General features: G+C 36.9%; 35 protein-coding genes and 1 tRNA gene. 11 read left to right on the top strand and 25 right to left on the bottom strand.

From position 1 onward, the window contains the following. Positions 1-463 precede the first annotated feature (463 nt). From V6256_RS08880 to V6256_RS08865, 4 genes are all read right to left on the bottom strand, one after another. The gene (locus V6256_RS08880; RefSeq protein WP_341597854.1) at positions 464-1,957 is read right to left on the bottom strand and encodes a tripartite tricarboxylate transporter permease; all 1,494 of its coding nucleotides are present in this window, start codon (positions 1,955-1,957) and stop codon (positions 464-466) included. A gap of 9 nt (positions 1,958-1,966) precedes the next feature. Next, positions 1,967-2,413, bottom strand: coding sequence for a tripartite tricarboxylate transporter TctB family protein (locus V6256_RS08875; protein WP_341597853.1), 447 nt, complete (start codon positions 2,411-2,413; stop codon positions 1,967-1,969). A gap of 76 nt (positions 2,414-2,489) precedes the next feature. Beyond that, positions 2,490-3,419: a tripartite tricarboxylate transporter substrate binding protein gene (locus V6256_RS08870; protein WP_341597852.1), complete on the bottom strand. Its 930-nt coding sequence runs from the start codon at positions 3,417-3,419 to the stop codon at positions 2,490-2,492. 811 nt (positions 3,420-4,230) lie between these two features. Beyond that, complete coding sequence (locus V6256_RS08865; RefSeq protein WP_341597851.1) at positions 4,231-4,707, bottom strand: ferrodoxin oxidoreductase beta subunit; 477 nt, start codon at positions 4,705-4,707, stop codon at positions 4,231-4,233. 380 nt (positions 4,708-5,087) lie between these two features. Between V6256_RS08865 and V6256_RS08860 the strand changes: the two genes are divergently transcribed. Further along, entirely contained in the window at positions 5,088-5,561 is a 474-nt protein-coding gene (locus tag V6256_RS08860; protein ID WP_341597850.1) for a hypothetical protein, read from the top strand. Positions 5,562-5,610: 49 nt separating this feature from the next. Here the strand turns inward: V6256_RS08860 and V6256_RS08855 are convergent, their stop codons facing one another. Genes V6256_RS08855 through rimK form a run of 3 tightly spaced genes read right to left on the bottom strand, consistent with a single transcriptional unit; the run spans position 5,611 to position 8,001 of the window. Further along, the gene (locus V6256_RS08855; RefSeq protein WP_341597849.1) at positions 5,611-6,042 is read right to left on the bottom strand and encodes an ATP-dependent zinc protease family protein; all 432 of its coding nucleotides are present in this window, start codon (positions 6,040-6,042) and stop codon (positions 5,611-5,613) included. A 1-nt stretch (position 6,043) separates the two neighbouring features. Next, entirely contained in the window at positions 6,044-7,090 is a 1,047-nt protein-coding gene (locus tag V6256_RS08850) for a succinylglutamate desuccinylase/aspartoacylase family protein (protein WP_341597848.1), read from the bottom strand. 5 nt (positions 7,091-7,095) lie between these two features. Further along, a complete protein-coding gene (gene rimK / locus V6256_RS08845) occupies positions 7,096-8,001 on the bottom strand; it encodes a 30S ribosomal protein S6--L-glutamate ligase (protein ID WP_341597847.1) in 906 nt (301 codons plus the stop codon). A 212-nt stretch (positions 8,002-8,213) separates the two neighbouring features. Between rimK and V6256_RS08840 the strand changes: the two genes are divergently transcribed. Continuing rightward, a complete protein-coding gene (locus V6256_RS08840) occupies positions 8,214-9,062 on the top strand; it encodes a LysR family transcriptional regulator (RefSeq protein ID WP_341597846.1) in 849 nt (282 codons plus the stop codon). 60 nt (positions 9,063-9,122) lie between these two features. Here the strand turns inward: V6256_RS08840 and V6256_RS08835 are convergent, their stop codons facing one another. The 3 genes from V6256_RS08835 to V6256_RS08825 are packed head-to-tail and all read right to left on the bottom strand — an operon-like array spanning position 9,123 to position 12,288. Further along, entirely contained in the window at positions 9,123-10,481 is a 1,359-nt protein-coding gene (locus V6256_RS08835; RefSeq protein WP_341597845.1) for a magnesium transporter, read from the bottom strand. 12 nt (positions 10,482-10,493) lie between these two features. Continuing rightward, complete coding sequence (locus V6256_RS08830; protein WP_341597844.1) at positions 10,494-11,372, bottom strand: mechanosensitive ion channel family protein; 879 nt, start codon at positions 11,370-11,372, stop codon at positions 10,494-10,496. Between the two features lie 58 nt (positions 11,373-11,430). Continuing rightward, entirely contained in the window at positions 11,431-12,288 is an 858-nt protein-coding gene (locus V6256_RS08825; protein WP_341597843.1) for a mechanosensitive ion channel family protein, read from the bottom strand. 232 nt (positions 12,289-12,520) lie between these two features. On the opposite strand from V6256_RS08825, the gene V6256_RS08820 reads away from it, so the two are divergent. Beyond that, positions 12,521-13,480, top strand: a complete 960-nt coding sequence (locus V6256_RS08820) for a magnesium transporter CorA family protein (protein ID WP_341597842.1) — start codon at positions 12,521-12,523, stop codon at positions 13,478-13,480. Between the two features lie 53 nt (positions 13,481-13,533). Here V6256_RS08820 and V6256_RS08815 read toward each other — a convergent pair whose 3' ends face one another. Continuing rightward, positions 13,534-13,881 (bottom strand): hypothetical protein, encoded by a 348-nt coding sequence (locus V6256_RS08815; protein ID WP_341597841.1) that lies wholly within the window; start codon positions 13,879-13,881, stop codon positions 13,534-13,536. Between the two features lie 107 nt (positions 13,882-13,988). Between V6256_RS08815 and kduD the strand changes: the two genes are divergently transcribed. Then, positions 13,989-14,750: a 2-dehydro-3-deoxy-D-gluconate 5-dehydrogenase KduD gene (gene kduD, locus V6256_RS08810; RefSeq protein ID WP_341597840.1), complete on the top strand. Its 762-nt coding sequence runs from the start codon at positions 13,989-13,991 to the stop codon at positions 14,748-14,750. Positions 14,751-14,848: 98 nt separating this feature from the next. On the opposite strand, the gene pdxR is transcribed toward kduD, so the two are convergent. Beyond that, entirely contained in the window at positions 14,849-16,372 is a 1,524-nt protein-coding gene (pdxR, locus tag V6256_RS08805) for a MocR-like pyridoxine biosynthesis transcription factor PdxR (protein WP_341597839.1), read from the bottom strand. 343 nt (positions 16,373-16,715) lie between these two features. Continuing rightward, positions 16,716-17,846, bottom strand: a complete 1,131-nt coding sequence (gene ald / locus V6256_RS08800) for an alanine dehydrogenase (RefSeq protein WP_341597838.1) — start codon at positions 17,844-17,846, stop codon at positions 16,716-16,718. A 227-nt stretch (positions 17,847-18,073) separates the two neighbouring features. Between ald and lrp the strand changes: the two genes are divergently transcribed. Further along, positions 18,074-18,538, top strand: a complete 465-nt coding sequence (gene lrp, locus V6256_RS08795; protein WP_341597837.1) for a leucine-responsive transcriptional regulator Lrp — start codon at positions 18,074-18,076, stop codon at positions 18,536-18,538. 133 nt (positions 18,539-18,671) lie between these two features. On the opposite strand, the gene V6256_RS08790 is transcribed toward lrp, so the two are convergent. Next, the gene (locus V6256_RS08790; protein WP_341597836.1) at positions 18,672-19,439 is read right to left on the bottom strand and encodes an SDR family NAD(P)-dependent oxidoreductase; all 768 of its coding nucleotides are present in this window, start codon (positions 19,437-19,439) and stop codon (positions 18,672-18,674) included. 58 nt (positions 19,440-19,497) lie between these two features. Next, positions 19,498-20,865 carry an aminotransferase family protein gene (locus tag V6256_RS08785; RefSeq protein ID WP_341597835.1) on the bottom strand — a complete coding sequence of 456 codons (1,368 nt, stop codon included), beginning with the start codon at positions 20,863-20,865 and terminating at the stop codon, positions 19,498-19,500. A gap of 216 nt (positions 20,866-21,081) precedes the next feature. Here V6256_RS08785 and V6256_RS08780 point away from each other — a divergent pair, with 216 nt between their 5' ends. Continuing rightward, positions 21,082-21,819 (top strand): sulfite exporter TauE/SafE family protein, encoded by a 738-nt coding sequence (locus V6256_RS08780; RefSeq protein WP_341597834.1) that lies wholly within the window; start codon positions 21,082-21,084, stop codon positions 21,817-21,819. A gap of 129 nt (positions 21,820-21,948) precedes the next feature. Here V6256_RS08780 and acuI read toward each other — a convergent pair whose 3' ends face one another. The 8 genes from acuI to V6256_RS08740 all read right to left on the bottom strand — a co-directional run bounded on the left by acuI (position 21,949) and on the right by V6256_RS08740 (position 32,282). Next, positions 21,949-22,932 (bottom strand): acrylyl-CoA reductase (NADPH), encoded by a 984-nt coding sequence (acuI, locus tag V6256_RS08775; RefSeq protein WP_341597833.1) that lies wholly within the window; start codon positions 22,930-22,932, stop codon positions 21,949-21,951. Positions 22,933-22,976: 44 nt separating this feature from the next. Continuing rightward, a complete protein-coding gene (gene acuR, locus V6256_RS08770) occupies positions 22,977-23,609 on the bottom strand; it encodes an acrylate utilization transcriptional regulator AcuR (protein WP_341597832.1) in 633 nt (210 codons plus the stop codon). A 178-nt stretch (positions 23,610-23,787) separates the two neighbouring features. Further along, positions 23,788-25,530, bottom strand: coding sequence for a polysaccharide lyase family 7 protein (locus V6256_RS08765; protein WP_341597831.1), 1,743 nt, complete (start codon positions 25,528-25,530; stop codon positions 23,788-23,790). A 152-nt stretch (positions 25,531-25,682) separates the two neighbouring features. Further along, positions 25,683-25,892, bottom strand: coding sequence for a LamG-like jellyroll fold domain-containing protein (locus V6256_RS08760; RefSeq protein WP_341597855.1), 210 nt, complete (start codon positions 25,890-25,892; stop codon positions 25,683-25,685). 175 nt (positions 25,893-26,067) lie between these two features. Continuing rightward, entirely contained in the window at positions 26,068-27,525 is a 1,458-nt protein-coding gene (locus V6256_RS08755) for a hypothetical protein (RefSeq protein ID WP_341597830.1), read from the bottom strand. An 819-nt stretch (positions 27,526-28,344) separates the two neighbouring features. Beyond that, positions 28,345-29,226, bottom strand: coding sequence for an NAD(P)-dependent oxidoreductase (locus V6256_RS08750; protein WP_341597829.1), 882 nt, complete (start codon positions 29,224-29,226; stop codon positions 28,345-28,347). A gap of 286 nt (positions 29,227-29,512) precedes the next feature. Further along, positions 29,513-30,877: a glutathione-disulfide reductase gene (gorA, locus tag V6256_RS08745; protein WP_341597828.1), complete on the bottom strand. Its 1,365-nt coding sequence runs from the start codon at positions 30,875-30,877 to the stop codon at positions 29,513-29,515. A gap of 277 nt (positions 30,878-31,154) precedes the next feature. Next, positions 31,155-32,282: a phosphoserine transaminase gene (locus V6256_RS08740; RefSeq protein ID WP_341597827.1), complete on the bottom strand. Its 1,128-nt coding sequence runs from the start codon at positions 32,280-32,282 to the stop codon at positions 31,155-31,157. 382 nt (positions 32,283-32,664) lie between these two features. On the opposite strand from V6256_RS08740, the gene V6256_RS08735 reads away from it, so the two are divergent. The 5 genes from V6256_RS08735 to fbaA all read left to right on the top strand — a co-directional run bounded on the left by V6256_RS08735 (position 32,665) and on the right by fbaA (position 38,691). Beyond that, positions 32,665-32,740, top strand: a tRNA-Trp gene (locus V6256_RS08735). 535 nt (positions 32,741-33,275) lie between these two features. Further along, a complete protein-coding gene (locus V6256_RS08730; protein WP_341597825.1) occupies positions 33,276-34,541 on the top strand; it encodes an alginate lyase family protein in 1,266 nt (421 codons plus the stop codon). 506 nt (positions 34,542-35,047) lie between these two features. Then, complete coding sequence (locus tag V6256_RS08725; protein WP_341597824.1) at positions 35,048-35,662, top strand: MarC family protein; 615 nt, start codon at positions 35,048-35,050, stop codon at positions 35,660-35,662. 671 nt (positions 35,663-36,333) lie between these two features. Then, on the top strand, positions 36,334-37,506 hold the full coding sequence (locus V6256_RS08720; protein WP_341597823.1) for a phosphoglycerate kinase: 1,173 nt from the start codon (positions 36,334-36,336) through the stop codon (positions 37,504-37,506). 108 nt (positions 37,507-37,614) lie between these two features. Continuing rightward, the gene (gene fbaA, locus V6256_RS08715; protein WP_341597821.1) at positions 37,615-38,691 is read left to right on the top strand and encodes a class II fructose-bisphosphate aldolase; all 1,077 of its coding nucleotides are present in this window, start codon (positions 37,615-37,617) and stop codon (positions 38,689-38,691) included. A 55-nt stretch (positions 38,692-38,746) separates the two neighbouring features. On the opposite strand, the gene V6256_RS08710 is transcribed toward fbaA, so the two are convergent. Together V6256_RS08710 and V6256_RS08705 are read right to left on the bottom strand one after the other, a co-directional pair. Then, a complete protein-coding gene (locus V6256_RS08710; protein ID WP_341597819.1) occupies positions 38,747-39,556 on the bottom strand; it encodes an S-adenosylmethionine decarboxylase in 810 nt (269 codons plus the stop codon). Beyond that, complete coding sequence (locus tag V6256_RS08705; RefSeq protein WP_341597817.1) at positions 39,546-40,235, bottom strand: ion channel; 690 nt, start codon at positions 40,233-40,235, stop codon at positions 39,546-39,548. Before V6256_RS08705 ends, V6256_RS08710 begins: the two co-directional genes overlap by 11 nt. Positions 40,236-40,494: the final 259 nt, after the last annotated feature.

Raw genomic sequence — 40,494 nt, 5'->3', positions numbered from 1 at the left:
TGCTTTAATCGCAATAGATAAATCAATTAGATCATATTTTTACTTAGATTGGTATTACGCCTGATTTAGCGGAGATCAAGTTTCAATGTTAATGAAAGTAATTGATGTAAGTTGATGATTTTAATCATGGCTATTCTATACGATAAGTAAATAGCAAGGGTAAGTTACTATAAGAGGTTAGTGATTCTAGTAAGGCTTAATTTCGATGCTTAATGATAACTTTATCGTTATTGGCTAGTTATTCAGTTCATTATGGATTTGAAGCGTTAACTAATTAAATCATTTAAGTAATTAGTGATGTTAAGCGTAGTTTTTGTATTTTATATATAAAGTACAAAGGGAAAGATTAAATCGGTGTATCGAAGTTAGGTCGTGTTGTATTCGTTATATAAATAGCCTACCTAGTGAGCGAATAATCATTGCTTGGTTTATTCGTCTTTAAGTAGGCCATTATATTGTTATGTTATTTATTTTTTTCTGCTAACCGTTCTTTTTTCTTCAGTCTTAATGTCGAATAAACTGAAAAGATAGCAAATAAAATAAAGGCCAATGCAATTGGGCGGTCATATAGGAATGACCAACTACCTTCATACAAAATTAAAGATTTTCTTAAGTTTGTTTCTGCCATAGGACCTAAGATAATAGCTAATAATATTGGTGATGAAGGTATATCAAGTTTGTTTAAGATAAAGCCTAAGATGCCAAAAGTGATAGCTATACCCACATCAAACATTGAGTTATTGATTGCATACGCACCAATGATTGATAAAAAGATAATGATTGGAATCATTATGATCTTAGGTACTTCTATAATACGACAGAAGAAGCGGATACCCAGGAAGCCAACTAATAACATCACGATATTAGCGACGATCATTGAGCTAAAAATACCATAAACGATTTCAGGATTGTCTTGGAATAATAAAGGTCCAGGTGTTAAGCCTTGTACGATTAGGGCGCCTAATAATACCGCTGATACCGCATCTCCTGGCACACCTAATGTTAATAACGGTACTAATGAACCACCGGTTACCCCGTTATTACCTGACTCTGCTGCTGCTAAACCATGCATTGAACCATTACCAAATTCATCGGGTTTCTTAGCAACACGCTTGGCTTCGTTATAACAAGCAAAGGCTGAAATATCTGCCCCAGCACCAGGGACTGAGCCGATTGATGTCCCAATTAATCCACTTTTGACGCTGGTTGGTAAAATCTTTTTAAAATCTGAGAAGCTAAGTAGTTTATAACTGAACTTAGGTGGAACATCAGGTTGATTACTAGACATTTTTTCTAATTGGTTTAACCCTTCAGTAATGGCAAACAAACCAATTAAAACAGGGATAATATTAATCCCACTGTATAGATCTAAGATACCAAAAGTAAAACGAGGAACACTACTAATAGGGTCAAGGCCAACCATTGAAATTAATAGACCAATCGTACCTGCTAGTAAGCCTTTCATTATGTTTTTAGCAGAAACACTAGCAATAATGGTAAGTCCGAATAATGCTAATGCAAAATATTCAGGTGCATTAAAACGTAAAGCAAAATCAGCCAAAATAGGTGCGACACCAATTAAGACAATTGTACTGATTAATCCACCGATAAACGATGCAACTGCTGCGATACTTAATGCCTTCGCTGCTAATCCCTTTATGGCCATTGTATGGCCATCTAGTACCGTTGCTGCGGAAGCTGGTGTACCAGGTGTTTTAAGTAAAATAGCTGCTATTGAGCCGCCATAAATACCTCCAATATAGACACCGATCAGCATCACGAGTGCTGGTGTTGGCATCATTGAAAAAGTGAAAGGTAATAATATTGCAACACCCATTGTTGCTGTTAAACCTGGTAGTGCACCTAAAATAACACCACCTAATACACCTAATACAAGTATTGGAAATACTTCCATGCTGAATGCGGAAGCAAATCCGCTAAGTAAATAATCCATCATAATAATAACCTAGAAAAAGAGTAAACCTTCAGGTAGTGAAATAATAAATACATCACTAAAGAGGAAATAAATTGCGAATACAAACACCCATGCAACAACATAATAAAGTGGCTTTTTGACACGGTAGTACACAAGGTAATAAGTAAAACCAACAAGGCTGGCAGGTAAGTAACCTACTAATGTTATTAATGCTGCGTAGCCTATTAATAATGTAAAACCGAAAAGAGCGTGGCTTGTAATTAGTTTAATTTCTTTTTTAACCGTTTTCTTTTTTACATATTGAATAATTAAAACACTACAGATAATTATTTGAAGAATAGCGACAACTGTTGGGAAAAAACCTGCCCCAACGGGTGCATCTTGATATCGTGGTTCCGGAAATTGGGTAATGAGGACTAATACTACTAGGCTTAAAAAGATCATTAAGCCGGGAAAAAATATGTTGCGGTTAATCATAATAAACTCTCTCGAATATATATTATATTCTTGTTAATCACAGAGCTAAGGTTACCCCTAGCTCTGTTTATTAACTTTATTGGATAAACTTACTTAATACTTCAGCATCTTTGTTAACAAAGTCAGTGAACTCTTGCGCTTTAAGAGGGTGGATAGTCATCGCACCTTTTGACATAAAGTCTTTAAACTCAGCAGATGCCATTGCTTGGTCAAATGCGTTACCTAAGATTTCAATAATCTCATCTGGTGTCCCTTTAGGTGCGCCAATACCACGCCATGTACCTGTTGTTATATCAAGACCTTGCTCTTTTAATGTTGGTACATCTGGGATGTAAGAGATACGCTCTTCTGACATGACGCCTAATGCTTTTAATTGGCCTGAACGTAATTGTGCAATGGCTTCGCCTGGCGTAACCATAGTCACTTGCGTATGATGACCGAGTACTGAAGGAATTGCTTCTGATGAGCCATTGTATGGCACTGCATTTAATTTAATATCTTGATCTTGCTCTAATGCCATCAGGTAAAAGTTAGGTGCAGCCGTTGAAGCAAATTTAATTTTTCCTGGTGCTTTCTTCGCTTCTGCAACTAAATCATTAACTGTATTGAATGGGCTATCTGCTGGAACTAAAATGACCGCTGGATCTAAGTTAACCATACGGATTAGTTCGAAGTCATCAGCGTCATTTTGCATTAAGCCCATTTGTGGTAATGAAGCTATTTCACGTGTTACTACTGTAAGTGTGTAGCCATCTGGGCGTTGTCTAGCGCCAAAGCTCATCCCTACCGCACCAGCACCACCAGTTCTATTCATTACAGAAATACTTGTACCTAGTATATCTTTAGCACTATTAGCTAAAGTACGACCAACGGCATCAGTACCACCACCAGCACCAAATGGCACAATTAGACGGATATTTTTAGCTGGGTAATCAGCTGCAAAGCTGGTTGCTGACATGATTAATCCTGCGCTAATTAATGCGGCTTTGAATAGTTTTTTCATCATTTCATTCCTTAATATAGATAAAATATAAATGTTCTTGATGCTGTAATGGATAATAAGTTTATCGTCATACTATTAATGCTTAATCGAACTTGCATTTTGTGTGTAAAGGATAAAGGAAGATAAGCAGAGAAAGAGAGATTAAGGCAATTTGCTCTACTTGGATCACGAAAGTTAGGTAGAGAATGTGGGGTAGATCTACTAATTACATTTTTATTTTTATGAAGTGAATGTTTTTTGAGCAGAAATTTTAGGCATTATGGTTAATTAGTATGACTTAATGCTTAATCGTGAGCATACTTTAGAAGTTATTATAATCGGATTAATGTTGTTATTAGCCTATTTTTAAAGTTTTATTTATTGAGCTTTTAGATAACTAAGTAAACCAAGCTAAAGGGATACCCAGATTATTATGCTACATTTCAACCTAAGGTTATTTAATCCTAATTAACTGTTAATTAAGTATTTTTATTTTAAAAGTATATTAATTAGGCAGAGGGATTGTTATTTGTAGCAAAAGTATTGATGCGTTAACATTTACCTATCAAGACAATTAGTCATGACTAAATTTGTAGTTATTTATTTTGTAGTACTATTGTAGTTTATATTTTATGTTAACGGGCTTTCTTGTAAGTTTATTAAGAAAAATGAAGAGGGTAATGAGCTATTGGTAAACAATACTGGTAACTAATTATCAGTAAGTAATAAAAATTAATAAGTGATGGGTAGAGGTTTAATGAGTGAAGATTTGATATTAGCCTTCTGTTTTCTTAACTGTTAACAATAGAAGGCTAAACTTTTTTAGTTTGATAGTTTAAAAGGAAAGGCCAACAACAAATTCAACAGTTGGGTCTTCATCTATAAAAAGAGAGTTTCCTGAAATATGTTTTTCTTGTCTAACGCCGACGCTAAATAATAAAGGGTCATTGATAAGTGAAACACCCGCTCTATAACCATAAGTATCGACATCACTACGGCTTCCAACAAAATAATGGCTATATAATAATCCAAAATAAGGTCTGATAGTTTCATGAACTGGGATGTAAAAGGTACTCTCTAGTGTGCCCTTAGCAATAGAAGGCTCTCCTGAAAACCAATATTCGTAAGCTGCACCTAAAGCCAGGTTATCGACAGCAAAATAATGCAGCCCAACACCTGCAACAGTATAATCTTCGCGCCCCACAGAAGCGCTACTTAATTTAACATCGAATGATTTATTACCTGCTTGTAAAGAGGCTGCGTAAGATAGTTGGCTAAACGATAAAATAATCAGTGCTAGTATATATTTCATAAAAACTCCTTTTGTTCATGAATGGTGTTTATTTTTATATAAGAGGATTATGTCGTATAAAAAACAACATTTATATAATAAACAGCGATTGGTTTATTATTTAGCCCATACAGATAACATATTTGCTAATTGTGACATAGTAAATTAGCTTAGTGCTAATACCAATCACACTAATTAACTGATCTATTTTACTTGCTAAAATAACTTATTTCTTCGTTGTAATTTTCGCAAATAGAACAACTATTTAACTCAAATTACGCCTTAAACTAAGTCATTTTTTCTGCGCAAAATTTAGATCACTTATTTAATATAATTGGTATAATATGTTGTAATATATTATTGATTACCCCCCACCTTAAACAATTATAAAGGACACGGACATGACGCTTAAAAAAAATAAGTTAGCATTTTCTTTGCTAACAGCTCTCTTTTTTTCATTACCTATCAGTCAAACTTTTGCACATGAGCACCATTGCGATATAAAAGAGACTGAACTTGGCAACACAATGAAATATATTAAAAGTGAACTAAGAGCTTATAACAAAGGTTTTGATTCTGAAGATAAAGCGGAAATGAAAGAGCATGCCGGTGAGTTAGTTAAGTTAACTGCAAAAGCTGAAACATTAATTCCAGCAAGTATTGCGATCACTAACCACGCTGAAAAAGTAGAAGACTTAACGGCTGAGCAAAAAGCTAAATTTGTTCAATATCAAGAAGAAATGAGTGAATTGAATGAGACGTTTATAGCGTTAAGTGAGACAACAGACGAAACTGAAATAGAAACACTTTTGGGTAAAGTTAAAGAACACACTAAAACTGGCCATCAACAATTCCGTTTAGATTGTAAAAAATAATTTTTAATGATCTTAAAAAGGCTTATATATTGTTATATAAGCCTTTTTATTATTTTGCTAAAAATACTTTGGAAGGGTCAACGAGTAAGCGCTTTCCAATTGCTTCACGTCCAAATAACATAAGATAGTTCATATCTGCACGATCTGTTAGTGTGATTTCAATGTCCCATGTTTCATTACCTAATGTCATCGGCGTTTCTATGACATAGCGTTGTTCTGAATTGCCGTTAGATGATTTTATTTTTCGAATATCACAGATCACCGCTTCACAGGAAACCAATGTCTCTACATTATGGATATCAGGGTGAATATCAAATTTAACCCACGGCTTTCCTTGCTTCATATATTTAACAATATTATCAACATGCAAAGACGAGGTTTTTGCCCCGGTATCAACCCTGACTTGCATCGCAGCAATACCTAATTCAGGTAAAGCAATAGATTCCAGTCGACCAATTATTTTTTTGTCTTCAACATTCATATTATTTTACCTGTAGATGGTTAGTATTATTCAAGTCATCCTCAGGTCGCAGAAAGTCTTGTACAGATTCAATATGTTCAAACACGGCTTCATCATCTTCTTTAAAATAAGCTATATGGAACATTGCCTCACCTTCTTGTACTAAAGGGATGTTTTGCTGACCGATCAAAATACCTGAGCGGGTTGCTTTAACAATGCCTAAGATATCGCCATAAGGACTACCAATTTCAGCCAGTTTATCACCGCTTGTTACACGATCACCTAATGCGACTAAGTGCTTCACCACACCACTTGCATTGGCACGTAACCATCCACTGCTATTGGCTATATAAGGCTCTTTTAATTTTCGCTTAGCCGTGGTTTTACGCATCATATTGAGGTGACGTAATACATTTTCAATCCCCTTAATACCGGCATTAATGGAAAAGTCATCAAAACGCAGTGCTTCTCCTGCTTCATACAATAACACTCTTGTATCATTTGCTACCGCTGACTCTCGCAGAGAACCATCAAGCACATTAGAGTGCAGGATAACTGGACTGGCAAAAATTTGAGCTAGCTCTTTTGTTTCAGGGTCATTCATATCACCACGAATTTGCGGTAGATTAGAGCGATGAATTGCACCCGTATGTAAATCAATCCCATAATCACAATGCTTAACAATTTGCGTTAAAAATATATGTGCTACACGCGCCGCTAAAGAGCCTTTTGAAGACCCAGGGAAGCAGCGATTTAAGTCACGTCGATCTGGCATATAACGGCTCTGATTGACAACCCCGTAAACATTGACCATAGGCACAGCAATCACAGTCCCCCTAATGATTTTGAAGTTAGGTTTATTGATTAATCGCCTAATAATTTCAATGCCATTTAATTCATCGCCATGTACCGCTGCACTGATAAAAATGGTGGGGCCTTCTTTTGTTCCACGAATGATTTGCACTGGTAATGAAACATCGGCGTCGGTATATAGTTTTGCAACAGGTAATTCAATTTTACGTTGAGTTCCTGGTAAAATGTCAAAATCACCTATACGTAGAGTTTTCATATTTATTATCCTCGACCACGTGTTTTATTTGTTATTGTCTTAGGTCTTTTTTCAAGAAAGTCAAAGACCATTCCAGCAATATTCATTCCCGTTGCTTTTTCAATGCCTTCTAAACCGGGGGATGAGTTAACTTCCATCACCATTGGGCCATTTTCAGAGCGTAATAAATCAACACCACAAAAGTTTAAGCCCATTATTTTAGCGGCATTCACAGCGGTTTCTCGTTCTTCTTTGGTTAACTTTACCACGACAGCTGAGCCCCCACGGTGTAAGTTTGAACGAAACTCTCCTTCAGCACCTTGGCGTTTCATTGCTGCGACAACACGCCCACCAATCACTAAACAACGAATATCAGCGCCGCCAGCTTCTTTAATAAACTCTTGTACTAAAATATTTGCTTTAAGCCCCATGAATGCTTCAATAATGCTTTCTGCTGCTTTAGCGGTATCAGCTAATACAACACCAATGCCTTGCGTTCCTTCAAGTAGTTTAATAACAACAGGCGCGCCACCAACATTTTTAATTAAGTCTTTAATATTATCTGGTCTATTAGCAAACCCCGTTCGTGGCATCCCGATCCCTTTACGAGAAAGTAACTGCATTGAGCGTAATTTATCGCGCGAACGACTGATCGCAACTGACTCATTAATATTATAAGTCCCCATCATTTCAAACTGGCGTGCGACAGCGGTGCCATAAAAAGTAACAGATGCCCCGATACGAGGAATAATCGCATCATATTCAGGAAGCTCTTCTCCATGGTAACGTACAGTAGGGCGGCTACTAGTGATATCCATATAACAGTGCAATGTATCTATAATATCAACTTGGTGGCCCTGTGCTTCACCAGCTTCCTTTAATCTGCGAGTGGAGTATAAATTAGCGTTTCTAGATAAGATTGCAATTTTCATAATGTTAATTCCTGTACTAAATATTATAAATTACGAGGCGAAGGTATTCGCAAAACAGCAACCTAGATCTAATCAATAAGCTAACTTTTAACTTAAAAGGTGATTATTAACCGAAGTGCTAATTTAGGGCGTGGAGTGTATAGGCAAACTTTTATATAATAAAATTAATTGTTTTGTGGTTTATGATAAAAAAAATTGATTAGTGGTGGCTTATGAAAATTGAATTATTAACAACATTCTTAGAGGTAAGTGCAACCTTACATTTCCGTATTGCTTCTGAAAATTTATTCATCACTCAATCTGCGGTGAGTGCCAGAATTAAGCTATTAGAAGATGAGCTAGGGGTGCTTTTATTTGACCGTTCTAAAAAGAGCTTAAAACTCACGCCTGAAGGTCACCGCCTAATAAAACATGCCAATGAATTGATTCTGATGTGGCAAAAAACCAAACAAGATGTAGGTTTAAGCGCTGAACAGTCGACTCAGTTAGTGGTTGGGGCTAAAAGCACAATTTGGGATATTGTGCTGCAAAACTGGTTATACAAAGTCCATATTAATATGGATGAAGTAAGTCTTTTAACCAGTACTTATAGTGCGTCTGAGCTGAGAAAAAGCTTACTCAACCGTGTTATTGATATCGCTTTTTTATTTGAACCAACTTATATCAGTGAAATTATCTCTGAAAAAGTAGCTACAGTACCGCTCCATTTAGTGACCACGGATCCGGATAATATTAACAATGTGGCTGCACTTAAAGATTTTATTATGGTGGATTATGGGGAGTCTATCAGTGCGCAATATTTAAGAGCCTTTCAGGATGTGCCTGAAGCAAAACATTTCATGAGCCAGCCCCGTATCGCCTTAAATTTCATTCTAGAAGCCGGTGGAACAGCATATCTTCCCAGACAAATTACCTTTGAATATTTGAAAAGTGAGAAGCTATTTTTAGTTGAAGATGCGCCAGTTTTTAGTCGTGATATTTATGCAAATTATCTCGTTAAAAACCAGAAAATAGAAGTGATCGAACAAGCCTTAAAATTATTTCCATATGTAAGAACTTGATAGGAAAGTGAGATAAAGCGCGGACCATAGTATTGAATACAGCCGCGCTCCTGTCTTTGATTAAAGAAGTAATAAACTACCTAAACCTAAGAAGACAATAAAACCAAAAATATCAGTGACAGTGGTTAGTACCACAGAGCCTGACAAAGCAGGGTCAATATTAAACTTGTTTAAAATCCAAGGTACCCAAACACCGGATAAAGAAGCAATTAAAATATTACCTAAAATAGCAATGAAAATAGTTAATGAAAGTAATGGGTTATCAAACCAAAAGTAAGTAATAGCACCAATCACTACTGCCCATAACACACCATTAATCGCGCCAACTTTTAATTCTTTAGCAATAATATTTCTTTTATTAGTATCATTAATTTGACCCAATGCTAGGCCTCGAATAATCAAGGTAATGGTTTGACTACCCGATATACCACCCATCGAAGCGACAACAGGCATTAGTACCGCTAAAGCAACAACTTGTTGGATCGTTGCTTCAAATAACCCAATAAACCATGAAGCTAAAAATGCAGTGACTAAGTTAACCCCTAGCCAAACTGCGCGGTTTTTAGAGCTTTGCCAAATACTACCAAATAAATCTTCCTCATCTACTAAACCAGCAGATTGATTAAGTTGGGATGCCAATATATCTTCTTTATAGCGATAGGCCGCAGGTAAATCTAAACGCCCAGTTAAGCAATGATTCTCGTCTACAACGGGGAGTGCTGAACGGTCTGAGTCAATGAGTTTTTCTGCTGCATCTGCAATTTCATCATTAGTATTAATAAAAAGCACATCAGTCTCTATTAAGCTTCTGTATTGCTGGTCATCGTCTGCAGTGAATATTGAATTGAGTGGGATTTCACCTACTAAAGCGCCATCGTCATTAACGATATAAACGACATCGGTAAATGCGGGTAAACTTTTAGAGCATACTTTTTTGACCGCTGATAGCGTTAACCGCTGAGGTAATTGCACTTCAGTAAAGTTTTGCCAGCGTCCAACTTCTTCTTCAGTGTAATCACAGGATTTTTTATACAGACTTCGTTGCTTAGCCGTCATATTGGTAACAGCGTAATCGATGAAGCGATTATCTAAACTTTCAGATAACTCTATCAGGTGAACGGCATCTAATTTAGTCAGTAAAGGAAAGCAATACTCATCATCTAAGGTGTTGAGTAATAACTTCCTTGAATCATGTTTCATTTCAATGAACACATTTTGATGCGTTTCATCACTTAACGATTCCCAGATACTGGTTCTAAGGTTAAGCGGGAACGATTCTAGTAAAACCGCTATTTGTTCATCAGAGAGTTGCTCTTCGACTTCGTTAGCTAGTTCGTTTATTGTGGTTGTTGTTTCAGTTTCTGAGTCAAAGTGTAGATTAATTTTGTCAATATAATCTGCTAACAAATCTAGTGCCATAAACCCTCCTATTTATTCTGTATCTGTGTTTACTGTCGTATTATTTTGTCGTTGGTGCTGTTCAAACCAAAAGTTCATAAAGTCCGCTGTTAAGGATTGCTCTATTTCCATTGCTCGCTCGGTCGGGCAAAAAATAGTAAATATAAGTTGTGTATCACCAATGTCAGAGGTCGCCACTTGAATATGCGGCTCAGGGCCTGCAATATTTACATCTAACCTGTTTTCTATCAATTGGTTATAACGAATCGCGACATCATTAAAGTCCTCACAATATTCATAGGCTTTTAAATAAAGTTTATCTAAGAATATGAAAGGGTTAACACTACCATCTCTAGTAATGGTGAAATGGTGCATGACATAACGTTTTAAAAAGTTAAGGTTTTTAATCGATGAAGTCACGAGTTTACTATTAGGAACATAAAGGGTTTTCCCGGTATATTCATAAGCATCGATATTTACCTCTAACAAGCTTAATTTAGCCCAATCAACGGAATGCACTTCACCATAGGATTCACCTACTTGGATCCAGTCTCCAATACGGAAAGGGCGACTAGAGACAATATATAAAAAGCCGATAAAACATTGAATAAACTCACGTGTCGCGATAACGATGGCAACAATAAAAGCGGCAATTGAGATCGCAAACTTATGGAATTCCACTGCCCAAATATTGAAAATACCAATTAACATTAAAATCGTAATGCCATTATTAACGATATTAATTTTTAAACGTTTATTGGTTTTCGCTTTTTTATTAACCCTTTTTAAAAGAAAAGTTTTGCAGGCTATTACACCCACAATCAGTAAGATGGTGAGAATACTATTACTATTGATAATGGTTTGCATAAATTGATTATTTGATAGATCAATTGATAATAGTTTTTCAAACATAACGGAAGTGCTCACTTAATTTTAAAAAAGGTCATTACTAACAATAACATGGAGCTCACTATCTATTCAAAGTTAGTGAGCCATCAATGTGTATATCACGTTGAGGGTAGGCGACGACGATATCATGCTCTGCAAATAGCTCTTCTAGGCGAAAGCGTATATTACTCTTTAAAACACGTAGACCTCCTTCAGAGTTGCTATCCATCCAAAAAGTAACCTCGAACATTAATGCATTGTCACCAAAGTCTTCAAATGTCACTACTGGTGCAGACTTATTAGCAATATATTTTTGTTCTGTAGTGGCTTGTAATATAAGCTCGGCGACTTTCCTTGCCGGAGAGCCGTAGGCAACCCCAACGGTAACAGAGGTACGCACTAAGCTATCAATTAAGGTCCAGTTCACTACAGTGTTTTCTAATAACTTACTGTTTGGAATTAATAAATGAACGCCATCAATACGGCGAACACGTGTTGATCGTGTATTAATTTGTTCAACAACCCCTTTCGCTCCATCAACCTCTAAAAAATCACCAATACGAATTGGTTGCTCCCACATTAAAATCCAGCCACTGATAAAGTTGTTAATAATATTTTGTGCACCAAAACCGAAGCCGATAGCAATTGCACCTGATAGGAAAGCGAAAGCGGTAATAGGGACATTAATCAGATCTAATGTTGTAACAGTCATAATCGCCATCGCAACCACGTAGAAAACACGCTGCATTAAATGGATAATATTAGGGTCGGTATTTTTTGAGGCCAAACGGTGAGTTAGCCTTTTAGCTGCCGATCGAGTTAAAAAAATACCTAAAATTAAAATAACAGGAATCAGCATGATATCCCCAACCGTTATTGCTTGGTCAGATACGGTTAATAATGTATAGGTTAAAATGTTATAGATCTTTGAAAAATCCATTTACTACCTCTAAGTCAATTTTTAAGGAGGATTTCATTACTATCATTTACTGATAAATAAAAGCATGCTTTTTATCATTACCTGTTAATGTGGTCCATCAGAAACTAGTTAAATTAAATAATTAAGTGATATTTTTTGCTTTTTCAACTATAAACGGAATTCACATTCTGCCTGCAGCTTTTAGGCTAGTCGTATTAGCTTATATTAAACGAGAATAATTATGATCAGATGTATGTTAATAAAGTCGGATAAATCATGTAAATATGGTGATCAGGCATTAATTGAAGTTTGGCAACAAAATCCTACAGACAAATTATGGATTGATTTTAATTGCCATGACCGTGATGAGGAACGCCTCTATTTAACCAAGTTAGGTTGCCATGCACTAGCTATTTCAGACGTTCATAGAGATCGACATCCTCCTAAAATTGAGGAGTTCGATAATTTTATCTTCATGTTATACCGTGGCATTTATGAAACGGGAACGGATTTGGTTTTTGATCATCTGCAAATTGGTTTATTTGTTGGAGAAAATATTTTAATTACTTCTCATGCTCGTGAATCTATCTCAATTAATAAATTATTCAGTGAAGAAGGGCAAAAATACTTATTCAAAAGCTCGCTGACATTAGGGTTACGCATTTTTCATTATAGCTGCGGCATTTATCTCCAACAGTTATTTGATTTTGAAGAGAAGCTAGAAGCTTTGGAGGATAAGTTTCAAGAGGGGGGCGACGATAAAATGATGCAAGAAATTATTTTGTATCAATCCCGCTTAACAAAGCTAAAGCGTACTTTTAATTATCACCGTAACATAGGTGATGAATTAAAAGTGTTAGTTTCCGATGATGACTCATCTATTGTGCATATCTCTGATCAGCATACAGTGACAGATGTACATGAAAGAATTGAGCGTTTATTGAGCCTGTCACAAATGCACTATGATATTTGTAGTGATTTAATTAATGGCTATCTATCCGTTGCTTCGCATCAATTAAACGCAACGATGAGAGTATTAACGGTCATTACAGCTATTTTTATCCCATTAGGGTTTTTAGCAGGTTTATATGGTATGAACTTCGATTATATTCCTGAACTAAAAGTAGCTTATGGATACTTTTATTTATTAGGCTTTATGGCCCTGATTGTTGTTGCATTAATTGTATTTTTTAAAAAGAAACGTTGGCTTTAATTTAAAAAATTAGTCTATTCCTTAGCGCGTTAACATTTGCCTTTATGATTACTTTAAATCGAAGGCGTATTTTGAGCTCGACTAATTCTATAAGTATCTACAATACTAAGTAGCCAAGATCCAGCCATAATATAAGTACAGGTGTTCATGGTCTGTTGTTTATTCGAAAGTAGCTCGCTGACGGCTAAGGTTATTTCGTTGATATCGAATGGAATATAGCCATTTTGTATTTGTAAGATAAGTTGGTTTATTTCTACCAGTAAGGTGCTGAATAAAACGCCTAAAGGAATAATAAAAGCCATTGCAAATACGATGCCTGAGATAGTGCGTTGGTATAAAAAATGCCCTGCACCAGGAACAACAAAAGCATTGAGCAATATCGCTTTTAATATTTTTTTCATATATGAGTCTGTACTTTTTGATTGCCTTAGGTAATTGTAAGTCAACTCGAACATTGTTTTTATCAATTTTAAGCGTAAGTTTATAATATTTATATCAGGGAGATTGTATGAGTTTAGAGATGTTTAACTTAGATGGAAAAGTCGCGATTGTGACGGGTTGTAATACTGGATTAGGTCAAGCAATGGCATTAGGTTTAGCTGAAGCAGGTTGCTCTGTTGTTGGTGTGAATAGAAGTGCCCCTACTGAAACCGTGGCAAAAATGAATGCCGCAGGTTATAACTTTTTAGATTTACGCGTTGATTTATCAGATCAAAGTGAGATTCCCAAAATAATTCAACGCTGCCTTTTGGTTTACAAAAAAGTGGATATTTTAGTAAACAATGCTGGCATTATTCGCCGTGAAGATGCGCTGGATTTTTCCGAGCAAGATTGGGACGATGTGATGAATGTGAATAGTAAAACTGCATTTTTCCTATCGCAAGCCGTTGCTAAACAATTTATAGCTCAAAACAGCGGTGGCAAAATTATTAATATTGCCTCTATGCTGTCCTTCCAAGGAGGCATTAGAGTACCTTCTTATACGGCTTCAAAAAGTGCGTTAATGGGAGTCACCAAAGCAATGGCGAATGAATGGGCAAAGCATAATATAAACGTCAATGCGATTGCACCGGGTTATATGGAAACTAATAATACTGAAGCGTTACGAGCTGATCAGCAACGTAACGCGGCAATCTTAGAGCGAATCCCTGCTCAGCGTTGGGGTAAACCTGATGATATTGTAGGGCCATGTGTATTTTTAGCTTCAAATGCAGCGAACTATATTAATGGTTATACGATTGCTGTAGATGGTGGCTGGCTAGCAAGGTAATTTTTGTTAACTAGATTGGTTGGATTACAGTGATGCCGATTCACTTGCTGCATTTAAAGTGTAGCAAGTGAATGACTCTTTTTGTTTGAAAAATAGAGTTAACTTAATTGCTTTTGGTAAGCAGGGAGGTGGCTTGATGAACCGCTCGTTAATGTATTAATTAATGTGCCTAGTTCTTTTAATCCTGCCAAAATTTTATCAGTATTGATTGCTGAAAAACCCAGTCTTATATAATTCTTAGGGGCATCTTTACCCATAAATAAAGAATCTCCGGATTCAATTAAAAGTCCTTTCTCAGCCGCTTTTTCACGTAGATATTGGCTCGTTAAAGCAGGAGGTAACCCTATCCAGAAGCAGAAACTACCAGGTGTAGAATGAATTTTGCATCCATTAAGATGTTTCTCAATTCCCTCTTGCATTAAATTCCATTTCTTTTCGTAAGCGCGGCGCATACGTCTTACATGGCTATCGTAATAACCTTGGCTGATAAATAATGCGGCAATGCGTTGGTTGTTAGACGGTGGATGACGATATTGTAATGCACGTAATTTTCGTAATTCTTTGATTAAAGAAGCATCTGCAACCATATAGCCAATACGAATTCCTGGCGTCAGTGATTTAGATAAACTACCAACATAAATAACACGCCCATCCTGATCGAAGCTTTTAAGGGCAGGTAAAGGCTCTTCAATAAAGTTTACTTCGCTTTCGTAATCGTCTTCAATAATAATAAAGTCATCTTTAGATGCTTGTTCTAAAAGTGATTTACGTCTTTCAATATTCATAGTGACTGTGGTTGGATATTGATGGCTCGGAGTAGTAAAAACATAGTCACAGCCTTTTAATTGTTTACCTACTTTAAGGCCAGCATTATCTACTTCTAACCCTTTGATTTGGCTGCCTCTCATTGATACTACATGACGAAAATGTGCGTACCCAGGATCTTCTATGCCAAAGGTGACTGACTCATCTGCTAATAAATTAGATAAGAGAAATAATGAATTTTGTGTACCTAAGGTAATTAAAATTTCTTCTGGTTTAGCCGAAATGCCTCGTTTTGATAGTATTTGCTGACGAATTTGAGACACTAACTGCGGATCATCGATATCAATAAAGCCTTCAACCCACTCATGTAACTTACCTTTACTTTCGGCGATACGAGAGCATTCACGCCATTGATAAAGAGGGAATTCAGCAACGTCAATATGGCCATAAATAAATGGGTAGGGGTAGCTTAACCAGTTTTCATCCTTGTTCAACGAAGGCAATTTACTTGGCAGCTTTTGCATGCGTTGAGACCAATTTGGTTGACGCGAAGATCGCACCACTTGTTGCGGATTTGTTTGCACTGAATTGGTGAGGTGTTGCACCAAAAGTAAATCAGGGTGTACAAAAAAACCACTACGCTTACGTGCAATTAAGTAACCTTCATCCACTAAACTTTCGTATACAAGCACAACTGTATTTCTAGATACTTTAAGTAATTGCGCCATCTTTCTACCTGAAGGTAAAGCCTTGTCACCAAAGGTGTCCTGCTCGATTAGCTCAACCAACTTTTCTCTAATCTGTTGTTGATAAGTGCTATTTTGATGAAGCTCAATATTTATTAGAAAATCAACCATTTGTACACCTGTGTGAAAGTTGGAGCGAATATTGTTTGTTAGTTTACGAGTTATGATTATTAACACTAGTTGCTAGGCAATTTTTACGCCAATTTTTTGAATTATCAGATATCTACTCAGGTAAGCTTAAAATGTTGTGGGCTATCAATTAATTATATGAGCTTAAAAATTTGTGGACTATCAATTAAAAAAACTGGCCCTGTATCTTATTTTTTGCAACGCGTAATTTAAATAACAACAACGGCGTTAGTTAAAAAGTTCACTCGAATTTAGTTAAGTGGCGGGTAAATCCTATAAACCCATTAAAAGTCACTAAAATGGGTTTGATTAGCTTAATAAAGCATTAATCGGGATAGGATACTGATAGGGCATCATCTGGCGAAACGTATGGCATTTTTAAGCTTTCTGCGACACTTTGATTGGTTACCTTACCGTGTATCACGTTCAACCCATTTTTTAGGTGAGCGTCTGCTAATAACGCATCTTTATAGCCCAATTTAGCTAAGCGTAAAATATAAGGGAGTGTGGCATTATTAAGTGCAAATGCAGAGGTTCTCGCTACGGCACCTGGCATATTAGCTACACAATAATGCACTACGTCATCGACGATATAAGTAGGCTCTGAGTGTGTTGTTGCTTTCGATGTGGCAAAACAGCCCCCTTGATCGATTGCTACATCTACCACCGCTGACCCAGCTCGCATTTCTTTAATCATCTCTGCTGTGACTAACTTAGGGGCAGCGGCACCCGGAATTAACACACCACCAATCACTAAATCAGCATCTTTGACTAAGGATTCCAAGTTAAATTTATTGGAGTAGGCCGTTTTTATGGTTGAACCAAATTGAGCGTTAATACGACGTAACGTATCAATATTGTTATCTAGTAAAGTAACATCAGCGCCTAGCCCAATTGCCATTTGTGCTGCATTAGTGCCAACAACGCCACCACCGATGATCACCACTTTAGCGGGTGGAACGCCTGCAACACCACCTAATAGTAAGCCAACACCGCCATTAGACTTCTCTAAGCATGCTGCACCGGCTTGTATTGACATGCGACCGGCCACTTCGGACATCGGTGCTAATAAAGGTAAACTACCATTGTCACTGGTAACGGTTTCATAGGCGATACAAACAGCTTTGCTTTTGATTAGATCCTGCGTTTGCTGTAAATCAGGTGCAAGGTGTAAATAGGTGAAGAGTAGTTGATCAGGGCGCAGCTTTTCACGTTCAATAGCAAGCGGCTCTTTGACTTTTACGATCATCTCACAGGTGGAAAATACCTGATCTGCATTGTCTAAAATCATTGCGCCAGCATCAATATATTCTTGATCACTACAGGCAATGCCTTCGCCGGCTGTTGTCTCAATATAAACAGTGTGGCCTGCACTGGTCACCTCTTTTACGCTTGCAGGTGTCATACCTACGCGGTATTCATGGACTTTAATCTCTTTAGGAACGCCGATAATCATATATTACTCCTCATTATTATTTACATTGATGTTATACCCATATTGCGTTATATCTGTTTTAAATCACTTTACTACTAATCACTACTAATAGTAAGGCTATTAGTTTATGGCTAAATAAACAGTTTTATCCTCTCTATATTTTGATTATTTATTTTAAAATCGAATATAATACTTATTTTGGTAATTAAATTAGTTGATAATTTTAATAAATCACAAGGACGTAGTAGATGGCACTAGATAGAATAGATCGTAATATATTACGAGAGTTACAAAAGAATGGACGTATTTCTAATGTCGAGCTTTCTCAAAAAGTAGGGTTAAGTCCAACGCCTTGTTTAGAAAGAGTTAAGCGTTTAGAAAAACAAAAAGTCATTACCGCTTATACGGCACTACTAGACCCAGATCAGCTTAATGCATCATTGCTTGTGTATATTGAGTTAACGCTTAAACGTACAAATGTAGATGTATTTCAACGTTTTAATGAAGCAGTAAAACAATTTGACTCTATTTTAGAGTGTAACCTTGTTTCGGGTGACTTTGATTATCTACTAAAAACACGCGTGGCAGATATGAGTGCATATCGTAAAGTACTGAGTGAAACATTGCAGTTTCTTCCTGATATCAAAGATTCAAAAAGTTATGTGGTGATGGAAGAGGTTAAATACTTAACCAGTATTAATATTCCGAATTAACTTTCTTATTGAAAGGGCGGTATAAAAGTGACTTATTAAAGTAGTCTTTATCAGGCTGACAACGCATTAATAAGTCATTATTGCAAAGAGATTGTTTAGTCGCTCATGATTCTAGCCACGGCTAAACCGTAATCTATTGTTTCACTATTTTGAAATTATCCCAAGCCTGTGACGTTGGCATAACTTCCAAACTATTGATATTTAAGTGAGCAGGTTGCTCTGTAATCCAGAAAATAATATCGGCAATATCCTCTGGTTGTATCGCATTTGCACCATTATAAATTTGATTGTATTTTTCTTGGTCACCATTAAAACGCACCAAGCTAAATTCACTTTCAGCCATACCTGGTTCTAGACTAGTAACACGAACACCTGTTCCTGCAAAATCACTGCGTAAGTTTCGTGAGAATTGTGCAACAAATGCTTTGCTTGCCCCATAGACATGGCTACCAGGATAAGGCCAATTACCTGCAATACTGGCTAAATTAATAATCGTTGATGATTTTTGTGCTTTTAATGTAGGTAATAAGCTATGCGTTACATTCACTAAGCCTGTTACATTCGTATCAATCATTGTATGCCAATCAGAGAGTTTAGCTTGATCTGCAGGCTCTGCGCCTAATGCAAGCCCAGCATTGTTTACTAAAATAGCGACCTGTTGAAAACGTTCTGGTAAATTTTTGGTAAATTCCGTTACATCATCGCTGCTTCTAACATCTAAAACGGCATAATAAACGGCGACTAAAGGTGATAACTCATCACTTAATGCCTTTAGCCTTTCCTCTCTGCGTCCAGTGATAATCAATGGGTAGCCATTTGCTGCAAACTTTTTAGCGGTTGCTAAGCCAAAGCCGGCTGTTGCGCCTGTAATAAGCACCACTGGTTTTTGTTGAGTTGTCATATTAAATCCTTTAAACGTATTATTTAGCGCATTACACACTATTATAAAATAGTCATGATTAAGCGTTGAGCTCAGTTAAAACTTGATCGATCGTATCGGCAATAAAATCAGCTTCTTCATGTGTTAATGTTAAAATTGGGCATAAACAAAGCGTATTATTTAAGAATTTAAATGAACGATTTGTACGACCAATAATTAATCCTTTTTGCATACACATACCGGCAATTTTAATGGCAACTTGTTCATCGACGGGTGCTTTTGTTTGCTTGTCTGTGACGAGCTCAATGCCTAATAACAAACCTTTACCACGTACATCACCAATAATACTATGTTTTGTCGCTAAGTCTTTGAGCTTGTTCAATAAGTATTCACCGACTACGGCAGTATTTTCTACCAAATTTTCTCGTTCAAGTATTTTTAAATTAGCCAATGCAGCGGCTGGGCCTGATGTACAACCTGCATAGGTACTAATATCTCGGAAATAGGCTTCTCGGTCGCTTCCATCAGCCAAAAACTCGTTGAAGATAGCTTCTGTTGTGACAACACATGAGATAGGCGCATAACTAGATGCAACCCCTTTAGCTAAGGTAACAATATCAGGTTTAATGCCATAGTGTTGGTAACCAAACCATTTTCCGGTTCTGCTCATGCCACAAACTACTTCATCAATATGTACCAGAACATTATATTTTTTGCAGATTTCCATCACCGCAGGCCAATAACCTTCCGGTGGTGTTATGACGCCACCGCCCGCTGTGATTGGTTCAAAAATGACTGCGCCGACTGTTTCTGGCCCTTCACGTAGAATCACTTTTTCTAATTCTTTTGCTGCTAAAATGCCGTAATCTTTAACGTCACCAAATTGACTTCTGTATTCACAACAATGTGGAAATTCAACAAAACCAGGTGCAAATGGACCGTAATGTAAACGTCGTTCTTCCTGACCCGTTGCACTTAATGCACCAATTGTTGTGCCATGGTAATCGCGCTCTCGGTATAATATTTTATTCTTTTTGCCACCGTATTTTAGTTGTGAAATTTGACGCACAATTTTAAAGGCTTTTTCATTTGCTTCAGAGCCAGAGCTTGCGTAATAAACGCGACTCATGCCCGGCATCTTCTCTAATAGTTTTTCTGCAAATTCTGCCGCAGGTTCTGTTCCGGTTGTACTACCAAAAAAGTTAAGTTTAACAAGTTGATCTCTTACTGCATCTGCAATCTCTGTGCGACCATAGCCAACATTAACACACCAAACACCACCAGAAGACGCATCGAGATAATTATTACCTTTTGCATCAGTAATACGAGTTCCTTTCCCTTCAACCATCACCATTGGATCTTGCTTTTTAAGGCCACTGTGTTGGCTCAAATGATGCCATACGTGATTACGATCTTTTTCAATTAATTGACGCATTTGTGAATCCATTTCCTGATCTCCTGTTATCGAGCTAAATTTTTGTCTATTTAAAATTAACTTAGTCCTTAACCCTATTCCTAGCGCCAACTTTTTTTTCCATGGTTCCAAATAAAATTAAAATTTTTAAGCAAAAGGTGGCGCTAACGTTATTTATCTTTGGCTCTAACATAAGTGTTGTAATGCATTGATAGTGTTTGCCAAGCTCACTCATTGTAAGGAAGTTAAGTGGAACAAATTTGGTATGTGATTCCAGTAGTCATGTTTGCTGCAGCAGTACGAGGCTATAGTGGTTTTGGCTTTGCCGTTATTGCTGTGGTAGGGCTTAATTTCTTTTTTGAACCTAAACAGAGCGTGGCTATTGTTCTTTCGTTAGACTTGATATGTAGCATTAACTTATGGAAACAGGCGATTAAACAGGCTGATTTCTCAGTGCTTAAAAACTTAATATTAGGATCGATTTTAGGTATTCCCATTGGTTATTGTTTTTTGTTATTTATCCCCGCTGATATTTTAAAACTGTTGATTTGTATTGCCATATTAGTCCTTGCTATGTTGTTATTTTCTAGCTTTAGACCTTTTGATGCGAGCAAGAATAGTAGCAAAATAGGGTTTGGTTTAGCCTCTGGAGTGGGCACCGCGAGCGCGTCAATTGGTGGCCCCATGATTGTGTATTACATGTTATCAAGTCATTTGAATACAAGTACCCAACGAGCAACGATGATCTTATTTTTTATCGCCAGTGAAGGGATTGCAATTATGTCATTAATTGCTGGTGGACAAACCGATAGCACCTTATTTAAAGCAGTGCTTATACTGATATTACCAACGTTATTAGCGGTCAAATACGGACAATACCAGTTTAATAAAAAGCCGCCAGAGTCGCTAAAGAGCTTCGCGTTACCGATTATGGTTATTGTGGCAGTGTTAGGCATGGTTCCAAGTGCGATGACATTTATAGGATAAAAGCAGGCTTCATCTTTTTGATTTGCAGCTATGTCATTGAAAAATGAGTGATGGAAGAGGTAAGTTTCACGAAAACCAGCGATAAAGTGCTTTCGTTAGATTTTCGTGAATTTATATAACTAGATAGTTTTAACCATTAATATTAACTACTACACGGCCACGTACCTTTCCTGTAATCAGTTGATTAGCTGTTGTTATTGCTTGGTCTAGCGTTATCTCTTGAGCAATATCATCTAGTACATCTTTATCTAATAATGTCGCTAAACGTTCCCATGCTTCGATCCTATCTGCAGTAGGGCGCATCACACTATCAATACCTGCTAATGTGATGCCTCGTAAAATAAATGGCATCACAGTGCTTGGTAAATCCATGCCTTGTGCTAAACCACAAGCTGCAACGACGCCACCGTATTTTAGGCTGGCACAAATATTCGCTAAAGTATGGCTACCTGCTGAATCGATCGCGGCAGCCCAACGCTCTTTCGCTAATGGGCGACCAGGTTCAGATAGCTCAGCGCGATCAATAACCTCTGCTGCACCTAATTTTTTAAGGTAGCTTGCTTCCTCAACTCGGCCCGTTGATGCCACTACGCGATAACCTAACTTACTTAATAAAGTGATGGCAAAGCTACCAACGCCACCATTGGCACCTGTGACTAGAATGTCACCTTTATCAGCGGTTATTCCATGTTTTTCTAAAGCCAGTACACATAACATTGCTGTGTAACCCGCGGTGCCAATGGACATGGCTTGTCGCGCAGAGAAGGCAGTTGGTAGCGGGATTAACCAATCACTTTTTAAACGTGCTTTTTCAGCTAGTCCGCCGCAATGCACTTCACCGACACCAAACCCATTTAATAACACTTGGTCACCTGATTGAAACTTTTTAGCATTGCTATCAATGACGGTACCCACTAAATCAATACCGGGGATCATTGGAAAATGACGCACAACAGGGCCTTTACCTGTGATAGCCAGCGCATCCTTATAATTTAAAGTGCTGTATTCTACTTTGATCGTGACATCACCTTCTGGTAATAGCGCTTCGTCAATTTGTTGTATTGTAGAGCGATAACCCTGTTCGTCTTTCTCGATTAAAATGCCATTGAACATAACTACTCCTATCAGACTCGTTGTCTATTGATAATAATAAAAATTTATTGTGGTAAGGTTGCAAGAAAGTGCTTGAAGTAATTGTCTATTGGCTCGCAGCTTTGCACTAATCTACTGCGACTCACTGCACCTTCCCAACCAATCCAAAAACCATCTGCTAATAACTCACAATCGGCGTCAATTGCTAATTCTTTGTGTATTTGAGCTTGCTTTAAACAGGCTGCAATACGTTGTTGCCAGGATTTAAATATGGCAATTAATAATGGGCGGAAGCTTTCTGGTAATAAATCTACTTCTTGCCCTAAATTACCCACTAAACAGCCTCGTTTGAAATGGTGACGAGTAATGCCTGATTTGGCACTCTCAACAAAGCGATTAATACGAGCGAGTGGTGAGTAGGTTTCATCTAACAAATACTTGTCTAATTTATTTTCAAAATACAGCGCATAGCTTTCAATAATTGCTAATCCAAATGCTTCCTTATTAGTAAAGTAATAATAAAAAGAACCTTTAGGTACACCTACTTTTTTTAAAATAGGGTCGATGCCAGAAGCAGCGAAGCCACTTTCAGTGAGTTGCTCAAGACCGCTGCGAATTAAAGCCGCTTTTGTTTCACTACTATGCTGTGAATGTTTTGAGGGTCTACCACGTCGTGGTTTTTGTATTGTCATTGTCATAATATGAATAATAGACCGATCGTCTATTTAATTGCAAAATCTTTTATTAAAAATGTAGAGGTGCAGTCTTTTTAGCTTTTATTTTTGTAGAAGGGAGAAAGTATCGGGAAGGTTAGGGGGTAAAAAAGGCCCATTTAAAACGTCAAATAGGCTTTTAGGGTAAATGATAAACGAGAGTTTAGTGGCGGTTATTTAAATAATAGAAGGTCGCTTGTGCAGCATCTCCTCCGGTATTATTTTGATTGTAAACGCCAGCTTTAAAGTACATGTATTGACCATCTTGATCGTAACCACTATTGGACATATCAAAAGTGCTAACAACATCATCTTTTCCATCGCGCATAATCGTTACGCTTAATAGGTCTCCAACAACTTTTATTTGATAATAGAATTTTTCATCCAATGCAATACCATCGCTTGGGTTACTGGCATTATCACTTCGGCTTCCGATCATGTTAACCCATACTTCTGAGCCTGTTCGTGGCTCATGAGCAAAATAAATCGATCCTTTGCTGTTGTTTGGTAGTTTTCGGTAGTAAAGGCGTACAGGTTCATCATCTTTTGCGTGTATTTGCCCTATTATGACACGTCCAATTTGGTAATCGTCGCCGCTAGTAGTAACTTGGTTAACTGCAAGGGTTGCATCTAAAATACCATCGACACCACCTGCTTTAGCTTGCTCGCTTGTTGATGTTGAAGAGAATACCCAGTTGTTTTTATTGACGCCTTGAGTGGAAATACTAGTATCACCTTCTCTTAACATTTCACGTAGTTCAGTACGTGTATAAGCGGTATTTTTTGAGGTTTTATAACCTTCTCCATCATCATAGAAAACCATGCCGCCATCATCTGTAGAGGTGTAAAAGTAAGGGTACTCTTCAAAACCGTCGTTTAGATCGTCTTCTTTAATTGAATCTGCTGTGCCACTGTTATCATCATCGGTTGGAATACTTAAATACCAACTAGCTAAATTAAAGTTTTCTGAAGGTGCTTCTGTTTCATCTAATGCTGCAAATGGTAGCTTGCTGTCATTAAGGATCAGGCTTTTGAATTGCACCGTACTGGTACCATTTTCAAATTGGTTATAAACACCGACTTTGAAATAACTATAAAGTGCATCCCAGTAAGTGATATCGAAATTTACTTTTTGCTGGTCATCGACATCAATTTTTAAACGGCTATCACCTACTTCAATATCAAATTTGGTTGGCGTTGCTGAGTCATAATCTGCTAGGTAATAAAAATCATAGGAATCCGGGCAGTTGGCATTGTAGTTATCACCACTTGAATTACTACACTCAAAGTCATTGGTTTTAATGATTGCCCAGTAAGCGTTACTGTAAGCATCGCCTGTATCATCATCGGTGCGGCTTTCTCCATCCCAAACAATACGTAACAATGGGTGTGATAATACCGAATCATCTGTTTTAGCTGATGTACCTTTGTTATGCACTTGCATTAAGGTCATCTCTTGTCCATCACTGCTATTAGCTACTGATGCACTTGGGTTGATCGGTAATACCTCTGCACTTAAGGTATAAATTTTACTGGTATTCGTTTTAAAGTTATCAACAAAGCGTAACTCAGAGCGGTTGCTGTCATCACTCATAGAGAACGTTAGCCACCCTGTGTCGCTATCAATATAGAAATAGTCATTATCAAACCCGTTATATTCACCTGCGTCCACTACATCGCTTTTACTGCTACTTGGTGGATTGTTTTGTTGTAAATTGGCTTGGTTAAGTGCCTTAATATAAGCAGGGACATCGTATGGAACTTGATTGGCTTGTGTAGGTGCAGTGGTTGAACCTGAGTTAGACGGGCTTTCTGTTGTGTCATTGCTGCCACCACTTCCACCACTCCCGCCACACGCAGAAAGGATAACTGATAATAAAGTGATTGCTGGTATTTGAAGTTTCACGGTTTGAGTTCCATGTTTATGATAGTTGGAAATAGAAAAAGGCTTGTTAAAGTAATTAGAGTAAGTTTTTATAAATATATTGAATATGATGGGAGCTTAATAAGCTGAACTTAATAATTAAGCCCAGCTTATTAACTTATCATGTTGGTATTTTACAACCCAAATTGAGTTGCACGCTCTATGATTTGTGCTTCGGTTAATGCAGTATTCCAAGTTGCTATATTATCTAAGCTACCGTCAAGGTTTTTATCTGAATTACTTGAACCTCCACCTATCACAAACTTATCTGTTGCTACGTTTTTTGCTGGCTTAAAAGTAACGCTTTTACTTTCAGACTTAACACCATTAATATAAATAGTAATTGTTCCATAATCATCGTTACTTGATTCGGAGTTATACCAATTATATTAAATAAGTGATCTAAATTTTGCGCAGGAAAAATGACTGAGTTCAAGGCGTAATTTGAGTTAAATAGTTGTTCTATTTGCGAAAATGACAACGAAGAAATAAGTTATTTTAACAAGTAAAATAGATCAGTTAATTAGTGTGATTGGTATTATATACTGCTGCTATATGATTCCATGATTCAGTTGTTAAAGGATTGGAAGTAGCCACTTCTGTTGATAAACCTTCTCCTGTTTCTGTATCAATTGCCCCATATATTTTAAATTTAACAGTGCTATCATCTTTTTCAATATATGTTTTAAATCCTAAATATTCTTTAGTATCTGCAAAATCAATAAGTGCAACATCATTTGCAATCGTTCTACTAGATAGGTTTAAAACGGTTTCTAAAGTGAATGAGCCAGTAAGCTGATCAGCCCCAGATCCTGCTTCACTTGTATATTCTAAATGAGCATAAGGTTTATTACTTTCTTCTATATTGACATCTACTTCTTCTACTTCAGCTACATCCTGATCAAATTTTAATGCTGTATTTTCATCGCCTGTAGCTCCCATTGCTTGGCTAATTACAAACGTATCATTATTTGAGCCTTTTAAAGGGGTTGAAGCAGAGCCACTGTTTGTATATGCACCATTAGTAAAATTAAATTCATCTACTGCTTCAGGAAACTCACCATCGCCGCCTTCACTACCATCTCCACTGCCGCCTGCACTGCCATCATCGCCGCCTTCACTACCGTCTTCGCCGCCATCAGTAGAGCCTGTGCCGAAACTAACTATTTGCACTGTTGCTTCAGAAGAGCTCTTATTGTAAATAGCATCTGCATTGAGTTCTGGATCTAAAGATTCACCTTCAGTGTAAGAGTCAAAGTTATCGCTAAATACTGAGGCACCAGCGTCTTCGATAACCACATCATCTACATTGAATTCATGATTTGACTGCCCTGATGTATCGCCTAATTTAAATGAGATAACCGTTACTGGTGTTTTGTCTTTACTCGCATAAGGGCCAAAGAATGTTTCGCCTCCATCAAGCGAGAATGAATAAGTTGTTTCATCCCATTTTGCAACAAAATCAATAGCATCACCTTCAGTATAAGTGGCACCTTCTACTTCAATTTGATCGCCATTTTCATCACGTTGCTTGATGACACCATTACTAGCAAAAATAATATCACCATGCAGGTTACTGTTTGAAGTACCTTCTGAATAAATAGATACGTAGCCTGTATTTTTTGTTTCTTCAGACGTAATAGTCGTATCTGAATCTAGTTGTAGTTGTAGTGTTGCACTAACTTGGCCTGACACAATTTCGCTAACCTGTGCGGCATCTGCTAGTTTAACTCTTAGTTCACCACCATCATCTATTAGTGTATCTAGAATTTGAGCAGCTAGGTTTGTACCTGAACCTGAGTCAGTACCAGAGCCTGAACCAGTACCTGAACCAGTACCTGAATCAATACCAGAGTCAGTTCCTGAACCTGAACCACTATCTGTAGAATTTGGGGTTATGTCATCACAGCCAAAAAGTAATACAGCACTTAGTGCTGCTGCCACTTTAGTTAATTTCATTTTTTGTCCCTTTTTCATATTCATTCCCTTCTGCTAAATATCTTTAGTATGATTTATAAGCTTATTCTTAAGGAAGCTCATGGAAGAGGCAAACACGCTGTATGAATAAAATGATCTTGCTCTCATTGATGCCCTTTTATGGTCAATAAAGGAGATCTAAGCAACATTTTTAAGCTTGTTTTTAAGGGTATTTGTATGTTTATTTGCTTGTTTTTATCCTGTTGAAAGTTAAATTATTTCAAAATAAAAGCTTTATTCTGTTCTTCATTCTTAATTTTTTTATTAGAAAATCAAATGGAAATGTAAGGGGTAATAAATTAAGTTCTTTTAAATCAGTAGCATATGATTTTCTTTTAATGTTTTTTATTTTTTAGACTTTAAGTGTAAAAGTACAAGGGTACGTAATAGTCATTTTAATATCACGTTTATATTCTTGTATGATTAAATGGATTTTTATGAGAGTCGTTATTATTGTATTTGTGGTATTTATGTTTAATTTTTAAGATAAATGTTGTTGTGACATCACAAATAAATACATAGAAGCTTTATGTCATTGTGGTTGTTGATATGCACTGGTATTGAGCAAATAGTAAATAATACTACTACTGTTCGATAGGTTTATTAGGTGGATAAGAAGCTAAATCTAGCCATTAATACACATAAAAAATAAGATTGTTATGCACAGTATGACACTTTGTATGATGGGAATAGGGAAAGCGTAACCCGCTATAGATTAGTGTGTTGAAATGTAGTGTGCGGAAATCAATAAGGTATAAAAAAACGGCTATCAAGCTAGATTAATAGCCTGGATAGCCGTTAGATTCATTGATTATCTAATTACTTTTCTAATGAAGTGAAGTAATCAAAGATTTTTGGTACGTCGTTTTGACCAAGACCAGCATCAACAGCTGCTTGTAAGTTTGCAGATGTACCTTCAGCAATTAAAGATTTAGTGTTTAAATCGTTACACATAGCAACAAAGTAACCAAGGTCTTTGTTTGCATTAGCAACAGAGAAACCTAATTTTTCTTCGCCATCTACAGCGTAGAATTTAGTGAATTGCATGAAAGGAGAGTTTGATGGACCAGCTGACATGATGTCAAATAATTGTTGACCGTCAACACCAGCTGCTTTAGCTACTGCGAATGCTTGTGACATAGCAGTTACTGTAGTCATACCGATGAAGTTATTGATTAATTTAGTTGTATGACCAGCACCTAATTTACCTAGATGGAATACGTTTTCGCCTTGCTCTTCTAGAAGAGGTTTAACTTTTTCAAATGTCTCAAGGTCACCAGCAGCCATGATGTTTAATAGACCATCTTTAGCGTGTGCAGGTGTACGACCTAGTGGTGCATCGATCATACCACAACCTTTTTCTGCTAGTTGTGCACCGATTTGGATTGTAGAAGCAGGGATAGATGTACCGAAGTCAATTAATGTAGATCCTGGTTTGATACCAGCTAAAACACCATCTTCACCGTTAACGATTTTTTCAACAACAGCTGAAGTTGTAAGACAAAATTCAACAACGTCAGAAGCCGCTGCTAATTCTTTTGCAGAAGTAAATTGAGTTGCGTTACCACGAGCAAGCACAGCATCAACTGCATCTTGGCTTAGGTCCATTACGTTTACTTGGTAGCCACGTTTTTGTAGGTTTTCAACCATGTTGCCGCCCATAAGGCCAAGACCGATAAAACCGATTACTGGTTTAGTCATAATATTTAACTCCTGAATATATTAATTGTATGATGATTTAAAATCGTGGTAAATGATATAGATCTGATCCAATGATAGCAATCGTTGATACTTTATAAGTGCTGATTTTGTGTTAATAATTGAAGATTGATCAAGGTGAGGTAAAGAAGTTTTGCAAATAAATTGCCAATTATCTTTATTGTAAAGTCGTTAAATTCACTGATTAATGAGTAAGTTATAGGATTAAGGCTAGAATAAAAACTGGCTGCTTTACAACCAGTTTTTAATATTTATTTAATCAATAATGTTATGTCATGGTAACAAACTCTTCTGAGCCTGTTGGGTGAATCGCAACAACACTATCAAAATCAGCTTTAGTCGCGCCCATTTTCATTGCCACAGCGAAGCCTTGAATCATTTCGTCAACAGTAAAGCCGATACCGTGAAGGCCTACGACCACTTCATTATCACCAGCACAAACCAATTTCATTTTGCATGGCTGGCGGTGTTTAGTAACTGCTGAATACATAGCAGTAAAGCCAGATTGGTAAACTTTAACGTTTTTCTCGCCATATTGCTCAACCGCTTCAGATTCCGTTAGACCAATGGTACCAATCGGTGGGTGACTAAATACAACTGTTGGGATCAAGTTGTAATCCATTTTAGCTTCAGGCTTGTTGTTAAATAAACGTTCTGATAACTGACGACCTGCTTTTATTGCGACAGGGGTAAGCTCTACGCCATTTTCCATAATATCGCCGACACAGTAAATCCCAGGGATATTCGTTTCTTGGTACTCATCGACCTTGATATAACCAGCTTTGTTGGTTTCAACGCCTGTTGCTGATAAGTTGATTTGGTCAGTGCTAGGGTGACGACCAATAGCCCAAATTAACGTATCAACATTTTGACTTTGACCATTTTCTAGGTGCAATGTGATGCTACCATCATCTTCTTTAGTGACTTCTTTTGGTGTTGAGTGAGTATGCAGGGTAGGGCCTTCAGCTGCCATTACCTCGACTAACGTGTCAACGATTAATGGGTCAAAGCTACGTAAAGGTGATTCTTTACGCACAAAAAGATGTGTCTCTGTACCTAGTGCACTTAAAACACCAGCGATTTCTACTGCAATATAACCAGCACCGACGATAGCGACACGTTTTGGTTGCTCAACAATATCAAAGAAACCGTTTGAGTCGATACCTAATTCCGCACCAGGAATGTTTGGAATAGTAGGGCGGCCACCTGTTGCAATAGTAATGTGTTTAGCTGTGTATTGTTTGCCGTCAACTTCAACGGTATTTTTATCTACAAAAGTCGCAAAACCTTTAATTACTTCGACTTTGTTTTTTCCTAAAACACGGTCATAAGACTCATGGATGCGACCGATATAAGCTTGACGGTTTTCAACCATTTTTGCCCAACTAAAGCCTTTTACATCTAAATCAAAGCCGTAATCTTCAGCGTAAAGGTTAATCGCTTCGGCAACTTGTGCTCCGTGCCACATTACTTTTTTAGGTACACAACCTACATTAACACAAGTACCACCAAGATCTTTCGCTTCGATAATGGCAACTTTTGCACCATACATTGAAGCACGATTTGCTGAAGCGATACCGCCGCTTCCGCCACCAATACAGATGTAATCAAAATCAAATTGTTTGTCGCTCATGGAGACCTCATTTTATTCTAGAATACTGAAAGCTAATTGAAATTTTTTGAATAGGGTTAAGTTACAGTATTCCCGTAATAAACCATAGTGCTGAGGTGGAATTTTTTATTTTATGTTAGCTAAAGTCTCAATAACTGAAGTATTTATTCTGAGGAGTAAGGGAGAGAGGGGCTTTATCAGAATGCTTTGTAAGCATCCTGATAAATTAATGGCTTTTTATATTTAGAGAGTACAGATTAGCTGTTTATATCCAACTAAATAGACAAGTCGCCTATTATTAGCCTTTAGTTACCATGTCGTAGGCCCATGTTAACCATGGTGTTAATGCTTCTAAATCGCTTTGTTCAACCGTACTACCACACCAAATACGTAAGCCACTAGGCGCATCTTTATATGCACCAATATCAAAAGCAACTTCTTTATCAGCAAGTAATTTAATAAATTGCTTCAATTGCTGATCGGATAAATCAACAGAGAAACATACGCTGGTGTTGGAGCAAATATCTTCGCTTTCTGCTAAAAATTGGATCCATTCATTATTTGCAACAAATTCGCTTAATACAGCAAGGTTAGCTTGAGATTTTTGGATACAAGCTTCAACGCCGCCAATTGACCTAACCCAGTTTAATGCATCCTGATAGTCTGCTACACACAACATAGAAGGTGTATTAATCGTTGCGCCTGTAAAAATACCATCAATTAATTTGCCACCGGCGGTTAAACGAAATATTTTTGGTAGTGGCCAGCTTGGAGTGTAACTTTCTAAACGTTCAACGGCTCGTGGGCTTAAAATAATTACGCCGTGACCACCTTCGCCACCTAATACTTTTTGCCAGCTAAAAGTGGTTACATCTAATTTTTCCCAAGGCATCGACATCGCAAAAACGGCAGAAGTGGCATCACAAATAGTCAGTCCACCACGTTGTTCACTAATGAAGTCTGCATTGTTAACCTTGACACCTGAGGTCGTTCCATTCCAAGTGAAAATACAATCATTTTCAGGGTTAACCTGGCTAAGATCAGGCAGTTGTCCATAACCCGCTTTGATCTCATTTACCTTTTCTAGTTTTAGTTGTTTAGTGATATCAGTAAACCAACCTTTACCAAATGATTCCCAATAACAAATATCAACAGCGCGTGGGCCCAACATTGACCACATGATCATTTCCATTGCCCCAGTATCAGAAGCAGGTACGATACCAACACGATAACCTTCAGGCAGATTCAATAGCTCAGCAGTATCATCTATTACTTTTTGCAAAGCACCTTTACCCAATGCAGAGCGATGTGAGCGACCTAGTGTTGATGTATCTAATGAAGCTAAGCTGTATCCAGGTCGTTTAGCACAAGGGCCAGATGAAAAGTTAGGTGTGTTCGGTTTAATCGTTGGTTCTGGGGTACTCATTGAATCGGGTCCTTTTAAAGCAATTTAGGTGAGGGAGGATAAAAAATAATGTTATTTGCCTATGCTGTACAGCATTATTTTAGCTAATACTTAATTAATTAACAGGTTATTGTTTAATTGCAGTCTGTATGAGAATGGCCAACAAGTAGTTAAATCTTCTTAAGCCAATAAATACGTCATTAAGATTAAACACAAGATTGAATATAAGGCGATTGGTTAAAATAAGAGTAGAGAAAGAAAGTAGTAATGCACCAGAAAGCCTAAATTTAGGTAATAAGCGTGATAAAAAGAGTTGTTTGATTACTTTACAGTCAGTTGTTTCATTTTCATTAAAAAAGCGCTTTACTTTATTTTTGGCTTAGGTATTATCCGTTCCGTCTGCAGGGGTGTAGTTCCAACGGCAGAACGACGGATTCCAAATCCGTATGTTGGGAGTTCGAATCTCTCCACCCCTGCCACATTTTATATGAAGCCTCGACATTGTCGGGGCTTTGTTGTTTCTAGGGTTATCAAAACGTTAGGTAGCTTTATTCCTTAATATTAAATTTTATACTGCTTGTTTTGACCTTTTTCCTATAGATATTCCTGTATATATTTCAATTTTCAATCGCTTTAAAAAATTATAATCCATTATTCTTTCCTAAAGTTGCTTTTTTATTCTTACTCCCTGCATTTCAAGGTTATTTGCAATTCTGTGATAAATGTTTGTTTTTAAAGCTCATATTAGTTTTATCATACGTAATACAATTATCTTATTTCACATTCTTATACCAATTATATTAAATAAGTGATCTAAATTTTGCGCAGAAAAAATGACTTAGTTTAAGGCGTAATTTGAGTTAAATAGTTGTTCTATTTGCGAAAATTACAACGAAGAAATAAGTTATTTTAGCAAGTAAAATAGATCAGTTAATTAGTGTGATTGGTATTAGTTTGAATAGGGTTTAAAACGTCCATGCAATCAAATATTTAATTATTACTTTAGGAGTTCTCGTGGTCATAAATCGTCATTTATCAAAATACTCATCTTTAATTGCGTTGGTAACAACGTTATTTTTTTCAGGCTCTATATTTGCTCAAACGTTTGTTAATACAGATGCTCAAAAATTAGAGCAAACAAAAGTAAGTTTGCAAAATAAAACGGCATCAGCAGAAAGTTTAGCTGCTTACCAAGAGTTACTATCTCAAGCTGATGAGTTATTAGCGACTAAAAACCAAAGTGTGATGGACAAGGGGTTTACTGCACCTTCTGAAGATAAGCATGATTATCTTAGTCTAAGCCGCTATTGGTGGCCAGATCCAAGCAAAGAAGATGGCTTACCATGGATTCGTAAAGATGGACAAACAAATCCAGACACTCAAAAAGGGGATGTTGATAAAGGAAGAATAGAATTTACGACTAAGAGCATCCAAGATCTTTCTTATGCTTATTATTATTCTGGAAATGAAAAGTATGCTGAAAAAGGTGTTAGCCAAATCCGTACATGGTTTTTAGATGATGCGACTCGCATGAACCCAAACCTTCAATATGCTCAAAGTGTACCAGGTAATGACAATGGTCGTCGTTCAGGCATATTAGATGGACGTATCATTCCACAACGTGTTTTGGATTCAATCACAATTTTCTCTGCATCTAAATACTGGACTGCTGATGATGAGAAAAAGATGAATGCTTGGTTAACTGAATACTTAACTTGGTTAACAGAAAGTGATCTAGGGAAAGAGGGAGCAAAACAGACAAATAACCACGGTTCTTGGTATGCATACCAAGTGTCAGCAATTGCACTTTATTTAGATAAAACTGAAAAAATTGCACCTGCTGTTGAATTGGCACAAACTATTTTTGCTGGCCAATTTGATAAAGAAGGGGCGCAACCTCATGAATTAGAGCGTACTCGTTCTTATTTCTACAGTGCTTTTAATCTTGATGCATTAACAGCTGTTGCAATGGTTGCAGATAAAGCTGATATTTCTTTTTGGGATACTAAAGCAGAAAACGGCGCGACGTTATTAACAGGTATTGATTTCTTAATTCCAGCAGCTAATGGTGCTGAGTGGACTTATAATATTAGTGTGCAAGGTGTCGTGCCTGATTACTTGATTCCTAGTTTAGCTCGTATTCCTCAAGATCTTCGCAGTGAAGCTGAGCAGTCTTTATTAGATGCTCGCATTGAAGGGCTAAAAAATAATGATAAGAAAGAGTTATACCAAGAGAAAATGTACTTTAGATACTTATTAAAAATGCCGTTATTTATTTAATCTGAAACATATTATAGATAATTAATACAAGGTCACCGTAAGGTTAATGTCGTTCAGCTTAAGTGAACGGCATTCAGTCTGTACAGTCATTTATGTGTAATATCAATATGTAATAGATCTTCATTAATACAGTTAAAGCTAGGTCTAAATTAAACTAGATCGTATTAAATCACTTTTAATATTATTCAAGGTGAAGAATTCCAAATCCGTATATTGGGAGTTCGAATCTCTCCCCTTGCCACATTTTATATGAAGCCTCGACAATTAATTGTCGGGGCTTTGTTGTTTCTACAACCCTCTATTTTTTTATTCATGTTAGTTTCTATTTTATCTACGCACTAATCCTTTTCTCTTCTGTTATTTTTTATATTATTTTAGTCATAATAATTTGCGTTAAATACCAAATAGTAATCTAATTTACGCTATCTAATTGTTTGAAATATGAAGTCCTGCCTGTACTATGTTATTAACCTTCCCCAGAAAATTAAAAGTGAGATTTAACTTATATGATAGATTTTTTTGCAGTCTTTATTTTCTTGTTTGCTGTAATAGACCCGATTGGCACTATACCTGTCTTTATTGGGGTCACTAGCTTATTTGATAAAAAAGAGAAAGTGAAAGTTGCATTAAAAGCGACCTTTTACTCTGCCATTATTCTACTCTTTTTCTTGGTGGCTGGTGAGTATGTAATGACTTCTATTGGTATTCCTTTATCTGCATTCCAAATTGCAGGCGGGATTATTTTATTTTTATTCGCTTTATCTATGATTTTTGGTGAAAGTAAACCCGATGTAGAGTTAAAGATTGCGCCAAAACAGAGTGAGACGGCCATTTTTCCTTTAGCGACACCATCAATTGCGAGTCCTGGCGCTATGTTGGCTATTGTATTATTAACTGAGAACTCCAAACATACAATTTGGGAGCAGACTCAAACCGCACTGGTCATGATCTCGGTTTTATTAATTACTATGGTACTTATGTTATTAGCGACACAAATTCATCGTGTTATTGGTAATGCTGGTGCAAGTTTAATTAGTCGTGTGATGGGGATGATATTAGCCTCAGTTGCGGTAACGAATGTGCTAGGGGGTGTTACCAGTTATTTTTCATTATCCCTTTAACTTTTATTGTTAATTTTAAAAAGCTTTTCACTTTATCTCTACCAATTTTCTTACACGAATAAACACAATGAAGCTTGTTACCCTAGCAAGCTTCAATGCAAACCCTTGGCTAATACCAATCACACTAATTAACTGCTCTATTTTACTTGTTAAAATAACTTATTTTTTCGTTGTGATTTTCGCAAATAGAACAACTATTAAAGAATTAACATCTTATCGTTAATTCTCCGATAGACTATTAACGAAGTTAATCGACGAAAGGCTTAAATTACGCCTTGAACTCAGCCATTTTTCCTGCGCAATGTTTAGAACATTTATTTAATATAATTGGTATAAGTAAGCGTTCCGCAAACCTCCCTTTAATAAGTTGGTTCAAAATAAAGGAAAGGGGGTATATGATGCGAATCATGTATAAGCTTTATACTGGTTAATAATGTCCGCTAACATTACCTAAACTGATGTAAATCATATCTATTGATGGTACTAAAAAGGTAAATTAGCAAACATTATTATTTACGTTCGAACTAACTTAGACTTTGCTTTATAATGTGCTCTATATCAAAGTATAGGCGATATCAGGTTGTATTGTGGCTTTGCCATTATGAAGCCTATTAGAACTAGGTAAAACAATAAGAATTCTATAGTTTTTAAATTAAATAAGAGGACTCATCATGTCAGTTAAAAAAATGGTTGATTTAGACTTAGCCGGTAAACGTGTATTTATTCGTCAAGATCTTAATGTGCCAATTAAAGATGGTAAAGTAACGTCTGACGCGCGTATTCGTGCTTCTATTCCAACTATCAAGTTAGCGTTAGAGAAAGGCGCTAAACTAATGATAACGTCTCACTTAGGCCGTCCAACTGAAGGTGCATCTGCTGAAGAAAACGCAGCATTCTCTTTACAACCAGTTGTTGATTACTTAAATGAAGCGCTAGATGTACCTGTTCGCTTAGCGACTGACTATTTAAATGGCCTTGAAGTAAACGAAGGTGAAGTTGTTGTTCTTGAAAACGTTCGTTTTAACAAAGGCGAAAAGAAAAACGATGAAACACTATCTAAGCAATTAGCTGCATTATGTGATGTATATGTAATGGATGCATTTGGTACGGCTCACCGTGCTCAATCTTCTACTAATGGTGCTGGTCTATTTGCTCCTGTTGCATGTGCTGGCCCACTATTAGCTGCTGAATTAGAAGCACTAGGTAAAGCAATGGACAAGCCAGCTCGTCCGTTAGTTGCTATCGTTGGTGGTTCTAAAGTATCGACTAAACTAACTGTATTAGAGTCTCTATCTAAAGTTGCTGACCAACTAGTTGTTGGTGGTGGTATTGCTAACACATTTATCGCAGCACAAGGCCACAATGTTGGTAAATCATTATATGAAGCGGACTTAGTTGATACAGCTAAAAAATTAATGGTTGATTGTGCAATCCCTGTTGCAACTGATGTTGCTTGTGCAAAAGCATTTGATGAAAATGCTGAAGCTGAAATTAAAAACGTTGCAGACGTGCAAGATGATGACATGATCTTCGACTTAGGTCCTGAATCAACTGCTGCATTAGCAACTATCTTAAAAGAAGCAAAAACAATTCTTTGGAACGGTCCTGTTGGCGTATTTGAATTCAAAAACTTTGAAGCGGGTACAGCTGGTATTTCTAAAGCAATTGCAGAGTCTGAAGCATTCTCTGTTGCTGGTGGCGGCGATACATTAGCAGCAATTGATAAATTTAATATCACGGCAGATGTTTCTTACATTTCTACTGGTGGTGGTGCTTTCCTTGAATTTGTTGAAGGTAAAGAGTTACCAGCTGTTGCAATGTTAGAATTACGTGCCAACGATTAATCAAATGTTTATAGCGAGTTTTTAACTCGCTTTTTTATACGTTATCTTTGTGCGATAATTAAAAGTATAAATATATTTTAAAATTTAATAATAGATAGGATGTATCACATGACTAAAATCTTAGACGTTGTAAAACCTGGTGTAATTACTGGTGATGATGTTCAAAAAGTATTTGCTGTTGCTAAAGAGCATAAATTTGCACTTCCAGCTGTAAATGTTGTTGGTTCTGATTCAATCAATGCTGTACTTGAAGCTGCTGCTAAAGTTAAAGCACCAGTTGTTATTCAGTTTTCAAATGGCGGCGCTGCGTTCAATGCTGGTAAAGGCCTTAAACTTGAAGGGCAAGAAGCGGCAATCTTAGGTGCTGTTTCTGGTGCTAAGCATGTTCACGCAATGGCTGCTGCTTACGGCGTTCCAGTTATTCTACATACTGACCACGCGGCTAAAAAATTATTACCATGGATTGACGGACTATTAGACGCTTCTGAAGCTCACTTCGCTGAAACTGGTAAGCCATTATTCTCTTCACACATGATCGACCTTTCTGAAGAGCCACTAGAAGAAAACATTGAAATCTGTGGTAAATACCTAGCTCGTATGGAAAAAATGGGTATGACGCTAGAAATCGAACTAGGTTGTACTGGTGGTGAAGAAGACGGTGTTGATAACTCTGATATGGATGAGTCTTTACTTTACACTCAACCATCAGAAGTTGATTATGCATACGTTGAACTATCAAAAATCAGCCCACGTTTCACTATCGCTGCTTCTTTCGGTAACGTACACGGTGTATACAAGCCAGGTAACGTTAAACTGACTCCAACAATCCTACGTGATTCACAAGCATACGTTTCTGAAAAGCACGGTATTGCTGCTGATGCATTAAACTTCGTATTCCACGGTGGTTCTGGTTCTTCTGAAGCAGAAATCCAAGAGTCTATCGGTTACGGTGTTATCAAAATGAACATCGATACAGATACACAGTGGGCATGTTGGGATGGTGTTCGCGGTTACGAAGCTGCTAACCGTGATTACTTACAAGGTCAAATCGGTAACCCAACGGGTCCTGATGCACCTAACAAAAAATACTACGATCCACGTGTATGGTTACGTGCAGGCCAATCATCAATGGTTGCTCGTTTAGAGAAAGCATTCTCTGATCTTAATGCTATCGACGTATTATAATTTATTGTTTACTCAGTAAATAACTAAGCCAGCTTAATTGCTGGCTTTTTTTTATCTAAAAAATGTCGATCTTTAGGTTATTACTTGCGGTTTGGAAGTGCATTCTTTTTTCTCTTGAAGGTAAAAAAAGCTGCTTTAAGTGAGTAATGAAAGCTGCGCAGTCTTGATCAGAGTAACTACTTTCAATACTGATATAAGTACTTAGCTTCTCTGGTGTTAAGTGAATCGTCAAATAATCTTGGTCTCGGATAGCGTTGAGGGAATATCCTTTAGGTTTAAAGCTAAAATGATCTATTGTTAACCCTTCAAAAAAATCATCTATTTTGATTGCCGATAAAATCTGTTCTTTTGGTACGTGTTTATTTTGTAAGCTGCATGAAAAATCACTTTGCAGTCCGTGAAACATATAGATATTCTGCGTTATGATGGTTTTATCTGAACACTCGCCAAATACAAATAAGTCCCCTTGGTACTTATCATTCCAGTGTTGTTGATGGCCATTAAAATATCTTTTTAATAATAGATTATCTTGTTCAAAGTTACTGCTTTGGCATTCTGGTTTTAGGGCTTGGTGACGTTGGAAAATAAGTGTGCTGATTGTTTCTTTTGTTAGTGCTTGTTGTAGAAAAAGAGCCGCTTTAACAAGCTGAGTATTACCACAGGTAATCAGCAACAGTTTGTTTTTCCATACAAATAAACTAGATTCTGAAAGTAAGTATGCTTTTATATCTGTATTCTCAATACAGGAGAGGATCTCTGCGCCTGAATGAGTCACTAATGTTTGCCAAAACAGCTCATCCAGTGCAAGTAGATTGACTTCTTTTGTGGCTAACAATAAGCGTTTCTCAGTGCCTTCATAGAACATGGTTAGTTCTATTGTTAATTGCGCTACCGACTAAACTGGATACAGCAATAGCCATATAAAAGGTACCGATAATACTTTCCATATAAACTAGAAAACGTGAAAGGGGAGTTGTTGCTAATAAATCACCAAACCCTGATGTAGTTAGTGTGACATAACTAAAGTAGATTAAATTGGGAAAATGATCTTGCCATTGCGTACCGTTTAATCCATTAAATGAGCTCGGAATAAACTCCATTAATAATAAATATAAAGTCGCCCAAATCAAACCTAGCAATAAATAAATACAAATAGAGCCGATGATATTGTTCTTGGTGATAGAGCCTGAGAAGAGGGCTTGTTTAGCAGCTTCTTTTAATGTGATGATGTAAAACAATAACATGAATATAAGGTGTAAATAGCTCAGACCGATAAAATCAAGCACGTGCACTAAAAATGCAGTAACACCTGTCCCTAAGACGAGCAACAAGCCACTCTTAAAGGCAAAACTACTAGATTTAACACTAAGTACCCCTATTGACATGGTAACCACTGTCATTCCCAATACTAGAGATTGCCCTAATGCTGTTCTTGCAAAAAACTGTTCAACACAAGCGCTAGAGAAAAGTAGCAGGATAAGAGAGAGTAAAAGATAAGAAAAGTTATCTTTGCCTGTTATTCTTTTAGGGGGCTGTTTGCTCATGTTGATTTGCTTTCCTATTTTTAATACGGGTATTGAAGTGTAGTTAATTAACATACGTATTTTAAGTTGTTGTCGTGCGGTATTCACTAAATTGATGAGGAAAGGTCCCAATATCATCAATTTAGTGAAAAATAGAATATTGCAGAGGGATTGTCTACTCTTTATATCAGTGATATCAGGAGGTAAAGGTTAGCTTTACTAGTCGTATTGACGTTCGCTTCGGGGCGGTGACTTTAGTCTCCCTGCTTGCATCAAAGCA

Source organism: Psychromonas aquatilis, assembly GCF_038155185.1.
GTDB lineage: Bacteria > Pseudomonadota > Gammaproteobacteria > Enterobacterales > Psychromonadaceae > Psychromonas > Psychromonas aquatilis.
This window is presented reverse-complemented; position numbering and strand designations above follow the sequence as displayed.

Excerpts from the sequence above, each read along its gene's own strand:
- pdxR (WP_341597839.1), bottom strand. The coding sequence starts at position 16,372 with ATGGTTGATTTTCTAATAAATATTGAGCTTCATCAAAATAGCACTTAT.
- V6256_RS08750 (WP_341597829.1), bottom strand. The coding sequence starts at position 29,226 with ATGACTAAACCAGTAATCGGTTTTATCGGTCTTGGCCTTATGGGCGGC.
- V6256_RS08755 (WP_341597830.1), bottom strand. The coding sequence starts at position 27,525 with ATGAAAAAGGGACAAAAAATGAAATTAACTAAAGTGGCAGCAGCACTA.
- V6256_RS08835 (WP_341597845.1), bottom strand. The coding sequence starts at position 10,481 with ATGGCACTAGATTTGTTAGCAGATTATATTGACAAAATTAATCTACAC.
- V6256_RS08790 (WP_341597836.1), bottom strand. The coding sequence starts at position 19,439 with ATGACAACTCAACAAAAACCAGTGGTGCTTATTACAGGCGCAACAGCC.
- V6256_RS08855 (WP_341597849.1), bottom strand. The coding sequence starts at position 6,042 with ATGAATGTTGAAGACAAAAAAATAATTGGTCGACTGGAATCTATTGCT.
- acuR (WP_341597832.1), bottom strand. The coding sequence starts at position 23,609 with ATGACAATGACAATACAAAAACCACGACGTGGTAGACCCTCAAAACAT.
- rimK (WP_341597847.1), bottom strand. The coding sequence starts at position 8,001 with ATGAAAATTGCAATCTTATCTAGAAACGCTAATTTATACTCCACTCGC.
- lrp (WP_341597837.1), top strand. The coding sequence starts at position 18,074 with ATGGCACTAGATAGAATAGATCGTAATATATTACGAGAGTTACAAAAG.
- V6256_RS08815 (WP_341597841.1), bottom strand. The coding sequence starts at position 13,881 with ATGAAAAAAATATTAAAAGCGATATTGCTCAATGCTTTTGTTGTTCCT.
- V6256_RS08720 (WP_341597823.1), top strand. The coding sequence starts at position 36,334 with ATGTCAGTTAAAAAAATGGTTGATTTAGACTTAGCCGGTAAACGTGTA.
- fbaA (WP_341597821.1), top strand. The coding sequence starts at position 37,615 with ATGACTAAAATCTTAGACGTTGTAAAACCTGGTGTAATTACTGGTGAT.
- V6256_RS08820 (WP_341597842.1), top strand. The coding sequence starts at position 12,521 with ATGTTAATAAAGTCGGATAAATCATGTAAATATGGTGATCAGGCATTA.
- V6256_RS08875 (WP_341597853.1), bottom strand. The coding sequence starts at position 2,413 with ATGATTAACCGCAACATATTTTTTCCCGGCTTAATGATCTTTTTAAGC.
- V6256_RS08740 (WP_341597827.1), bottom strand. The coding sequence starts at position 32,282 with ATGAGTACCCCAGAACCAACGATTAAACCGAACACACCTAACTTTTCA.
- acuI (WP_341597833.1), bottom strand. The coding sequence starts at position 22,932 with ATGTTCAATGGCATTTTAATCGAGAAAGACGAACAGGGTTATCGCTCT.
- V6256_RS08840 (WP_341597846.1), top strand. The coding sequence starts at position 8,214 with ATGAAAATTGAATTATTAACAACATTCTTAGAGGTAAGTGCAACCTTA.
- V6256_RS08880 (WP_341597854.1), bottom strand. The coding sequence starts at position 1,957 with ATGATGGATTATTTACTTAGCGGATTTGCTTCCGCATTCAGCATGGAA.
- V6256_RS08850 (WP_341597848.1), bottom strand. The coding sequence starts at position 7,090 with ATGAAAACTCTACGTATAGGTGATTTTGACATTTTACCAGGAACTCAA.
- ald (WP_341597838.1), bottom strand. The coding sequence starts at position 17,846 with ATGATTATCGGCGTTCCTAAAGAGATTAAAGTCCATGAATACCGCGTA.
- kduD (WP_341597840.1), top strand. The coding sequence starts at position 13,989 with ATGAGTTTAGAGATGTTTAACTTAGATGGAAAAGTCGCGATTGTGACG.
- gorA (WP_341597828.1), bottom strand. The coding sequence starts at position 30,877 with ATGAGCGACAAACAATTTGATTTTGATTACATCTGTATTGGTGGCGGA.
- V6256_RS08725 (WP_341597824.1), top strand. The coding sequence starts at position 35,048 with ATGATAGATTTTTTTGCAGTCTTTATTTTCTTGTTTGCTGTAATAGAC.
- V6256_RS08865 (WP_341597851.1), bottom strand. The coding sequence starts at position 4,707 with ATGAAATATATACTAGCACTGATTATTTTATCGTTTAGCCAACTATCT.
- V6256_RS08860 (WP_341597850.1), top strand. The coding sequence starts at position 5,088 with ATGACGCTTAAAAAAAATAAGTTAGCATTTTCTTTGCTAACAGCTCTC.
- V6256_RS08705 (WP_341597817.1), bottom strand. The coding sequence starts at position 40,235 with ATGAGCAAACAGCCCCCTAAAAGAATAACAGGCAAAGATAACTTTTCT.
- V6256_RS08710 (WP_341597819.1), bottom strand. The coding sequence starts at position 39,556 with ATGTTCTATGAAGGCACTGAGAAACGCTTATTGTTAGCCACAAAAGAA.
- V6256_RS08785 (WP_341597835.1), bottom strand. The coding sequence starts at position 20,865 with ATGGATTCACAAATGCGTCAATTAATTGAAAAAGATCGTAATCACGTA.
- V6256_RS08830 (WP_341597844.1), bottom strand. The coding sequence starts at position 11,372 with ATGTTTGAAAAACTATTATCAATTGATCTATCAAATAATCAATTTATG.
- V6256_RS08870 (WP_341597852.1), bottom strand. The coding sequence starts at position 3,419 with ATGATGAAAAAACTATTCAAAGCCGCATTAATTAGCGCAGGATTAATC.
- V6256_RS08825 (WP_341597843.1), bottom strand. The coding sequence starts at position 12,288 with ATGGATTTTTCAAAGATCTATAACATTTTAACCTATACATTATTAACC.